56 protein-coding genes, 1 pseudogene and 1 riboswitch (2 of these 58 running past the window's edge) are annotated in these 54,993 nt (G+C 64.5%); of the genes and pseudogenes, 47 read left to right on the forward strand and 10 right to left on the reverse strand.

Annotation, left to right across the window (positions count from 1 at the left end):
• The 24 genes and pseudogenes from ACX12D_RS00220 to ACX12D_RS00335 form a co-directional block, all read left to right on the forward strand.
• A protein-coding gene (locus ACX12D_RS00220; RefSeq protein WP_459372456.1) for a two-partner secretion domain-containing protein crosses the window boundary here: on the forward strand, positions 1–3,764 show its 3' portion. The gene continues 4,231 nt to the left of window position 1, outside the view; 3,764 of the gene's 7,995 nt are visible here — the last part of the coding sequence; its start codon lies off the left edge, out of view; the stop codon is at positions 3,762–3,764.
• On the forward strand, positions 3,764–4,543 hold the full coding sequence (locus ACX12D_RS00225) for a hypothetical protein (protein WP_459372457.1): 780 nt from the start codon (positions 3,764–3,766) through the stop codon (positions 4,541–4,543). Before ACX12D_RS00220 ends, ACX12D_RS00225 begins: the two co-directional genes overlap by 1 nt.
• A 15-nt stretch (positions 4,544–4,558) precedes the next feature.
• Positions 4,559–4,900, forward strand: coding sequence for a hypothetical protein (locus ACX12D_RS00230; RefSeq protein ID WP_459372458.1), 342 nt, complete (start codon positions 4,559–4,561; stop codon positions 4,898–4,900).
• Positions 4,901–4,909: 9 nt separating this feature from the next.
• Positions 4,910–5,203, forward strand: coding sequence for a hypothetical protein (locus ACX12D_RS00235; protein ID WP_459372459.1), 294 nt, complete (start codon positions 4,910–4,912; stop codon positions 5,201–5,203).
• Positions 5,204–5,264: 61 nt separating this feature from the next.
• Positions 5,265–5,675, forward strand: coding sequence for a hypothetical protein (locus ACX12D_RS00240; protein ID WP_459372460.1), 411 nt, complete (start codon positions 5,265–5,267; stop codon positions 5,673–5,675).
• The gene (locus tag ACX12D_RS00245) at positions 5,672–6,130 is read left to right on the forward strand and encodes a DUF2846 domain-containing protein (protein WP_459372461.1); all 459 of its coding nucleotides are present in this window, start codon (positions 5,672–5,674) and stop codon (positions 6,128–6,130) included. Before ACX12D_RS00240 ends, ACX12D_RS00245 begins: the two co-directional genes overlap by 4 nt.
• 192 nt (positions 6,131–6,322) lie before the next feature.
• The gene (locus tag ACX12D_RS00250; protein WP_459372462.1) at positions 6,323–6,589 is read left to right on the forward strand and encodes a hypothetical protein; all 267 of its coding nucleotides are present in this window, start codon (positions 6,323–6,325) and stop codon (positions 6,587–6,589) included.
• A 152-nt stretch (positions 6,590–6,741) separates the two neighbouring features.
• Entirely contained in the window at positions 6,742–7,191 is a 450-nt protein-coding gene (locus ACX12D_RS00255; RefSeq protein WP_459372463.1) for a hypothetical protein, read from the forward strand.
• A 124-nt stretch (positions 7,192–7,315) separates the two neighbouring features.
• On the forward strand, positions 7,316–7,606 hold the full coding sequence (locus tag ACX12D_RS00260; RefSeq protein WP_459372464.1) for a barstar family protein: 291 nt from the start codon (positions 7,316–7,318) through the stop codon (positions 7,604–7,606).
• A gap of 39 nt (positions 7,607–7,645) precedes the next feature.
• Positions 7,646–7,876 (forward strand): annotated as a pseudogene (locus tag ACX12D_RS00265) (DUF2846 domain-containing protein); the annotation flags it as partial.
• 78 nt (positions 7,877–7,954) lie between these two features.
• A complete protein-coding gene (locus ACX12D_RS00270; RefSeq protein WP_459372465.1) occupies positions 7,955–8,341 on the forward strand; it encodes a barstar family protein in 387 nt (128 codons plus the stop codon).
• Between the two features lie 368 nt (positions 8,342–8,709).
• On the forward strand, positions 8,710–9,030 hold the full coding sequence (locus tag ACX12D_RS00275) for a hypothetical protein (protein WP_459372466.1): 321 nt from the start codon (positions 8,710–8,712) through the stop codon (positions 9,028–9,030).
• A 1,097-nt stretch (positions 9,031–10,127) separates the two neighbouring features.
• Complete coding sequence (locus ACX12D_RS00280; protein ID WP_150985396.1) at positions 10,128–11,303, forward strand: branched-chain amino acid ABC transporter substrate-binding protein; 1,176 nt, start codon at positions 10,128–10,130, stop codon at positions 11,301–11,303.
• 137 nt (positions 11,304–11,440) lie between these two features.
• The gene (locus ACX12D_RS00285; protein ID WP_441639211.1) at positions 11,441–12,370 is read left to right on the forward strand and encodes a branched-chain amino acid ABC transporter permease; all 930 of its coding nucleotides are present in this window, start codon (positions 11,441–11,443) and stop codon (positions 12,368–12,370) included.
• Between the two features lie 76 nt (positions 12,371–12,446).
• On the forward strand, positions 12,447–13,577 hold the full coding sequence (locus ACX12D_RS00290; RefSeq protein WP_459374071.1) for a branched-chain amino acid ABC transporter permease: 1,131 nt from the start codon (positions 12,447–12,449) through the stop codon (positions 13,575–13,577).
• Positions 13,574–14,359: an ABC transporter ATP-binding protein gene (locus tag ACX12D_RS00295; RefSeq protein WP_416050112.1), complete on the forward strand. Its 786-nt coding sequence runs from the start codon at positions 13,574–13,576 to the stop codon at positions 14,357–14,359. The genes ACX12D_RS00290 and ACX12D_RS00295 overlap by 4 nt, the downstream gene beginning before the upstream one ends.
• On the forward strand, positions 14,356–15,081 hold the full coding sequence (locus tag ACX12D_RS00300) for an ABC transporter ATP-binding protein (RefSeq protein ID WP_441639207.1): 726 nt from the start codon (positions 14,356–14,358) through the stop codon (positions 15,079–15,081). Before ACX12D_RS00295 ends, ACX12D_RS00300 begins: the two co-directional genes overlap by 4 nt.
• Positions 15,082–15,093: 12 nt before the next feature.
• A complete protein-coding gene (locus ACX12D_RS00305) occupies positions 15,094–16,383 on the forward strand; it encodes an amidase (RefSeq protein ID WP_459372468.1) in 1,290 nt (429 codons plus the stop codon).
• 40 nt (positions 16,384–16,423) lie between these two features.
• Positions 16,424–17,716, forward strand: coding sequence for a M20 family metallo-hydrolase (locus tag ACX12D_RS00310; RefSeq protein WP_459372469.1), 1,293 nt, complete (start codon positions 16,424–16,426; stop codon positions 17,714–17,716).
• Between the two features lie 86 nt (positions 17,717–17,802).
• Positions 17,803–18,387: a helix-turn-helix domain-containing protein gene (locus tag ACX12D_RS00315; RefSeq protein ID WP_441639263.1), complete on the forward strand. Its 585-nt coding sequence runs from the start codon at positions 17,803–17,805 to the stop codon at positions 18,385–18,387.
• A 111-nt stretch (positions 18,388–18,498) separates the two neighbouring features.
• Positions 18,499–18,765 carry a type II toxin-antitoxin system ParD family antitoxin gene (locus ACX12D_RS00320; RefSeq protein ID WP_459372470.1) on the forward strand — a complete coding sequence of 89 codons (267 nt, stop codon included), beginning with the start codon at positions 18,499–18,501 and terminating at the stop codon, positions 18,763–18,765.
• A complete protein-coding gene (locus ACX12D_RS00325; RefSeq protein ID WP_459372471.1) occupies positions 18,765–19,067 on the forward strand; it encodes a type II toxin-antitoxin system RelE/ParE family toxin in 303 nt (100 codons plus the stop codon). The genes ACX12D_RS00320 and ACX12D_RS00325 overlap by 1 nt, the downstream gene beginning before the upstream one ends.
• Positions 19,068–19,129: 62 nt before the next feature.
• A riboswitch (SAM-I-IV-variant riboswitch) is annotated at positions 19,130–19,235 on the forward strand.
• A 28-nt stretch (positions 19,236–19,263) separates the two neighbouring features.
• On the forward strand, positions 19,264–20,388 hold the full coding sequence (locus tag ACX12D_RS00330; protein ID WP_459372472.1) for an ADP-ribosylglycohydrolase family protein: 1,125 nt from the start codon (positions 19,264–19,266) through the stop codon (positions 20,386–20,388).
• Positions 20,389–20,509: 121 nt separating this feature from the next.
• Positions 20,510–21,781, forward strand: a complete 1,272-nt coding sequence (locus ACX12D_RS00335; protein WP_459372473.1) for a DUF445 domain-containing protein — start codon at positions 20,510–20,512, stop codon at positions 21,779–21,781.
• Between the two features lie 31 nt (positions 21,782–21,812).
• Here the strand turns inward: ACX12D_RS00335 and ACX12D_RS00340 are convergent, their stop codons facing one another.
• Positions 21,813–23,108 (reverse strand): Zn-dependent hydrolase, encoded by a 1,296-nt coding sequence (locus ACX12D_RS00340; protein WP_459372474.1) that lies wholly within the window; start codon positions 23,106–23,108, stop codon positions 21,813–21,815.
• Positions 23,109–23,558: 450 nt separating this feature from the next.
• Here ACX12D_RS00340 and ACX12D_RS00345 point away from each other — a divergent pair, with 450 nt between their 5' ends.
• The gene (locus ACX12D_RS00345) at positions 23,559–23,894 is read left to right on the forward strand and encodes a nucleotide pyrophosphohydrolase (RefSeq protein ID WP_459372475.1); all 336 of its coding nucleotides are present in this window, start codon (positions 23,559–23,561) and stop codon (positions 23,892–23,894) included.
• Positions 23,895–23,934: 40 nt separating this feature from the next.
• Here ACX12D_RS00345 and ACX12D_RS00350 read toward each other — a convergent pair whose 3' ends face one another.
• Positions 23,935–24,429 carry a hypothetical protein gene (locus tag ACX12D_RS00350; protein ID WP_459372476.1) on the reverse strand — a complete coding sequence of 165 codons (495 nt, stop codon included), beginning with the start codon at positions 24,427–24,429 and terminating at the stop codon, positions 23,935–23,937.
• 262 nt (positions 24,430–24,691) lie between these two features.
• Between ACX12D_RS00350 and ACX12D_RS00355 the strand changes: the two genes are divergently transcribed.
• The gene (locus ACX12D_RS00355) at positions 24,692–26,185 is read left to right on the forward strand and encodes a M81 family metallopeptidase (protein WP_459372477.1); all 1,494 of its coding nucleotides are present in this window, start codon (positions 24,692–24,694) and stop codon (positions 26,183–26,185) included.
• A gap of 5 nt (positions 26,186–26,190) precedes the next feature.
• On the opposite strand, the gene ACX12D_RS00360 is transcribed toward ACX12D_RS00355, so the two are convergent.
• Positions 26,191–27,222: a GntR family transcriptional regulator gene (locus ACX12D_RS00360; protein WP_459372478.1), complete on the reverse strand. Its 1,032-nt coding sequence runs from the start codon at positions 27,220–27,222 to the stop codon at positions 26,191–26,193.
• A 307-nt stretch (positions 27,223–27,529) separates the two neighbouring features.
• Between ACX12D_RS00360 and ACX12D_RS00365 the strand changes: the two genes are divergently transcribed.
• The 5 genes from ACX12D_RS00365 (at position 27,530) to ACX12D_RS00385 (ending at position 32,210) form a co-directional block, all read left to right on the forward strand.
• The gene (locus ACX12D_RS00365) at positions 27,530–28,213 is read left to right on the forward strand and encodes an amino acid ABC transporter permease (RefSeq protein WP_459372479.1); all 684 of its coding nucleotides are present in this window, start codon (positions 27,530–27,532) and stop codon (positions 28,211–28,213) included.
• A 66-nt stretch (positions 28,214–28,279) separates the two neighbouring features.
• Positions 28,280–28,924 (forward strand): amino acid ABC transporter permease, encoded by a 645-nt coding sequence (locus ACX12D_RS00370; protein ID WP_459372480.1) that lies wholly within the window; start codon positions 28,280–28,282, stop codon positions 28,922–28,924.
• A 94-nt stretch (positions 28,925–29,018) separates the two neighbouring features.
• Positions 29,019–29,747 (forward strand): amino acid ABC transporter ATP-binding protein, encoded by a 729-nt coding sequence (locus ACX12D_RS00375; protein ID WP_441639180.1) that lies wholly within the window; start codon positions 29,019–29,021, stop codon positions 29,745–29,747.
• Positions 29,748–29,794: 47 nt separating this feature from the next.
• Positions 29,795–30,592 carry a transporter substrate-binding domain-containing protein gene (locus ACX12D_RS00380; protein ID WP_459372481.1) on the forward strand — a complete coding sequence of 266 codons (798 nt, stop codon included), beginning with the start codon at positions 29,795–29,797 and terminating at the stop codon, positions 30,590–30,592.
• A 49-nt stretch (positions 30,593–30,641) separates the two neighbouring features.
• Positions 30,642–32,210, forward strand: a complete 1,569-nt coding sequence (locus ACX12D_RS00385) for a UxaA family hydrolase (protein ID WP_459372482.1) — start codon at positions 30,642–30,644, stop codon at positions 32,208–32,210.
• Between the two features lie 103 nt (positions 32,211–32,313).
• On the opposite strand, the gene ACX12D_RS00390 is transcribed toward ACX12D_RS00385, so the two are convergent.
• On the reverse strand, positions 32,314–33,096 hold the full coding sequence (locus ACX12D_RS00390; protein WP_459372483.1) for a GntR family transcriptional regulator: 783 nt from the start codon (positions 33,094–33,096) through the stop codon (positions 32,314–32,316).
• A gap of 114 nt (positions 33,097–33,210) precedes the next feature.
• Between ACX12D_RS00390 and ACX12D_RS00395 the strand changes: the two genes are divergently transcribed.
• From ACX12D_RS00395 to ACX12D_RS00415, 5 genes are all read left to right on the forward strand, one after another.
• A complete protein-coding gene (locus tag ACX12D_RS00395) occupies positions 33,211–33,993 on the forward strand; it encodes an SDR family oxidoreductase (protein WP_459372484.1) in 783 nt (260 codons plus the stop codon).
• A 37-nt stretch (positions 33,994–34,030) separates the two neighbouring features.
• Positions 34,031–34,963 carry a beta-keto acid cleavage family enzyme gene (locus ACX12D_RS00400; RefSeq protein ID WP_459372485.1) on the forward strand — a complete coding sequence of 311 codons (933 nt, stop codon included), beginning with the start codon at positions 34,031–34,033 and terminating at the stop codon, positions 34,961–34,963.
• A 101-nt stretch (positions 34,964–35,064) separates the two neighbouring features.
• Positions 35,065–36,384 (forward strand): MFS transporter, encoded by a 1,320-nt coding sequence (locus ACX12D_RS00405; protein ID WP_459372486.1) that lies wholly within the window; start codon positions 35,065–35,067, stop codon positions 36,382–36,384.
• 251 nt (positions 36,385–36,635) lie between these two features.
• A complete protein-coding gene (locus tag ACX12D_RS00410) occupies positions 36,636–38,003 on the forward strand; it encodes an MFS transporter (RefSeq protein WP_459372487.1) in 1,368 nt (455 codons plus the stop codon).
• Positions 38,004–38,040: 37 nt separating this feature from the next.
• Complete coding sequence (locus tag ACX12D_RS00415; RefSeq protein WP_459372488.1) at positions 38,041–38,916, forward strand: alpha/beta hydrolase; 876 nt, start codon at positions 38,041–38,043, stop codon at positions 38,914–38,916.
• A 90-nt stretch (positions 38,917–39,006) separates the two neighbouring features.
• Here ACX12D_RS00415 and ACX12D_RS00420 read toward each other — a convergent pair whose 3' ends face one another.
• Positions 39,007–39,558 carry a glutathione peroxidase gene (locus ACX12D_RS00420; protein ID WP_441639162.1) on the reverse strand — a complete coding sequence of 184 codons (552 nt, stop codon included), beginning with the start codon at positions 39,556–39,558 and terminating at the stop codon, positions 39,007–39,009.
• Positions 39,559–39,825: 267 nt separating this feature from the next.
• Here ACX12D_RS00420 and ACX12D_RS00425 point away from each other — a divergent pair, with 267 nt between their 5' ends.
• The 5 genes from ACX12D_RS00425 to ACX12D_RS00445 all read left to right on the forward strand — a co-directional run bounded on the left by ACX12D_RS00425 (position 39,826) and on the right by ACX12D_RS00445 (position 44,624).
• Positions 39,826–40,095 carry a MoaD/ThiS family protein gene (locus ACX12D_RS00425; protein ID WP_459372489.1) on the forward strand — a complete coding sequence of 90 codons (270 nt, stop codon included), beginning with the start codon at positions 39,826–39,828 and terminating at the stop codon, positions 40,093–40,095.
• 43 nt (positions 40,096–40,138) lie between these two features.
• Positions 40,139–41,296 carry a WD40/YVTN/BNR-like repeat-containing protein gene (locus ACX12D_RS00430; protein WP_459372490.1) on the forward strand — a complete coding sequence of 386 codons (1,158 nt, stop codon included), beginning with the start codon at positions 40,139–40,141 and terminating at the stop codon, positions 41,294–41,296.
• A gap of 52 nt (positions 41,297–41,348) precedes the next feature.
• Complete coding sequence (locus ACX12D_RS00435; RefSeq protein ID WP_459372491.1) at positions 41,349–42,230, forward strand: DUF72 domain-containing protein; 882 nt, start codon at positions 41,349–41,351, stop codon at positions 42,228–42,230.
• 59 nt (positions 42,231–42,289) lie between these two features.
• Positions 42,290–43,711, forward strand: a complete 1,422-nt coding sequence (gene dbpA, locus ACX12D_RS00440) for an ATP-dependent RNA helicase DbpA (protein WP_459372492.1) — start codon at positions 42,290–42,292, stop codon at positions 43,709–43,711.
• A 64-nt stretch (positions 43,712–43,775) separates the two neighbouring features.
• The gene (locus ACX12D_RS00445) at positions 43,776–44,624 is read left to right on the forward strand and encodes a PA4780 family RIO1-like protein kinase (RefSeq protein ID WP_174425685.1); all 849 of its coding nucleotides are present in this window, start codon (positions 43,776–43,778) and stop codon (positions 44,622–44,624) included.
• 32 nt (positions 44,625–44,656) lie between these two features.
• Here the strand turns inward: ACX12D_RS00445 and ACX12D_RS00450 are convergent, their stop codons facing one another.
• Together ACX12D_RS00450 and ACX12D_RS00455 are read right to left on the reverse strand one after the other, a co-directional pair.
• Positions 44,657–45,223 carry an acyloxyacyl hydrolase gene (locus ACX12D_RS00450; protein WP_459372493.1) on the reverse strand — a complete coding sequence of 189 codons (567 nt, stop codon included), beginning with the start codon at positions 45,221–45,223 and terminating at the stop codon, positions 44,657–44,659.
• Positions 45,224–45,396: 173 nt separating this feature from the next.
• Positions 45,397–46,560, reverse strand: a complete 1,164-nt coding sequence (locus tag ACX12D_RS00455) for a DUF2855 family protein (protein ID WP_459372494.1) — start codon at positions 46,558–46,560, stop codon at positions 45,397–45,399.
• Between the two features lie 50 nt (positions 46,561–46,610).
• Between ACX12D_RS00455 and ACX12D_RS00460 the strand changes: the two genes are divergently transcribed.
• Positions 46,611–47,330 (forward strand): TetR/AcrR family transcriptional regulator, encoded by a 720-nt coding sequence (locus ACX12D_RS00460; RefSeq protein WP_459372495.1) that lies wholly within the window; start codon positions 46,611–46,613, stop codon positions 47,328–47,330.
• On the opposite strand, the gene ACX12D_RS00465 is transcribed toward ACX12D_RS00460, so the two are convergent.
• Positions 47,305–47,952, reverse strand: a complete 648-nt coding sequence (locus ACX12D_RS00465; RefSeq protein WP_459372496.1) for a CDGSH iron-sulfur domain-containing protein — start codon at positions 47,950–47,952, stop codon at positions 47,305–47,307. The genes ACX12D_RS00460 and ACX12D_RS00465 overlap by 26 nt on opposite strands.
• Before the next feature lie 256 nt (positions 47,953–48,208).
• On the opposite strand from ACX12D_RS00465, the gene ACX12D_RS00470 reads away from it, so the two are divergent.
• The 3 genes from ACX12D_RS00470 (at position 48,209) to ACX12D_RS00480 (ending at position 51,500) form a co-directional block, all read left to right on the forward strand.
• Entirely contained in the window at positions 48,209–48,658 is a 450-nt protein-coding gene (locus ACX12D_RS00470; protein WP_459372497.1) for a CBS domain-containing protein, read from the forward strand.
• Positions 48,659–49,296: 638 nt separating this feature from the next.
• Positions 49,297–50,787 (forward strand): MDR family MFS transporter, encoded by a 1,491-nt coding sequence (locus tag ACX12D_RS00475; RefSeq protein WP_459372498.1) that lies wholly within the window; start codon positions 49,297–49,299, stop codon positions 50,785–50,787.
• Between the two features lie 74 nt (positions 50,788–50,861).
• Positions 50,862–51,500, forward strand: coding sequence for a glutathione peroxidase (locus ACX12D_RS00480; protein WP_459372499.1), 639 nt, complete (start codon positions 50,862–50,864; stop codon positions 51,498–51,500).
• Between the two features lie 9 nt (positions 51,501–51,509).
• On the opposite strand, the gene ACX12D_RS00485 is transcribed toward ACX12D_RS00480, so the two are convergent.
• A complete protein-coding gene (locus tag ACX12D_RS00485) occupies positions 51,510–52,784 on the reverse strand; it encodes an MFS transporter (protein WP_459372500.1) in 1,275 nt (424 codons plus the stop codon).
• A 207-nt stretch (positions 52,785–52,991) separates the two neighbouring features.
• Here ACX12D_RS00485 and ACX12D_RS00490 point away from each other — a divergent pair, with 207 nt between their 5' ends.
• On the forward strand, positions 52,992–53,945 hold the full coding sequence (locus ACX12D_RS00490; RefSeq protein ID WP_459372501.1) for a LysR family transcriptional regulator: 954 nt from the start codon (positions 52,992–52,994) through the stop codon (positions 53,943–53,945).
• A gap of 62 nt (positions 53,946–54,007) precedes the next feature.
• The gene (locus ACX12D_RS00495; protein ID WP_441639136.1) at positions 54,008–54,799 is read left to right on the forward strand and encodes an oxygen-binding di-iron domain-containing protein; all 792 of its coding nucleotides are present in this window, start codon (positions 54,008–54,010) and stop codon (positions 54,797–54,799) included.
• A gap of 34 nt (positions 54,800–54,833) precedes the next feature.
• On the opposite strand, the gene gstA is transcribed toward ACX12D_RS00495, so the two are convergent.
• On the reverse strand, positions 54,834–54,993 hold the 3' end of the coding sequence (gstA, locus tag ACX12D_RS00500; protein ID WP_459372502.1) for a glutathione transferase GstA. Its footprint extends 467 nt past the window's final position; the window shows 160 of its 627 coding nt (coding positions 468–627); its start codon lies off the right edge, out of view; it ends in the stop codon at positions 54,834–54,836.

Here is a 54,993-nt window from a genome sequence, read left to right on the forward strand (position 1 = left end):
CGGGCGACAGCAATCCCCGCGTGGATTCCCTTGCCTGGCAGCAGACGCCCAGCACGGTGGCCGCTGGCCAGACGCTCACGATCAGCGCGGCCAACATCCAGAACCTGAACGCAACGCTGGCCGCGCAGGGCGATGTGAGCCTGAACGCCTCCAGCAGCGTGACCAACCGGTCCGGTGCCATTCAGTCGCTGACGGGCGATGTCTCGATTACCGCGCCGACGCTGGTCAACACCACCATGGATACAGCGCGGCTGCACAAGAGCTACGGCGGCCAGAACCCGCCTTACGCGGGCGGCTGCAATCCCGGTGGCACCTATGGCAACAGCCAGTGCGCGGCGGATGAGGACGCCGCCGCCGGCCCAGCCGGCGTCATCTCCGCGGCGCGCGACGTCCAGCTCTCCGGCACGAACCTGACCAACAAGGGCGCGCTCATCACCGGCGGGCGCAACGTGACGGTCGGCATGGCCGGCAGCATCGACAACAACAGCATCCCGCTCAACGCCGATTGGGTGGGGCGCTGGCAGGAAGACCGCAGCGGCGGCGACCACTGGCACGACACCGGCGGGCGCGCCACGCTCGGCAGCCTGGAGTCCGGTATCCAGGCCAGCAACGCGCTGTCGGTGACGGCCGGCGGCCAGGTGCTCAACACCGGCAACCTGATGGGCAGCAAGGTCGACGTCACCGGCGCCGCCCTGGTGAACGGCTACACCAGCCCGAACCAGCCGACCCCGCCTTCGACGGGCGCGCAGCAGGTCATCTCGCTGGGGCCGGTGGTGGCGCCAGCCGGCGCGGTACCGGCCGCCACGCCGGTGAACAACCCGACCACCCCCTGGCAGTTCAACCCGGTCATCGTGGCCACACCGGCGGCGCCCACCACCGGCAGCAGCCAGACCATCGACTGGCACTTCAACGCCAACCTCGGCGGCAATCCGGTCACCGCGCCCAACGGCACCACAGACCGCGCCCAATACCTGAACAACAGCCCGGCCACCGCCGTGCTGGCCGGCGTCACGCCCGACAGCCTGCTCGCGCAGCTGCCCGCCGAACTGCGCCCGGGCAAGGTCAGCTTCTACTACGACCCCTACACCGAAGGACAAAGGCTCCAGCAAGCCGCGCTGCAACAGACAGGCCAAGCCAGCTTCATCAACGGCCTGGCCTGGGACAGCCAGAACCAGCTCTCGGTCACCGACCAGGAAAAGCTGAGCCTCTACAAGAACGCGGCGGACTACGCCAAAGCGCACAACATCGCGCTGGGCACGGCGCTGACGCAGACGCAGGTCAACGAGCTCGACAAGCCCCTGCTCTGGTACGTGCAGCAAGCCGTTCCCGACCCGAGCTGCAACACCGTAGCCAGCACGGCGTGCCCCACGGTGAACGCGCTCGTGCCGCAGGTCTACCTGCCCGAGGGCTACGCACAGGCGCTCACCAAGCCGACCGGCGGCACCATCGCCGGCGACAACGTGAGCCTGGACATCGCCGGCCAACTGCGCAACAGCGGCGCCATCACGGCGGCCGACACGCTCAACGTGAAGGCCGGCAGCATCGACGCAGGCCCCAACGTGGTGGACATCGGCACCTCGGCCTATAAGGCCCAGGGCGGCTGGAACGTGATCACCGGCACCGTGGTGCAGCCCGGCGGGTTCATGAGCGCAATGCGCATGAACATCGAGGCCGACAGCATCCACGCGGTCAACAATGCATTCCTGATCCGCAACGCCGACGGCACGGTCGACGAGGCCGCAACCGTGGCGCTGGTGAATCAGCTGAAGGCCAACCTGGGGTTGAACTACACCGAAGGCACGGTCGCTGACGATATTCATACGCAGTTTATTAAGGAGAAGAAGGGCGGGTTCGGCCCCATCGGCATGGTGGTGGCGATGGTCGCGGCGGTAGCGATTTCTATCGTGACAGCGGGGGCCGGGGCGGCCTTGATGGGCATGGCGCTGGCTGAAATGACTGCGATGCAGGCGATGATGGCCGTAGCCATTGACGGCCTGATTGCCGGCACGCTGTCGAGTATGGCGAGCCAGTTGATTACCACAGGCTCGCTGAACATGGGTGCGGCGCTCAAGGCCGGCGTTGTCTCGGGGGTGACAGCAGGCCTCACGCAGGGCGCGCTGGGTGGATTGGAGCTGGGTGATGTGGGCATCAAGAGTATTGGCGAGAACCTTGCCAAGGGCACCTGGGATGCTGTTCAGTCCAACCTCGGCGGCTACGTCACTGCGAGCGTGGTGCGCTCTGCCATTAGCGCCGGGGTCAATACCGTGGCCTACGGCGGCAGCTTTGGCCAGGCCTTTGCGAACGGGCTGGTGCGGGATGCGGCGGCGGTTGGGGCCAATGCTATTGGCGTGAGGCTGCCGGGCATCGGCGCGGTCGGCGCGGATACCGGCACGATCCTGGCTAACGCGGCTGGTCACGCGCTCCTTGGGTGTGCTGCGGCTAGCCTGAGTGGGGGCGATTGCGCGGGCGGTGCGGTTGGCGGGGCGGCGAGCGCTTTGGCCGCTCCACTGATCCGGGATGCTATCTACGGTGGCAGCCAGACGGCGGTTGAAAACGCAGACGGTAGCCGCACTACGCAGTACAACGACACCGCATCCAACGCAGCTATTACGGCGCTTGCCACGCTCGTTGGCGGCGCGGCGGGCGCATTGCTCGGCACGAATGTGACGTCCGCCGCAAGCGCCGCGCAGAACGAAGTCGCCAACAACGCACTATCGGCGAAGACGATCTCGGAAAAGAGCGCCAGGCTGGCCGGTTGTAGCGGTAACGCAATGTGCGAAAGCACCGTCACCGCCGAGTTCCGTCTGAAGAGCAACGCTCAAACTGCGGATTTTGTTCAAAAGGTGAGCGATCCGAACCAGCGGACGCTTCTAGGGCTGAATCTGCAGAGTCAAAGAGCCGATGTCCAAGCTTTGCTGACCAACCCGGACTGCCAGGCTGTTTGCAGGGACAGTGCGCAAGCCAGTCTCGTTGAGTATGACCGTCAGATTGCGATGGTCAACGGCTCGACGATTCGGGATCTGAATCGTGCGCTGCTTGGCACAGCCGTGGATGCAGGCTTGGCTGTAGCGTCCGGCATCGGGCTGCTAACACGTGTTCTACGGGGTAGCGCCGCTGCAGCCGATGTCGTGACCTCAACAGCCACCGGCGATGCCGGGAGTATCGGCCTTCCGAAGGGCTATATAGCTAACGCAGATGGCACGTTCACCGGACCAGGGGGCGGCTCGCTCTCGGTTGCTGGAACTGCTGCCGACGGCGTGACCCCCGTCTTTCAGCGACCAAGTGGTCAATATTTCACGCTGGATAGTTCGGGAAGCCAGGTGCCGGTTTTGCGTACAGACGCAAGCAATGGTGTGTCCTGGGCAAATTCCGCTGGTGGTAGTTCGCAAATCGGGCAAAATTGGGTCAATGGGCGTTCTTTCCAGAATGCTTTGAATCAGGCAACCGGGCTGCCGGAAAACACTACGCCAATCAAGGTTACGCTGCCGGGCGGCGCGCAAGTGACGACCATTCCAGACAACCTCGGTCGACCCGTTGGGATTGTGGAGGCTAAGAATGTCGTGAAGTTGTCGATGGACGATCAACTTCGAGCGCAGATCCAGTACTCTGCGCAAACGGGAATTCCTTATACTTTGGTTGTGAGTCCTAGCAATCAGGTTATAACGACACAGGTATGGGATGCAATAAAGGCAGTGGGCGGCAGTGTGTACAAATTTAACCCAGTAACGCAAGCATTGACCCCCGTTCTAATAAGGCCATACTGATGAGTAAGCCAAAAGTACGAATTTCAATAACAACCAATATTGATACGACGGAGTGGGGATTTGGAAGGAGAGTAATTGAGGCATTCTGCAATACAGATTCAAGATTGACGCCAGAGTATTTTGATAACAATGAAGCAATCACGAAGCCATTCAAAGGAGTGGCGGATTGCGAGGAGTTATGGGCTCCAGAGGTCGTTATTGATGCGGGCGTAAACGGTCGAATTATTACAAAATGGAACTCCATGTGGAGGCGAGGCAAGACGGTAAAGTGTAGGGCGGATATGCATCATACCTTGCTGAATCAGCGTGGTCAGCTTCGACCAGGTTGGTTCACGTTCGATGCTGCTGCAGACACAAAGGTCGACTGGCTGGGGCTATTTCGTCAACTGTGTGAATTGGCAGAGCCAAAATTTGCCGTTATGCATTTATTCACGGATATTGAGGTTAGGCGTGGCGCATTTGGCGTGGGAGATGACGCCCGCATTGCACAGGATGATTTTGTCGCTGGTGCGCCTGCCGTCGCATTGGAGCAACGGGGTATTCCAAATCTCGCCTGGGCTACTTTCTTTGGCAAAGAGTATGCCGCAGAGGTCGATGCAAAAAAAATGCGAGATTATGACTTCATAATCGATGAGATCGACCAAGGCTCCCTCTTGATATTGACGCCAAGACTGTTTGATGTGGCGGATAATTTTCTTCTATTTTCAACCCGGCGCGTGGAAGCCAAAGAACTGTTCAGGCCGGGAATGTTTCGCATCACCAATGAACCCCCGTTTTAGAGCGTCGCCGATTGGGTGGGACGCTGGCAGGAAGACCGCAGCGGCGGCGACCGCTGGCACGACACCGGCGGGCGCACCATGCTCGGCAGCCTGGAATCCGGTATCAAGGCAAGCAACGCGCTGTCGGTGATTCGGGTGTTGCCGTATCCGCCGGACTCGAGATTCGAATCGGAGGAGGCGCGGGTCCAGCACAATGTGCGTGGTGTGCAACTCTGGAAACAACTCCAGCAGGAGCTTGGGGCTGGTACATCTGTTGATGTTTATTCCACAAAACTAATAAGGCGGGCACATGGGAAGGAGAGGGACAAAACGGAGCTGTTCAATTCTTTGCTCAAAGATTTTTGGCATGCTTTTTGAGAGAAATTGATGCATCACATCCTGGCAACCTTCGTGATCTCGGCGGATGTGGAAAGGCCAAAGACGGCGGGCGTGCGCAACGGATACGCTCCGCATCACAAGTTCGCGGCCGTTGACTACCTGGCAAGTGGAATACATTCCTATGAGGACAACGATTTCCACTTTCCGGGCGAAGAACTCAAGGCAAGAATCAGCTTTGCAAGCTGGCAGTTCTTCTCAGACAAAATAAAAGTCGGAGACGAATTCGAGGTTCGCGAGAATGCCAGATTGATCGGCCATGGAAGAGTGGGCGAGATACTTTAGAGTGCGCAGCTTTCCGAATCGAGGCTTGGCTTTCAGAAACTAAATCCAAACATACGCTTTTATGAACACCCTAGCTCTGATGCGTTTGCGCCTGCTCTGGGCGCTATTTGCCTGCGGCGTCGCCCTTTCCGGTTGCGCCCCGATGATCGCAACGACACCATCTTCCGTCGAACTTGCACAGGATGGGGCCACGGCGCGATCCATCACGATCCAGGCACCAGCAGTGATCCAACTCGATACGGGGTACTCGCGAACATTGGCCGCCAAATCCGTATGGAAGCCGGTGGGACGCGTGCCGCAAGGGGTCGTCTACCGGCCGGTCGGAACGATCTTCACAATCGAGGGCCGTCAGGTCCACGAAGCCTACCTTGTCCTCAAAGACAAAAAGCTGGTGGGCTTCTATTTGCCGGGGGAACAGAACTATTCCCCGCTTTCAACCGCAGTACCTCTGACCTTTGGAGAGACCGAATGAAACGAGTTGTACGTATGGTAATGGGTGGGATGGCAATGTCGCTGCTGATGGCGGGTTGCGCATCGGGTGTGAAGCATTCCGATATGGCGGCCTCCATCCCGACGATCAAGCCGGGTGAGGGGCGCATTTACTTCTTGCGCTCGGCCTCCATATTCGGCGCCGCGATTCAACCGGACCTTCGCCTCAACGGCCAGGTTGTGGGGGAATCCAAGCCCGGCGGCTTCTTCTTCGTGGACCGGCCCGCTGGCAAATATGTGGCTTCGGCCGCGACGGAAACGGAGAAGACGCTCAGTTTCGCCCTGGACGGTGGGGAAACGAAGTACGTGCGCAGTTCGCCGTCGGTGGGCCTGATGGTTGGCCGCGTGGTGCTGGAGCTGGAAACGCCTGACAAGGCCAAGGAGGAGCTGTCGTCCTTGAGCTATACCGGGGACGTGGTGAAGGCGTCGGCCAAGTGAGTAAGCGGGCCAGACTGAGTGGCGTCACGCCGTCGCGACTCGGGTAGCTAAGACGGGTGCCCGGCAGCTATTCCCTGGCCTTCAACCGGAGCGGTGCGTCGCGTCATTTGCACACGTGTAACGCGGGTCATTTAGCGCCATCTGGAAAGCGAGCGCATCGGCATGCCGGCCGCGACAGATCAGGATACCAACATGCCGGTGCTCGAGCGCTACGTGAGCGCGGGACAGCCGCTCTCGCTAATGTCTGCGGCCACGCTTGATGGCAGTCTTGTGTGTCGCGCGGCGGCAGTGATGACACCCGAAGCAGGGCGCGATTACGAGCTCGTCGTGCTGCTGCAAGGGACGTCGATCGGCGGCGATGGACGATGCGGACTGCTCGCGTATGAGCGCCAGCCTGGCGCTGGCCAGGATAAACGCGTGCCGTTCATGCTGCGGCCCCGGTCGGTGGCCAAGCGCTAACTTCGCGAAATGGGCAACATTGATATGAGTGAAAGCCAACCTCCATGCCAGGAATGATGAGAACCTTGATTTTGAGCGCTTGTGCACTCGTCCTGACCGCGTGCGTAACGAGATATCCGGAGCCCACGTCGGGCGACCGTGCCAGGATACGGATGGTGAAGACAGGCCCGTCGGCAAGCACAAGCTTCCACACCTTTTCCAACATGCCGGCGGGAGACTGCATCAAGCAGGGCGTGGAGCTTGGCGAACAGCGTATCGCTCTGTTTGACAACCCATTGGTTCACTACAACGCTAGTCTTGGGATTCCCGGCAATGACGCCCAGGCTAGCAAGCGTTTCTCGGAAGCCTACATTCATGCTGGCAAGCCTTTCCTGCTCGATACATTTGTCATAGGTGCCAATGTTCAAAATTCATATCAATGTCGTGTCGCCGCATTGTGGAGCCCGGAGTCAGGGGCAGACTATGAGGCGGTGCTTCACTGGACGGGCAGCGCATGCCAATTGACCGTTTCCAAGGTAGAGGCAGGCGGGCCTGATGGCATTGCTCTTAAGCGTCCGGTAGACGCCAGGTTTCTGAAGACTTGTGAAGCCCCGGGCAAGTGAACACCACGACGTGACGAGACGGGCAATCCTGTGTGTGTGAAAGGGAGCGATTCTCGCTGGATTTAGGGCCGCACGGCTCGGCGTGGAGGCTCCGTGGCGGCGGGGGATGGCTGTAGGGTGCGCAATGAATATTCAAATAAATGGCGAGGTGGTGAGAAGCGAGGTGGACTTTCATCGAGAGCTAGCTTCCATCCTTGGTGTTGAGGCATCTTACGGCTTCAATACGGACGCGTTATGGGACCTGCTTAGTTCAGGTGTGGGGAGACCCATTTTTTTAAGATGGGTGAATGCAGGTGTATCAAAAAAATTCATGGGTAAATCGTATTTTGATATTATCAAAATACTGGAGAGGGTGAAAATCCAGGATGAGGGATTCGGTTGGGTTGAAAAATTTACTTATAAGATCGATTTTTAGGTAAAAAAACACTGGCCATCTCAATTTTGTTAAATGTAATTCCTGCGCTCGGCCACGATGTTCGGTGCCGCGATCCAACCGGACCTTCGCCTCAACGGCCAGGTTGTGGGGGAATCCAAGCCAGGCGGCTTCTTCTTTGTGGACCGGCCTGCTGGCAAATATGTGGCCTCGGCGGCGACGGAAACAGAGAAGACGCTCAGCTTCGCCCTGGACGGTGGGGAAACGAAGTACGTGCGCAGCTCGCCGTCAGTGGGCCTGATGGTTGGCCGTCGTGACTGGGCAAAATGGTGAGGTGTATTACACGCCCGACCACTACAAAACGTTCATTCCCGTGAAAAGGTAAATGCGATGGAAATCGGCTATCCATTTCGTTACGAGGCGCAACCGGACGGCTACCGCCGGAAGGACGCATTTGTTGCCGTGCTTCCCTCGGCCATCGGAACGAATAGCGCCTTACTTGATGCGCTCGCGTCCTTGCTCGAATTTCCGGCCTATTTTGGCTTTAACTGGAATGCGTTGTTTGACTGCCTTCGCGACTTCAGTTGGATGAATGAACACGACATCGTGTTAGTTCACCTTGAGCTACCGATGTTGCCGCAGTCAGAGTTGAAGATCTACTTACGTTTGTTGCGCGACTCGGTTCAGGATTGGGGTCCCGAGGAAGTTCATCGCTTCGATGTCGTATTTGCCGAGTCGGCCAAGGAGACTGTCGAACGCTTGCTGCGAGAGGGATAGTTGGCCACCGCGTTAGAGTGGCAATGTTGTTGCCACAGTACCTCTCAGCCTTGGTTCATAACGGCTGAGCGCCATCCGGGAATCCTCGACTCCCAGATGGCGGAGAGTCGCTTGGGATAAGCGCAGCCAGCCAAGTCGTGCGGTCGTATCCGCCGGACTCGAGATTCGAATCGGAGGAGGCGCGGGTCCAGCACAATGTGCATGGTGTGCAACTCTGGAAACAACTCCAGAAGGAGCTTGGGGCAGGTACATCTGTTCAGTTTATTCCTCAAAGCTAATAAGGCGGACACATGGGGAAGGAGAAGACAGAAATGGAATTGTTCAATTCCTTGCTCAAAGATGTTGAGCATGACTTTTGAGAGAAATTGATGCATCACATCCTGGCAACCTTCGTGATCTCGGAGGATGTGGAAAGACCAAAGACGGCGGGCGTGCGCGACGGGTACGCTCCGCATCACAAGTTCGCGGCCGTTGACTACCTGGCAAGTGGAATACATTCCTATGAGAACAACGATTTCCACTTTCCGGGCGAAAAGCTCAAGGCGCAAATCAGCTTTGCAAGCTGGCAGTTTTTCTCAGGAAAAATAAAAGCCGGAGATGAGTTCGAAGTTCGCGAGAATACCAGATTGATCGGCCATGGAAGAGTGGACGAGATACTTTGGAATGCCAAGATTCTCGAGTCTAGGTAAAGGAAGTTAATTTTTAGTTGAGGAAAAGTTGGCGTACTAAAAGGGTGCTTAAAATGAGGAGCAAGGGGACTGTTTTCCTCTTTCTTCGTCTATACGTCATATCACGATATGGATGGCGCAAGGTTTTTCGCTTGGTGTACGACACGCCTTAGCGCGATAAAAGTACTTTAATCGAATGGGTGAGTCTGTTGGGCAGTCAGTTAGGATAAAGTTGGAAAATGGAAAATCAAAGTACGGAGCCCGTGAAAATTGTACTCACGGAGTTACTGGAAATTTATAGGCGGGAGGGTGGGTTGGTGTTCTTGCCTGGGATCTCTGCGGTAATCGAGGCCATCTCAGAGTGTCGCGATATGGATGATCCACGGTTCCGTGAAGCTGCTTCAATATATAGGGTCCTGGCGGGTTCAAAATCCGGGTTCTCTGATTTTATATAGAAAAAGAAACTGCAGAGGAAAGAGTAATTGGGAATATTCGGCTTGACTATGTCAGGCAGGAGCTATGGAGGATTTTTGGCTGAGTTGATGACGACGATCCTGGCCATCTCCGCGTGTCCATAGCCAACCCCGGCACCGATGTATGAGAAATTGCACTATCTGGCAAGGACCTGCACACCGGGTTTTGCAGGGATCTCAGCTCTGCAGATTTGCCGATTACCGTTGGCACGGATCTCCCCACGCAGTTGCTTACGCTGCGCCCGGGTGCGTCCATCGCAGCGCGCCTCGTGCTCGATGCGGCCTGCATGCCTGCAGATTTCGTCGCACTGATTGGTGCGCCGATTGGTCTACTTGTGGCGCGCCGTGATGCAACGGCCGGCTCTGCCGCCGCTCCGCGCGGCACCGACACCCCTGCGTTCCCCAACTTTCCATACTTCTGGTGCGGCAGCGCACCAGAACCGTGCCGGGCGCACGTAACTGCCGCCTGCCACGGGCGTCTTCGGCCGCCATTGCGGCGTTTTCCATCCCTGGACACCCCCAAAGTCACTGGCACGGTTGTTGCGACGCAGAATTCAAGTAACTTGAATTTAGAGAAAGTCGCATGTAGTTTTGCTCGAGTGACTTGAATACCAACCGTTTGTCCACGTGTCGAAGGGGATGAGAGTGCGCAAGAAGAACACCGTAGTTGCCGCTGCCTTGTTGCTGGCCTCGGCCGGGTTGGCCGGGATGTCCGCGCCGGCTGCCGCCAAGGATGTCGTCAAGATTGCCTTCGTGGGCCCGCTGACTGGCGGCGTGTCGTCCATCGGCCTGGGTGGGCGCAACTCCGCCGACCTGGCGGTTCGCTTGCGCAATGCTGACCCGAAGTCGAAGTACACCTATGAGCTGGTCACGCAGGACGATGAGTGCCGCCCCAACGTGGGCGTGCAGGTGGCGACCAAGATTGCTGCCGACAAGAGCATCGTGGCGGGGGTGACGCATTTCTGCTCGGCCGTGGCGATGGGTACGGTTGGCGTGTACAACCGCTTTGGCATGCCGGCCGTGGTGTGGGGCGCCGTGTTGCCGGATGTCACTTACGGCAATAACTTCAAGGAGATCCATCGCGTCAACGGCACGATGATCAACCAGAGCGAGGTTGCGGCGAAGTTCATGACGGGCCTGGGCTACAAGAAGTGGGCGATCATCCATGACACCACGGATTACGGCAAAGGCCATAACAAGTACTTCAGCGAGTTCCTGAAAAAGGATGGTGGCACGGTGCTGGGTACGTTCGGCGTGACGGCCGACCAGCAGGATTTCACGACGGAGCTGACCAAGATCCGCGAGCTGAAGCCGGACGTTGTCTACTTTGGCGGCCTCACGCCGCTGGGCGTGCGTATCCGCACGCAGATGGAGAAGCTGGGCATCAAGGCGCAGTTCGAGGGGACGTCGGGCATCAAGTCCGATGCGTATATCCAGGGTACGGGCAAGGAGCAGGCCGAGGGCTCGCTGGCCTTTATCGAGGGCGCGCCGTGGGAGAAGCTGCCCGGCGGCTTGTTCTTCGCGGGCAAGTATTCGCAGCAGAAGTACAGCGATCCGCCTGAGGCGTATGGCCCGTTTGCGTTTGCCGCGGCCAACCTGATCATGGATGCGGTGGAGAAGGTGGGGCCGGATCGCAAGAAGGTGCGCGACACGCTCAATGCGACCAAGGATGCCGACACCATCATCGGCAAGGTGACGTTCGATGACCATCGCCAGAACATCGTGCCGCTGGTGACCAAGTATGTGGTCGAGGATGGCAAGTGGGTGATCTGGGAGGACAGCACCTACGGCAAGGGCAAGAAGAAGCTTGCCGGCTTGTAAATCACCGAAGCGTTAAACCAGGAAAACACGATCCCACGATCCGGCGATTCCACGGGCCCGCGACCGCAAGGCGCGGCGGCCTGTGGACGAGTGCGCGTGGCGTCTGGCTTCTTGTCTGGATGGGGGAGGGGTACTCGATGAGTGTGATTGGCCAATACGTCTTCAACGGCTTGATGCTCGGCATGATCTATGCCATGGTCGCCGTGGGATTTACGCTGTTTTTCGGCGTGCTGGATGTGATCAAGTTCTCGCACGGCGATACGCTGATGGTCGGCGCGTTTGCTGGCCTGGCGGCGTCCACCGGTGTGCTGATGCTCGACATCCAGTCGCCCTGGATCCGCTTGCTGGCGGTGGTGCTGTGCGCGATCTGCGTGACCGGCCTGCTGGGCGCGGCGATTGCCAAATTCCTGATCCTGCCGCTGCGCAAGGCGGCACCGCTCAATACACTGCTGGCCACGCTGATGCTGGGCACGGTGATGCGCGAATCCGTGCGGCTGTTCTATCCCGACGGCGCCAACCCGAAGCCGTTCCCGGCGCTGCTGCCGACGGCTTCCATCGAGCTGGGCAGCTTGTCGCTGCGTGCCGATAACCTGATCCTGCTGGCTACCGGCATCGCCATCATCGTCGGCGTGCATCTGCTGATCACGCGTACCCGTTTCGGCATGGCGATCCGCGCGGTGGCGCAGGATGGCGAAACGGCGCGGCTGATGGGCATCAACTTCGAGGCGGTGGTGCTGCTGACGTTCGCGCTGGGCTCGGGCATGGCCGCGCTGGCGGGCGTGATGAACGGGCTGTACTACAACGAGATCAACTTCAATGTGGGGCTGCTGCTTGGCGTGATCGGCTTTGCCGCGGCCATTCTCGGCGGGCTGGGGAATATCTACGGCGCCATCCTTGGCGGCTTCCTGTTTGCCGCGCTGCAGGTGCTTGGCAGCGCCACATTGCCTGCGCTGATTCCGGATATCCCGAGCGCGTACAAGGACGTTTTCGCGTTCGCCGTTGTCATCGTGCTGATGGCCTGGAAGCCGACCGGCCTGATCGCAGAAAAATCCAGTGAGCGGGTCTGACACCATGAACATCACGAATACCCCGAATACCCCGAATACCTCGAAGAGTCACACATCAGCCAGGCGTCATCCCGCCGTGGTGCTGGCGCTGGCCGGCATCGCGCTGACCGTCTACATGTGGTTGTTCCTGCATGCGGAGTCGCAGCTCAGCGTGGCCATCTTGCTGGCCGTTGCCATCGCGACGGTCATTGCCGGCCGGAAGCTGGGCGCCAACCGCGCGCTCGAGGAGGCCGGCGCCAGCCGTCCTGGCCTGGCCCGCTTGTGGGCGGTGGGTGGCACGCTGGCGCTGATCGCCGCGTTCTACGATGCGCACTTCGCGCTGTTGATGATCTGCTCCGTGCTGCTGTACACCACGGCCTGCCTCGGCCTGACGCTGCAGTTTGGCTTCTCTGGCGTGGCCAACTTCGCGGGCGCGGCGTTCTTTGGCATTGGCAGCTATGCCACCGCCGTGATGGCCATGCACACCGGCATTCCGCACTTGCTGATCATCGTCATCTCGGGCGTGATCGCGGCGCTGGTCGGCTCGATGCTGATCACGCCGGTGTTGCGCACGCGGGGGCACTATGCAGCCTTGGTGACCATCGCCTTCGGCATCCTGTTCAAGACCTTCATCGAGGTCAACGATGTGCTGGGCGGGCCGCAGGGCCTGCAGGTGCCGGGCATGACCATCTTTGGTTACGCGCTGAACGACGGCTTTACGGTGGCGGGTGTCGACGTGTCGTTCTACGTCAGCTATGCCTTGATCAGCCTCGGCATCTGTGCCGGTGTCTTTGCGACAGTGAAGGCGCTGGAGCGCTCGTGGGTGGGATTGAGCATGGACGTGGTGCGCACGGACGAGACGGCCGCCGCCACCTTCGGCTTGCATATCGCGCGCTGGAAGGTCGTGGCCTTCATGCTGGGCAATTTCTTCGCGGGCATCGCGGGCAGCATGTACGGGATGATCACCGGCTTCGTGGCGCCGAACAACTTTACGTTCTCGGATTCGCTGCTGATGCTGTCGATCGTGATCCTGGGCGGGCTGGGCAATGCGGTCGGCCTGATTCCGGCGGCCATCATCGTGCTGGTGTTGCCGGAGAAGCTGCAGTTCATCCAGGAATACCGCTTTCTCTTCTACGCGGCGCTGGTGATCGCCATCCTGCTGTTCCGCCCCGACGGGCTGCTGCCGCGCAAGACGCGCTTGTTCTTTGGCCGGGAGACTTCGCGATGAGTGACAAGACCATGATCGAAGTCAAGGGCCTGACCATGCGGTTCGGCGGCCTGACCGCGCTGGACAGCCTGGACATGACAATCCGCGAGGGCGAGATCCTCGGGCTGCTGGGCCCTAACGGATCCGGCAAGACGACTTTCTTCAATGTGCTGACCGGCCTGTACAAGGCGAGCAGCGGCACCATCACCTACAACGGCGAGAACGTCATCGGCAAGACGCCGCAGGATATCTACCGCAGCGGTGTGGCGCGGACCTTCCAGCGCTCGCGCTTGTCGTTGCCGCTCACGGTATTCGACAACATCGTCATCGGCGACTACCAGCACATGCAGCACGGGCTGGTGTTCAACCTGTTCCGGCGCAAGGCGTTCCGCGCGGAGTACGACGCCTATGTGGAGAAGGTGAAGGGGCTGCTGAACATCTTCAGCCCGCCCTTGGTGGCACGGTTGTTCGAGCCCGTGGAGACCTTCACCATGATCGACCGCCGCCGCATCGAGGTGTGCCGCGCGCTGATGAGCCAGCCGCGCCTACTGTTGCTCGATGAGCCTTCCGCCGGCATGACGCATGACGAAACGCATGCGCTGATGAGCGACATCCTGGATGTGCGCGGCAAGCTGCCGAACTTGTCGGTGGTGCTGATCGAGCATGAGATGAACGTGATCGAGCGCATTACCGACCGCTGCGTGGTGCTGAACTACGGCAAAAAGATCGCCGAGGGCACCTACACGGAAATCACCGCCGACGCCAATGTGCAGACCGCCTACCTTGGAGAGGAAGCCGCATGAGCACGCTCAATTCCCCCGGCACGCTCAGCGTGAAAGGGCTCACCACCGGGTATGACAAGGTCAATGTGCTGCATGACGTTTCCATCGACGTAGCCCCCGGCAAGATCACCTGCATCCTGGGCGCCAATGGCGCGGGCAAGAGCACGCTGATTCGCGCCATCCTCGGCCTCACGCCGCCGCGCCAGGGCCAGGTCTTGTGGGATGGCAAGGACCTGGCTGGCGAGAAGACGCACAACATCATCGCTACCGGCATCGCTTGCATCCCGGAGGGGCGCAAGATTTTTCCGCGCATGACGGTGGCGGAGAACCTGGCGCTGGGTGCATATCTGGAGGCGGATGCGGCGCGGGTGCGCGATCGCCTGGCCAAGGTCTACGATATCTTTCCGCGCCTGAAGGAGCGGGCTACGCAGCTGGCGGGGACGATGTCGGGTGGTGAGCAGGCGATGGTATCGATCGGCCGGGGCTTGATGGCGGAGCCGAAGCTGCTGGTGATCGATGAGCCGTCGCTTGGGCTGTCGCCGCTGTATGTGAAAGAGAACTTCAAGGTCATCAAGCAGATCAACGCACTGGGCATCACTGTGCTGCTGGTCGAGCAGAATGCGCGGCAGACGCTGGCCATTTCGCATTATGGCTACGTGCTGTCGCAAGGGCGCGTGGTGGCCCAGGGCACGGCCGAAGCGCTGGCCAGCAACGACGAAGTGCGCTCGGCGTACTTCGGCTGACGGAGAACAGGCATGCACGATTTCCTGGCACTGCCGGCGCGCGAGCTGGCGGCACGCATGGCGCGGCGCGAACTCAGCGTGCAGGCTTTGGTCCGCGCGTACATCGAGCGCATCGATGCTGCCGAGGCCGGCATTCTGGCCTGGCAGCATTTCGATGGGGCGCAGGCATTGCAGCAGGCGCGGTTGCTGGATGCGGGGCCTGCCTTGGGCGCGTTGCACGGCTTGCCCATCGGCGTGAAGGACCTGATGGACACCGCCGACATGCCCACCACCTATGGCTCGCCGATCTACGCCGGGCATCGGCCCGTCATGGATGCCGCCTGTGTGGCAATGGCGCGTGCCGCGGGTGCGGTGGTCATGGGCAAGACCGTGACCACCGAGTTCGCCACTTTCCAGCCGGGTCCCACGCGCAACCCGCGTGCCCCCGCCGATGCGCCGCGCACGCCGGGTGGCTCGTCCAGCGGATCGGCGGCGGCGGTGGCTGCCGGCATGGTGCCGATCGCCTTCGGCACACAGACTGCCGGCTCCATCATCCGTCCTGCTGCCTATTGCGGTGTGGTCGGCTACAAGCCGACCTATGGCACGCTGCCGTCGGCCGGCATCAAGTCGCTCGCGCCCAGCCTGGATACCGTGGGCGTGCTGGCGCGCTGCGTCGACGATGCTGCCTTTTTCATCGGCGTGATGGCGCGCCTCCCGCTCACGCCGCCGCAGACCGGGCAGGCGACGGCGTTGCGCGTTGGCATTTGCCGCACGCCGCATTGGGCGCACGCGGATGATGACAGCCGGCGTGCGCTGGACTCGGCTGCGCGCTGGCTTGAGGGCCATGGCGCCGTGTTGAGCGACCTGATGCTGCCCGCGGAATTCGACGACCTGACGCAGGCCCAGATCGACATCATGGCGTACGAAGCCGCAGCCGCTTTCGCGCCGGAAATGCGCGCGCGGCCCGATGGTCTCAGCAGCGGCTTTGCCGCGTTGCTGGCGGCGGGCCGTGGCATCGATGGCAGCCGCTTCTTTGCCGCGCAGGCGCTCGCCAGTTCCGCACGCAGGGCCTTCGAGCAGAGGTTCGAGTTCGTCGACGTCGTCCTCGCGCCGAGCGCGCCGGGCGAGGCCCCGGCCGGCCTGGGCGCGACGGGCGATCCCATGTTCAATCGCATGTGGACCCTGCTTGGCAATCCCTGCGTCCATGTGCCTACCGGCACGGGTGCGCACGGCATGCCGGTGGGCGTGACGCTGATTGGCCCGCAGCGGGGCGATGCGCGCGTGCTTGCGGCCGCGCAGGCGCTTGAGCGCTGCGTGGCTTGAAGCGCGGTGATATGACCGATCCGAATCCGAGGAGAATCCATTGACTCAACAAGATCCGCTGGCGCAGCACGCGGCAGAACAGGCGCAGGACCATGTCAATAGCGGCCGCTTGCAGGCGGCCATTGCCGCGCTGGCCGCTTTCGGCGGTCGGGACGATGGCGGCGTCTCCCGTGAAACGCTGACCGATATCGACCTTGCCGCGCGGCGCTACCTGATCGAGCAGGCGCGCGCGCTGGGTTGCGAGGTGAGCACGGACGATTGCGCCAACCTGTTTTTCCGCCGTGCTGGCAAGGCGGACCTTCCGCCCGTGCTGACCGGCAGCCATGCCGACACGCAGCCGGTCGGGGGCAAGCTGGATGGCGCCTACGGCGTGCTGGCCGGGCTCGAAGTCATCGCGGCCCTCAATGACGCCGGCATCGAGACGCTGCGCCCGATCGAAGTGGTGACCTGGACCAACGAGGAAGGCAGCCGCTTCGGGCCCGGGGCCATGGGGTCGAGCGCGTTTGTGGACCCGGCTTGCCTGCCCGCGTATCGCGCGTCGGTGGACGGCGCCAACATCCGCTTCGGCGATGCGCTGGACGCCGCGCTTGCCGCCACGGACGACGTGCCGCGCCGCCCGATGCAGCGGCCGATGTCGGCCTGCGTGGAGTTGCACATCGAGCAGGGCCCGGTGCTGGAGCGCGCGGCCGTGCCGCTGGGCGTGGTCACCGGCATCCAGAGCGTGCGGTGGTACCGCGTGGCATGCACCGGCGTGATGGCGCATGCGGGCACCACGCCCATGGACGAGCGCAGCGATGCCATGGCTACCGCCGTTGGCATCGCTCACCAGTTGTATGCCTACGCCGCTGCCGAGGCCGCCAGCCAGTTGCGGCTGACGCTGGGCCGCTGGCAGGTTGGCCCCAACTCCGTCAACACGATTCCGGGCAAGGTAGAATTCACGATCGATGTGCGCTGCGTGGACGAGGCCGTGCTGGCCCGTTTCGAGGCAACGCTGGATGCCGTGATTGAGCGGGCCCGGCCGCGCCAGGGCGGGATCACGTACCAATGCTTTTTCCGGCGCCCGCCAACGCACTTTCCCGCTGCCATGCTGAACCTGATCGAGCGGGCCTGTGCGCGGGCCAGCGAGCAGGCATCGCAGGGCAAGCCGCTGCACCTCACGTCCGGCGCGTTCCACGATGCCATGTACCTGGCGGAGCATTGCCCCACGGCCATGATTTTTGTGCCCAGCAAAGATGGGATCAGCCATAACGCAGCAGAGGAAACAGCGCCGCACGAGCTATTCCTTGGGGCGCAGGCGCTGGCCTATACCGTGGCCGCGCTGGCGAACCAGTAACCTGGGTGCAGCCTGGGTTCTTCATCTTCAACTTGTCTTGCACGGAACGTGAATTGAAAGCCAAAAGCGCCCTGGCGGTTGACCAGATCGACTCAAAAGATCAAAGCGACCCGAACGACAAGAAGACGCCTGCCTCCAGCCTGGGCGTGCGGTTGCGCCATGCGCGCCTCGTGTCCGGCTACACGCTGCTGCAGCTGGCGCAAAAGGCTGGCTGTTCGGAAAGCCTGATCTCCAAGCTGGAGCGCGGCCTGGCCTCCCCGTCGTTCGCCATGCTGCACCGGCTCGCGGTTGCGCTCGACACCAATATCGCCGCGCTGACGAGCGAGGACAACCCCAGCGAAAGCCCCATCAAGCGCCAGGGCGAGCGCCCGGTCATCAAGGCCGGCGGCATCGCGCTGGAGCGCATTGTGCTGGCCAAGCGTGGTGGTTTGCTGCAGGCCAATATCCACATCGTGTCACCGGGCGAAGCCAGCGATGGGCAGATCGAGCATGTCGGCGAGGAAGTCGGCTATGTGCTTGAAGGCACGCTTGAGCTGACGCTGGGCGATATGAGCTACACAGTTGGCGTGGGCGATGCGTTCACGTTCCCGAGCAGCGTGCCGCACGGTTACCGTAACGCCGGCACCGGCGTGGCGCGGGTTTTGTGGGTCAACTCACCGGCGACCTTCTGATCGCCTGCTCGCAGGTAACTCAAAAGCACATCTATCAAGCTGGCGAACGCACATTGACGATTCCGGTTCGGTCTGATGTAATAACTGTTGTTAACAGTTAGGAGTGCCAAAATGCCAACCAGCGTTGCCCTTGGCAGTCACTTCGAGACCTTCATTCGTGAACAGGTGCAAAGCGGACGCTTCAACAATCTCAGCGAGGTTGTGCGCGCTGGTCTGCGATTGCTTGAGCAGCAGGAGCAGCGCAACCAGTTGGAACTGGAAGCGCTGCGTGCTGAGATCGCAGCGGGCATATCGAGCGGCGAGCCTAAGCCTGCTGAAGACGTCTTTGCCAGGCTCGAGACCAAGTATCGGTCCGCTGATAAAAACAAGTATCGCTGATGCGGCTCACGATCACGCCGCTTGCCGAATTGGACCTGGAAGCCATAGCAGACTACATCGCAGCGGACAACCTCGAGCGTGCGCTGACCTTCATTGTGGAACTGCGCGAGCAATGCCGGCGGATCGCGGGGAATGCTCAGGGATATCGCCGCCGAACCGAGCTGGGTAGTGACATCCGCTCTTGCGCCTATGGCAACTACGTGATTTTCTTCTCGGCTAGCCATGACGAAGTGACGGTTATTCGTGTCCTTCACGGTGCCCGCGATATGCCCACACTCTTTGGTTCCGGCGATGCCGTGTAGTTTCCGCCGGCTGAACCTGCTTCCCCCACCCTTGACACCCTCCAACCCCGCATGTTCCAATCCGCCCACATTCTGATTTGGGTCGACGCCCAAGCCAACCTGCCTTCCCGGGCAAGGTGGATCGCGAAAGCGGATGTGGCTCCTTGAGGAGCAACCAAACGGGCCATGCGTCGACCCTCCTTGCACGGAGGGTTTTTTGTTTTCTGCTTCGGTCATTGATCGCGAGATCGCACGCAGCCGCTTCCAGGGCTGCCTGCTGGGCGGCGCCGTTGGCGACGCACTGGGCGCTCCCGTGGAGTTCCTGTCGCTCGCGGAGATCCGCGAGCGCTTTGGAAAAGACGGCATCACCGGCTACGCCCCGGCCTACGGGGGCGTCGGCACCATCACCGATGACACGCAGATGACGTTGTTCACGGCGGAGGGCTTGCTGCGGGCGTGGGTGGGCGAGGCCAGCGGGGGCATCCGCAGTGTGCCTGGCGCGGCCTCGCGCGCTTATCTGCGCTGGTTGCTGACGCAGGGGATCCAGCCGGCGTTTCATCGCGATGTGCTGTCGGACAAGCCGGGATGGCTTTACCAGCAGGCGGCACTGCACAGCCGGCGCGCGCCGGGAAACACCTGTTTGTCGGCGCTGGAGGCCATGCTCAAGCTGGGAGAACCCGCGCGCAACGACAGCAAGGGCTGCGGGGGCGTGATGCGCGTGGCGCCGGCTGGCCTGTTTGTGTGGCGGCGCGCCGGGCAGCGATCGCCTCAGGACGCCTTTGCCCTGGGTACGGAGCTGGCCGCGCTGACCCATGGACATCCAAGCGGGTCGCTGACGGGCGGCGTGCTGGCGGTGTTGATCCGCGAGCTGGCCGACGGTGCTGCGCTGCCTGATGCTTTGTCGAGCGCCAAAGCGTGCCTGTCCACGCAGCCGGATCACGAGCAGACGCTGCTGGCCATCCTGCATGCGCAGGCGCTGGCCGACTCTGGCGTGGCCTCGGATGACGCCATCGCGCGCCTGGGCGAGGGCTGGGTGGCGGAGGAGGCGTTGGCGATCTCCATATACTGCGCGCTGGTCGCGCGTGATTTCCGTCACGGCGTTGTGCTGGCGGTGAATCATGATGGCGACTCGGATTCAACCGGCGCCATCACGGGAAACCTGCTGGGCACGTTGCTTGGCGTGGAGGCCATTGCGCCGGAGTGGCTGGCGCCTTTGGAGCTGCGCGAAGTGATCACCGAGCTGGCTGACGACCTGAGCGTGTTCCCCGAGTGGGACTTGGGCATCGACCCGGCAGACGATGCGCTGGTTCAGCGCATCTGGACGAAGTATCCCGGGCTTTGAGTCCTGTGCGCTACGGCAGCACCGTTTGAAAGCCGATAGCCGGACCGGACATCGTCTTGTCCGGAATGCGATTTATGATGGCGATCCCATCTCCAAGCCCAGCAGCAGGGCCCGGTATCCCATGCATCAGGAAGAAGAACTCAGGGTCGCAAAGCGCAAGGCATTGGCCTTGCTGCTGTTCGCGTTTGCCGTTTTCGTCACCACCGTCCTCCTGCCGCGCGCGCCCTTGACGGATGGCGTGCGGGCGGCGGCGGAGGCGGCGCTGGTTGGCGGCCTGGCGGACTGGTTCGCCGTGGCGGCGCTGTTCCGGCGGATTCCGTTGCCGGGCTTTGCGCGCCACACCAACATCATCATCCGCAAGCGGGACGATATCGCGGACGGCCTGGCGGTGTTCGTGAAGGAGAAGTTCCTGGACGTGCCGTCCGTGGTTGCGCTGATCGAGCGGCACAATCCGGCGCTGGTGGTCACCCGCTGGCTGGAGTCGCCCGCCAACGCGCGGCAGATCGGCGATATGGTGGTGAAGTTCGCGAGCGGCATGCTGGATGTGATGGATGAGCGCAATATCCAGTCGCTGCTGAAGCGGGCGGTGGATACGATGATCGACAAGGTCGATCTGTCGGAGTCCGCGGCGACGATCCTCGACAGCCTGACCAGGAACGATCGGCACCAGGCGCTGCTCGATGAGACGATCGCGCAGTTGATCGCCTTGCTGAACGAGCCGCCCGCCCGCGCTTTTATCTCGGAGCGGATCGTGGAATGGCTGAAAAGCGATCACCCCAGGAAGGAGCGGCTGCTTCCCACCGAGTGGATCGGGAGCAATGGCGCTGACATGATTTCCGCGGCGCTGAGCCGCGTGCTGACCCAGATCGAGGGCGACGCCAATCACGAGCTGCGCAAGCGCTTCGATGCGGCCGTGCAGCGTCTGATTCAACGGCTGAAGCACGATGCCACGTTCCACGCCAAGGCCGAGGCGCTGAAGGCGCACCTGAAGCAGGATGGGGCGCTGAACGCCTATGTTGGCGGGCTTTGGGCCGAGTGGCGCGATGGGTTCAAGCGCGACCTGGCGCGCGAGGATTCCGCCACGCACCGCAAGGTGGCGGCGGCGGGCCAGTGGATCGGCGCGGAGCTGGCGCGCAACGCGTCGCTGCGCGCATCGCTCAACGATCACCTGCGCGATGCGGCGCGCAACATGGCGCCGGACTTTGCGGAATTCATCACGCGGCATATCAGCAACACCATCCGCAGCTGGGATGCGCGCGACATGTCCCGGCAGATCGAGCTGAACGTGGGCAAGGACCTGCAGTACATCCGCATGAACGGCACGGTGGTCGGCGGGCTGATCGGCGCGGCGCTGTACCTGATCGCGCAACTGCCGGCGTGGCTCGCCCGCTAGGCGTTCGTTTTGCTTTGCCTTGCCTTGCCGGTCAAGGCCGGTTGGCTAGCCGGAGCACCACTTGCAGCAGGATCTGCGCGCCATTGACCAGGTCGTCCGGCTCGGTGTACTCGCGCACGTCGTGGCTCAGGCCCTTGACGCTGGGCACGAAGATCATGCCGGTCGGGCACAGGTGCGCCAGCATTTGCGCGTCGTGCCCGGCGCCGCTGGGCATGCGCATATGGCTGAGGCCCAGCGAGGCGGTCTCTTGCTCGATCAGGTCGATGACCATGGGGTGGAACGCCACCGGCTCCAGGTGCGCCAGCATGCGGTAGCTCAGGCTGAGGATCTCTGCCTGGCAGGTCTGTTCGGCAAAGGCCAGCACCTCGGCTTCGGCCTGGGCGAGCAGTTGGTCATCGGTGTTGCGCAGGTCGACGGTGAAGGTGGCGCGCTCGGGGATGACGTTGATCATGTTGGGCTCGAAGCGCATGGCGCCCACCGTGCCGAGCTGGCTGTCGCCGTAGCGCAGCGCCAGGTCGTGCACGAAATTGGCGATGCGCATGGCGGCGTAGCCGGCGTCGTGCCGCAGGTCCATGGGCGTGGTGCCGGCGCTGTTGGACATGCCGTCGATCCTGAACTCCGTCCAGGAGATGCCTTGGATGCTCTCCACCACGCCGATGCGCAGGTCGCGCAGATCCAGCGCCGGGCCCTGCTCGATGTGCAGCTCGACAAAGCTGTCCACGCGCGGCGCGCCCACCGGGGCTTGCCCGCTGTAGCCGATGCGCTGGAGTTCGGCGCCGACGGTGGTGCCGTCGATGCTGGTGGCCGCCAGCGCGTCTGCCAGGGGCAGGCCGCCTGCGTAGACCAGCGAGCCCATCATGTCGGGCTGGAAGCGCACGCCGGTGGCATTGGTAAAGAAGGCAACGGCAATCGGGCGGCGCGTGCGCAGGCCGGCATCGCGCAGCGTGGCGATCACTTCCAGGCCGGCCAGCACGCCATAGCTGCCATCGTAGCGGCCGCCGGTGCGCACGGTGTCGATATGCGAGCCGATCATCACGGGGGGCAGGTCCTCGGTGCCGGCGTAGCTGGCCACGCCGTTGCCGATGGCGTCGATCGTCACCACCATGCCAAGCGCCTGCATGCGCGCAACCGTCCAGTCCCGGCCGAGCTCGTCGGCGTTGGTCAGCGCCAGGCGACGCACGCCGCCGCCTTCAATGGCGCCAAGCCGCGCCAGATCGTCCAGGCTTTGCAGCAGGCGCTCCGGGTGGATGCGCGGCGTGCGTGGGGTGTGCTTTGCTTCTGTTACCTGTGCTGCCTGTGCTGCCTGCTGTGGGTGTTGCGCGGTCATGCGTGTTTCTGGGTCCAATCGGAATGCGTGGAATGCGTGGAATGCGTCCACTATGAAACGATGGTCTGGCGTTTCGGTGCACATGAGGTGCCCATGAAACGCATGTTTCTCTGCTCGTTGTGCGTCGCGAGCCGCTTGCATTCGTGGTTCAATAGGCGCGGTGCTTATTTTTTGGGTTCCTCAGACATTCGTGTGGGTACTACACGCGGGTGCAAGTGGCGGTAAGCGGAACGCTGGTTTGCTCCCCTCTCCCATGAAATGGGAGAGGGGCCGGGGGAGAGGGCGGGCGCTCGCTCAACGTGATGCGCCTCGCTCTTGCGCAGGCCCGCCCTCTCCCCCAACCCCTCTCCCGCCATGCGGGAGAGGGGAGCCACGGCAGCGCTGGATTTATCCCAGCGATAAATCGACCCACACGAAAGTCGGATGAACCATTTTTTGCAGTGAACCATCATGACCCTGATTGACATCAAGACGCTCCAGGAGGCGGCCGCCGCATTTGGCGAGGCCCGCGGCTGGGGCAAATATCACAGCCCCAAGAACCTGGCCATGGCGCTGAGCGTGGAAGTGGCCGAGCTGGTCGAGATCTTCCAGTGGAAGACGGAGGAGGAGGCGCGCGGCATCATGTCCACGGACGAGCGCGCGCACGTGGAGCAGGAGCTGGCGGACATCACGATCTACCTGGCGCAGTTGCTGACCGCGCTCGATGTTGACCTGAACGCGGCGGTGAAGGCCAAGATGGAGATGAATGCGGTCAAGTATCCGGCCAAGACGGGCGGCGCGGATTGAAGTAAGGGGCGCCGGGCCAGCGGCGCCACCTGCGAGGCCTTCAGCGCGCCGGCGCGCCCTTCTGCCCGCCAAGCCGCGGATTGGGATATTCGCAGCCCAGCTCGACCCGGCCCTTGTACTCGCGGGCCACGATCCACGCGCCGCGCGCGCTCTCGCGGGCCAGGCCCCGGCCGGCCACGCCGCGCAGGCCGAGCTGGCTGGCCACGGCGTTGACGTCGGTGGCGCTGGTGATGCCATAGGCCGTGTAGTTGCCGAGCTGGTAGTCGCCGAAGCGCACGTCCGTGGTGGGCAAGCCGGCAATGCTGACGGGCTTGGGGGTGCGATACACGGCGGAGGCGAAGCCGCTCAGTTCGTCGTTCTTGCTCCACCCGGGCAGCCCGCCGTCTTCCAGGGCGTCGACATAGGCGGCCACGCCGCTGGCTTCGCCCTTGCAGTCGAGCAGGGCGGCTAGCGGCGGCAGGTTGGCCGCGTGGGAGATGGCGGGGCCGCCGATGGCCAGCAGGATAGCGCCCAGGCGCAGCAGTTGCTTCTTCATTGTTATTGTTCCGAGGTTGAGATTGGAGCGATATTGTCCGTCATGGCGGCATCATCGTGTCCAGCACGGCCGCACGCCGCGCGATGGAATTCCGGTGCCCCTCTTTCTCACCGTTCCATCCCGGGCCACATGCCGGTAGACTTTGGCCGTTGCATCGGGGCCATGCCAGTCATATTGTCGCCGATGCCGCATCGCTGGTCCCCATCCCCCCGTTCCGGCCGGACATTTCCGGCCGCTTCCATGCTGGAGCCCCCGCACCGCCATGAAGATCCTGATCGCACGACTGAACCACGAAACCAATACCTTCTCGCCGGTGGCGACGCCGCTGTCGTCCTTTCATCCGCACTACGGAGAGGACGCGTATCGGGCAAGCAAGGGCACGCGCACGGCCATCGGTGCCTTTATTGACGTGGCCGAGGCGGCCGGCGCGGAACTGGTGGTGCCGGTCACGGCCAGCGCCAACCCGAGCGGGCGCGTTGCGGCCGATGCGTATGTGGCCTTGTGCGATGCCATCGTGAAGGCGGCGCCCGAGTGCGATGCCGTGATGCTCGACCTGCACGGCGCCATGGTCGCGCAGAACAGCGATGACGGCGAGGGTGAGTTGCTGGCGCGCCTGCGCGAAGTGCTGCCGCACGCGCCGATTGCCGTGGCGCTGGACCTGCACGGCAACGTGACGCAGGCCATGATCGATCACGCGGACATCGCGGTCAGCTTCAAGACCTATCCGCACGTGGACATGTACGAGACCGGCGAGCACGCCGGCCGCCTGCTGATGCGCATGCTCCAGCAAAAGGCGCGGCCCGCACTGGCCTGGCGGCGCCTGCCGATGGTCACGCACACACTGCGCAGCAATACCGGCGAAGGCGCGATGCAGCGCGCGGTGGCGGCGGCCAGGCAGGCGGAGGCCGACGGCATGCTGGCAGTGTCGGTGCTGGCCGGCTTCGGGCTGGCGGATATTGCGGCGCCTTGCCTGAGCGTGCTGGTCGTGGCCGACGGTGGCCAGGCAGTGGCGCAGGCGGCGGCCGACAAGCTTGCCGCGCAGATCTGGGCGGAGCGCGCCGGCTTTGTCTACGAGAGCGAGCCGCTGGCTGAATCGATTGCGCGCGCCGCGCAGCTAGCCGCGCAGGGCGGCAAGGGGCCGGTGCTGTTGCTGGATCACGGCGACAACTGCATGTCGGGCGGCACCTGCGACGATATGGAAGTCCTGCGCGAGGCCTTGCGGCAAGGCTTGTCCGGCATTGCCGTTGGGCCGGTGTGCGACCCGCAGGCCGTAGCGGCGATGATCGCGGCCGGCGAGGATGCCAGCGTGACGTTGCCGGTGGGCAACAAGGTGCCGCTGACCCAGCTTGGCATCTACCCGACGCCGCTGACCCTGACGGGCCGGGTGGCCGCCATCAGCAATGGCGAATACGTGATCAGTGGCCCGACCTACACCGGCGGGCGCATCCGCATGGGCCGCACCGTGCTGCTCGATATCGGCGCGGCGCAGGTGGTGGTGACCGAGACCCCGCAGGAGCACTGGGACCTGGGCATCTTTACCCATATCGGCGTGGATCCCCTGGCGCAGCGTTTCCTGTTGCTGAAGTCGCGCATGTACTGCCGGCCGGTGTTCGTGCCGATAGCAAAGGCGGTGGTGGAGTGTGATGGCGGCGGCGTGACGAGTTCTCGCTATGCGCAGTTCCCGTTCGAGCGTCTGACGCGGCCGGTGTATCCGCTGGAAGCGGACGTGACCCTGGGCGGTCAGCTAGCGGCCTGACCCGCTCACGCGATATACGAAACCTCGGGCAGCGCGAACGTTTCGCGCACCAGTTCCGCGCGCCGCGTCACTTTCTCGCAGGATAGCTCGAGGTGGTCGCGCAGCAGGTCGGCGGCCTTGCGCGGCGCGCCATCGGCGGCGGCCTGCAGCACGGCGATGTGCTCGGACATGAACGGGTCCGCTTCGGGCATCGGCGTGGAGACGCCCAGCACGTGCTTGCTCAGCGTGAGGATGCAGCGCGTGCGCTGCAGGCTGCTGAGCAATTCCTTGTTGGGGCACTGCGAGAGCAGCTGCACGTGCAGGTCGTGCTCCAGGTTGTCCATGGCGGTGCGGCTGACCTTGGGGTAGACGCGCTGCACCTTGTGCAGGTCGCCGATCATCCGCTCGATCTCGGCCCGGTCGGCGTGGCCGATGGCGGCGCGCAGCGCGGCGGGTTCCACCAATGAGCGCAGTTCGTAGAGATCATGGATGCGCTTGGCGTCCAGCGGCGTGATGACCCAGCGCAGGCGCTCGTCCTTCTCCAGGATGCCCAGGCTTTCCAGGCGCAGCAATACGTCGCGCACCACGGTCCGGCCCACGTTGAAGTGGCGGGCCAGTTCGATTTCGTTGACGCGATAGCGGCCGAACACCGACAGGTGCACCAGGTCGCGCTCCACTTCGTCGTAGATCACTTCCCAGCCCAGCGTCTTGCGTGCGACATCCGGCTCGCGGTCCACGCCCAGCATGGCGGGGTCCAGCGGGATGCGCCGGGGCGCGGTGCCCGCGGGCCCGGCCACGAAGCCGCGGCCTTCGAAGCGGCTGACCACGCCATCGGCTTCCAGCTCGCGCAGGGCCTGGCGCACCGGCGAGCGGGTGGAGCGCAGGATCTCGGCCACATGGCCTTCCAGCAATACCGTGCCCTGCTCCAGCGAGCCTTCCACGATGGCCTTGCGCAGCAGCTCGACGATGACGGCGTAGATCGGCGCGTGCCGTTGCGCTTCATCGGCTTCCTGCATGAGTGCGAAGGGGGCGGTGCGCTTGTCTTGTCGCGCGGCCATCGATGGACTCGGCACGTTGTCTCCGGATCGGTTGGCGGGTTTGGGTGGTGTTGGGTATGTCGTCAGGTACTTCGTCGGGTGCGTCGCTCGTGGTGTCGGCATGGTGCCAGGTATCGGGCGGCGCATGAACGCACGAACGCATGAGCATATGATACACGGGTATTTTCATATATTGACGTTTGCCGGCAATAGTCATATATTTCGGTCCATGCCGGCGCAAGGCCGCATCGAGACGAGAACAAAACACCGAGACAGGGTGGCGGCCAAGCCGGCGCTGCCCACAAAAGAGCGATAGGGCGCATCCCCGATGGATTACCAGTTCGATTTCAGCTTCCTGTCCGCCAACTGGCGCGAACTGCTCGACGGGGCATGGCTGACCCTGCGCATGTCTGTTGCGACCATCGTGCTTGGCTTTGTGCTGGGAACGGCGCTGGCGGTGGCGCGCACGCAAGGCCCGGCCTGGGCGCGCCGCTGCGTCACGGGCTATGTGGATGTGATTCGCAACACGCCGCTGGTGATCCAGGCGTTCTGGCTGTTCTTCGGGCTGGCGGCGGTGCATGTGCGCGTGCCGGCGATGGCGGCGGCGGTGCTGGCGCTGGTGGTCAACGTATCGGCCTACACCACGGAGATCGTGCGCGCGGGCATCGAGTCGGTGCCGCGCGGCCAGCTGGAGGCCGCATCGTGCCTGGGGCTGTCGCGCTGGCAGGGGCTGCGCCTGGTGGTGCTGCCGCAGGCGGTGGAGCGCATGTACCCGGCGCTGATCAGCCAGTTCGTGCTGATGATGCTGGCCACCTCCATCATGTCGCAGATCTCGGCGGAAGAACTTACTGCGGTGGGCTACCGCATCCAGTCGGAGACGTTCCGCGGCTTTGAGATCTACATCGTCATTGCCGTGGTGTACCTGGTGCTGTCGTGGCTGTTGCGGTTGTCGATGGCGGGCGTGGGTGCGATCGCTTTCACGCGCCGCCGGCGCCTGAAGACGGCGCTCTGATTCCGCACGCTTCCTCATTCCCCTTCTTCTACTTTCCTACTTCCTTTCGACGCGGAGCCAAGCATCATGTCCAGCCTTTCCCTGGATCAAGTCTTGTTTATCCTGCGCGGCGCCGGCTGGACGCTGTTGCTGTCAGCCATGGGCTTTGTCGGCGGCGCGCTGGTGGGCCTGCCGCTGGCACTGGCACGCAGCCGCGGCGGCCGCGTGCTGCGCATGGCTACCGGCGCCTTCGTGCAGCTGGTGCAGGGCGTGCCGCTGCCGGTGATCATGTTCGTGGTGTATTTCGGCATCAGCGTGGGTGGCTTCGACCTGCCCGCGCTGGTGGCCGCCGGCATCGCCATGACGGCGTATTCCAGCGCCTACCTGGCCGAGATCTGGAAGGGCTGCATCCAGGCCGTGCCGCGCACGCAGTGGGAGGCGGCCGAGTGCCTGGCGCTCACGCCGCTGCAGCGCGTGGTGCACGTGATCCTGCCGCAGGCTGCGCGCATCGCGGTGGCGCCCACGGTGAGCTTCCTGGTGCAGATCGTGAAGAATTCCTCGTACGCGGTGGTGATCGGCTTCTTCGACCTGACCTATTCGGCGCGGGTGGTGAACAACTCCACCTTTGAGCCCTTCGTGGTGTTTTCCATCGCGGCGGTGCTTTATTTCGCGATCTGCTATCCGCTGTCGACGCTGTCGTACAAGCTGGAGCGCCGCTTCAAGCGGGTTTGATACGAGGCTGAATACGGGGCTGAATGCGGGGCTGAACGTGGCTGCGGGAGCGGACCCGAATCAGCGGGAAACACAAGACATCATGGAGACAAGCATGGAAGACATCGTCCGCTTCGACAAGGTGAGCAAATCCTTCGGGCAGGTGGAGATCCTCAAAGGCGTGAGTTTCTCGGTGCGCGCCGGCGAGGTGGTGGCGCTGATCGGCCGCAGCGGCTCGGGCAAGAGCACGGCCCTGCGCTGCATCAACGGCCTGGAGCGCGTGAACGGCGGCGCATTGCACGTGTGCGGCCGTGCCATGCACGAAGACAACGTGCCGCTGGGCGAGCTGCGCAAGGAAGTGGGCATCGTGTTCCAGAGCTACAACCTGTTCCCGCACCTCACCGTGGAAGAAAACGTCATGCTGGCGCCGCGCAAGGTCAAGGGCGTTGGCAAGAAGGAGGCGCGCGAGCTGGCCATGCACGTGCTCAAGCAGGTTGGCATGGAGGAGCGCGCCGGCTACTACCCGGAGCAATTGTCCGGCGGCCAGCAGCAGCGCGTGGCGATTGCGCGCTCGCTGGCGATGCAGCCGCGCCTGATGCTGTTCGATGAAGTCACCTCGGCGCTGGATCCCGAGCTGACCGGCGAGGTGCTCAAGGTGATCGAGCGGCTGGCCGAAGACGGCATGACCATGGTGTTGGTCACGCACGAGATGGCGTTCGCGCGCTCGGTGGCGGACCAGATCATGTTCATGCACCAGGGCATCGTCTGGGAAGGCGGCAGCGGCAAGCTGCTGGATGAACCTTCGACGCCGGAGCTCAAGCAGTTCGTCGGCAACGGCCTTTGATTTCCCGCTGGCCGGCACGACTCAACCTACACACACGGAGACACCCCATGCACTTCAACCGCCGCCTGCTCGGCTCGCTCGCCGCCCTGTTGCTCGTTGGCGCATCCGCCAGCGCCTGGTCCGACACGCTCGACACCATCAAGCAACGCAAGAAGATCCTGGTCGCCGTGGATATCGGCGCGCCGCCCTACGGCATGCTCGACAGCCAGGCAAAGCAAAGCGGCTCCGATGTGGAGACCGCCCGCCTGCTGGCCAAGGACCTCGGCGTGGAACTGGAGATCGTGCCGGTGACCGGGCCCAATCGCGTGCCCTTCCTGCTGACCAGGAAAGCGGACGTGGTGCTGGCCTCGTTCTCGGTCACCGACGAGCGCAAGAAGGTGATCGATTTTTCCGATCCCTATGGCGTGATCCCGGTGGTGGTGGGCGGGCCCGCAAAGTCCAGCCTCAAGAGCTTTGCCGATTTGTCCGGCAAAACCATCGCCGTCACGCGCGGCACCACCAGCGACCAGGAACTGAGCCGCGGCGCCAAGGAAGTGCCGGGCGTGAATATCGTGCGCTACGAGGACGACGCCACGACCAACACCGCCGTCTCCACCGGCCAGCAGGACTATCTCGCCGCCGCCATCAGCGTGATTCCCGCGGTGAAGAAGAGCAATCCCACGCGCGACCTGGAAACCAAGTTCGTGATGAAGGCCTATCCCTATGCGATCGGCCTGCGCAAGGGCGACACCGCGCTGAAGGCGTGGCTCGACAACTGGGTCAAGGCCAACCTGAAGAACGGCAAGATCAACAGCATCTACAAGCAGTACTTCGGCATCGCGCTGCCGGACGAAATGATCAAGTAAAGCCCGCACGAATCGGCAGGGCGACCATTAAATCGCGAGAAACCACCCCATGAGCACAGAGAGCATTGCCGCCGCCCCCGCGCAGCTTCCCCGCACGCCGCGCACCATCCGGCTGCATCCCGATGACGACGTGGTCATCGCCCGCGACCAGATGGTGGCCGGCACGCCGGTCGCCGACGAAGGCGTGACCGTGATCGGCCTGGTCCCGCCCGGCCACAAGATCGCCACCCGTGCGATCGCCAGCGGCGAAGCGGTGCGGCGCTACGGCCAGATCATCGGCTTTGCCAGCCAGGACATCCGCGCCGGCCAGCACGTGCATACGCACAACCTGGCCATGGGCGATTTCACGCGGGACTATGCGTTCAGCGCGGAGGCCCGCGTGGTGCAACCGGTGGCGCAGCCGGCCACGTTCGATGGCATCAAACGCGCCGACGGCGGCGTGGCCACGCGCAACTACATCGGCATCCTGACCTCGGTGAACTGCTCGGCCACGGTGGCGCGCGCCATCGCGGATTATTTTCGCCGGGACATCCATCCGGAGGCGCTGGCCGCCTATCCCAATGTGGATGGCGTGGTGGCGCTCACGCACGGCGTGGGCTGCGCGGTCGATCCGCAGGGCGAGGGGCTGGCGGTGCTGCAGCGCACGCTGGGCGGCTATGCTTGCCATCCCAACTTTGCCAGCGTGCTGGTGATCGGCCTGGGCTGCGAGACCAACCAGATCTCCGCGCTGCTGGCGACACAGGGGCTCACGCACAGCGACCGGCTGCAGACCTTCACCATCCAGGACACCGGCGGCACCACCAAGACCATTGCCCACGGCATCGAGCTGATCAAGGCGATGCTGCCGAAGGCCAACGCGGTGGAGCGCCAGCCGGTGCAGGCGCACCATCTTGTGGTGGGCCTGCAATGCGGTGGCTCGGATGGCTACTCGGGCATTTCGGCCAACCCGGTACTGGGCGCGGCGGTGGATTTGCTGGTGCGCAATGGCGGCACCGCGATCCTCTCCGAGACGCCGGAGATCTACGGCGCCGAGCACTTGCTGACGCGCCGCGCGCAAACGCCGGAGATCGGTCAGAAGCTGGTGGCGCGCATCCGCTGGTGGGAGGCCTATTGCGAGCGCCACGGCGCCAGCATGGACAACAACCCCTCCGCCGGCAACAAGGCGGGCGGCCTGACCACGGTGCTGGAAAAATCGCTGGGCGGCATCGCCAAGGGCGGCTCCACCAATCTCGCCGAAGTGTACGAGTACGCGCAGCCGGTGCGCGTGCGCGGCCTGGTCTTCATGGATACGCCGGGCTACGACCCGATCTCCGCCACCGGCCAGGTGGCGGGCGGCGCCAACCTGATCTGCTTCACCACCGGGCGCGGCTCGGCCTACGGCTGCGCGCCCTCGCCCTCGGTCAAGCTCGCGACCAACACGGCGCTATGGCAGCGCCAGTCGGACGACATGGACCTGAACTGCGGCACGGTACTGGACGGCAGCGCCACCATCGCCGAACTGGGCGCGGCGTTGTTCCAGCTGATGCTGGACACGGCCTCCGGCAAACGCTCGCGCAGTGAGCTCCATGGCTACGGGCAGAATGAGTTCGTGCCCTGGCAACTGGGGGCGATTACCTGAACGTGGATGGTTGCCCGGGCGTGCCCCGGGCAACGGCCGGTGCGCCGTGCGATCCCGATTGCCGGCTTGGCGGACCGGCTCGGTCGCCATGTTCCTGGCCTGCTCAGGCCGTTCTACGCCCGCCGCTTGCGGGCGCGCGCCGCGCGGTCTTCGAGGCCGGCTTGCCCGCGTCGGGCACCGGCTCATCAAACGCATCGGCCGCCAGCAGCACGCCCGCTGAGACGATGTACTCCGCCGCGCTTTCGATATCTCCCTGCAGCGCGGCCCGTGCCGCAACGCCATCCCTGCGCTTGAGCGCCGCAACCAGCCGCGCGTGGTGATTCACCGCTACCTGCTCGCCCACGCGGCGGGAACCGGAGCGCAGATCGTGATTCAGGATCGGGCCAATACGCAGCCACAGCGCTTCAATCATCTGCAGCAGGATCGGCATGCCGGCGCCCTTGTAGACGGCGAAATGCAGTTCCTTGTTGACCGCGATCAGCTTTGAGCTGTCCGGCCTGGACCGGGCCATCTCTTCCGCGAAGCGGTCATGGAGGGCCGTGACCTGCGCGATCGCGGCGTCGCTCAGGTGCTCGGCCGCCTGCTCTGTCGCCAGTCCTTCCAGATTGACCCGGATACTTGTGATCTCCCGGAACTGGCTCACGCTCATGATCGGCACGCGCAACGCGCGGTTAGGCGTCAGTTCCAGTGCCTGCTCCGCCACCAGGCGATGCACCGCTTCGCGCACCGGCATCACGCTCACGCCCAGCGCAGCGGCAGTGCTGCGCAGCGAGATTTGTTCTCCGGGCATCATGTGGCCGCTGATCAACAATTCTCGCAATTGCGCGTAGACGTCTCCGCTCAACGTCTGGCGCTTCAAAGGGGTCACAAGTTCGGGTAGGGACATGCGGAAATCATAGCACTTCATCGCACATAGGGTATTCCCGATTTGAGATCTGTGATCACAGATATAACATGGCGGCCATGGAGGTACACCGCCTCTTGCATGGAGCTGACGAATATGTGGAATGACAACTCTCTCGCGGGCAAGCGAGTCCTGGTGACCGCTGGCGCCGACGGCATCGGGCTGGAAATCACGCGAGCCTTTGCGCAGGCGGGTGCCAGCGTGCTCGTTTGCGATGTCCAGGGCGCCAGCCTGGAGCGCCTCGCGGCCGCGCTGCCGACGGTGCATGGATGCCGGGCTGATGTGTCGAGCGAGGTCGACGTGGCCGCCATGTTCGAGACCGTCGATCGCACGCTCGGCGGCCTCGACATCCTCGTGAACAATGCCGGCGTGGCGGGCCCCACCGGTGGCGTCGAGACCCTGACCCTGGCCGATTGGGAGCGCACGCTCGCGGTCAATCTCACCGGGCAGTTCCTGTGCACGCGCCTGGCCGTGCCACGCCTGCGCCGGGGAAAGAGCCCCGCCATCGTCAACCTGTCATCGGCTGCCGGCCACCTCGGCATGCCCGGGCGTTCGGTCTACTCGGCGTCCAAATGGGCGGTCATCGGATTCACCAAATCGCTGGCACTGGAACTCGGTGCCGACGGCATCCGCGTGAATGCCATCCTGCCCGGCGCGGTCGATGGCCCGCGCATCCGCGCGGTCATCGCGGCAAAAGCCGAGGCGCTGGGCAAGCCCCTGGAAGACGTCACGCGTGCCTACACGTCGCAAGCCGCGCTCGGGCGCATGGTGCAAGCGCGCGACATCGCCAACATGGTGCTGTTCGCGTCCAGCGACCTGGCCGCCAACGTCACCGGCCAGGAGCTGGCGGTCGATGGCCTGACGCAAGCGCTGAGCTGACCTTACCTCCCCCAACCGATTTCACACGGAGCCCGCCATGGCAGCCCGATCCAAAGCCATCATCACCTGCGCCCCCACCGGCGCGATCCACACCCCCAGCATGTCGCCGTACCTGCCGGTGACCGCCGACGAGATCGCCACCGCCGCCATCGATGCGGCCAAGGCCGGTGCGGCCATCCTGCACCTGCACGCGCGTGACCCGAAGGACGGCCGGCCGTCGCAGGACCCGGCGTTGTTCCGGCCGTTCCTGTCGAAGATCAAGGCGGCCACGAATGCCGTGATCAACATCACCACCGGCGGCAGTCCCCACATGACCGTGGAGGAGCGCATGCTCCCCGCCACGACGTTCAAGCCGGAACTGGCCTCGCTGAACATGGGCTCGATGAACTTTGGCCTGTTCCCGATGCTGGATCGTTTCAAGGAGTTCGCGCACGAGTGGGAGCGCGAGCATCTGGAGAACAGCCGCAACCTGATCTTCAAGAATACCTTCAGCGATATCGAGAACATCCTGAAGATCGGCAACGCCAATGGCACGCGCTTCGAGTTCGAGTGCTACGACATCAGCCACCTGAACAACCTGAAGCATTTCCTGGACCGCGGCCTGGTCAAGGCGCCGGTGTTCGTGCAGTCGGTCTTCGGCATCCTGGGCGGCATCGGTGGCGATCCGGAGGACCTGATGCATATGCATCGAACCGCGAACCGGCTGTTCGGCGGCCAGTACCGCTGGTCGATCCTCGGCGCCGGCCGCAACCAGATCCCGCTGGCCACCATCGGTGCGGCGATGGGCGCCAACGTGCGCGTCGGCCTGGAGGATTCGCTGTGGATCGGCCCAGGCCGGCTGGCGGCATCGAGCGCCGAGCAAGTGCTGCGTATCCGCAGCGTGCTTGAGGCGTTGAACATCGATGTCGCGACACCCGACGAGGCTCGCGAGATCCTCGGTCTGAAGGGCGCGGCGAACGTGGCCTTTTAAAGCCCGCGCCGCGAGCGCTGGCACGCAAGACAACATGCGGACGCCGGAGGCCTTGATGCCTCCGGAACATAGACAGATACCGCCGACAGGAGATCCGGGCCATGTCCACCACTTATGTGCAAACCGCACGAGAAGCGCCGCTTGCCGATCAGCGCTCCTTGAACGCGCTGTTGTTCAGGAAGCTGATGCCGCTCTTGGTGATGGCCTACGTGATCAGCTTTCTCGATCGCACCAATATCGCGCTGGCAAAGAGCCATATCGCGGTCGACCTGGGCATCTCCGCGGCGGCCTATGGGCTGGGCGCGGGCCTGTTCTTTCTCAGCTACGCGCTGCTCGAGGTCCCCAGCAACCTGATCATGCACAAGGTGGGGGCGCGCTTCTGGATCACGCGCATCATGATCACCTGGGGCTTGTTGTCCGCGGGTATGGCCTTTGTCAGCGGCGAGACCTCGTTCTATGTCATGCGCCTGTTGCTGGGCGCGGCGGAAGCTGGACTGTTCCCCGGTGTGATGCTTTACCTGACCTACTGGTTCGGCCGCAAGGAGCGGGCGCGCGCGACGGGATACTTCCTGCTGGGCGTGTGTATTGCCAACATCCTTAGCGGGCCGCTCGGCGGCGCGCTGCTGCAAATGGACGGCGTGCTGGGATGGCGAGGCTGGCAATGGATGTTCGTGCTGGAGGGCCTGCCGGCGGTGGCGTTTGCCTTCGTCGTGTGGAAGAAGTTGCCGGACGGCCCCGGGAGCGCGGCCTGGCTGTCCCCCGAGGAAGCCCGCGAGGTTGAACGCCGCCTTGCGGCGGAGCAAGCCGAGGAGGCATCCGCCGGGCATGTCGGGCATTCGTTCCGGGGCTGCCTTGCCGATCGCCAGATCTGGCTCGCGATCTTCGTGTACTTCTGTCACCAGATCAGCATCTACACTGTGATTTTCTTCCTGCCGGGCATCATCGGCACCTATGGCAAGCTGTCGCCGCTGCAAATCGGCCTGCTCAACTCCCTGCCATGGATCGCGGCGGCCATCGGCGCCGCGGCGCTCCCGCGCTTCGCCAGCAACCCGCAGCGTTGCCGCCGCATGCTGATTGCGGGGCTTGCCGTGATGTCGGCCGGCCTGCTGCTCGCGGCCTATGCCGGCCCGGTGGTCGCCATGGTGGGCTTCAGCCTGACGGCATCGATGTTCTTCGTGGTCCAGTCGGTCATTTTCCTTTTTCCGTCGTCGCGTCTTGCTGGCGTGGCGCTGGCGGGCGGGCTGGCACTGGTCAACACCTGCGGGCTGGTTGGTGGATTTATCGGCCCGTCGGTCATGGGCGTGATTGAGCAGACCACCGGCAGTACGAAGAATGGCCTGCTGATCATTGCGGGGATGCTGGTCCTGGCCGCGCTTGCAAGTACTCGGCTGCGCCAAGGGCAGGAAGGGAAATCCGCCTGACCGGTGGCAAGCGATGCTGCCACGGGCCATGCCTCGGCGCCGCCCCGCTATAACCTTCCCGCATATCCGCCACCCGATTTTTCATTATTCCGGCATGTCTCGCCTCCCTACACTGGTCTCCAGCAAACACTGACCTGGCACCCCGCCGGCGTCCAGAGATAAAACAGGAGACGGCGCTAGCCGGCAGGTGCATTCGTGCGACGCAATCGTATGGATACGCCGCGCCGGCCCCGCCGCGAGGAGCGCATGCCATGTCCGATACATCCGCGCTGGATGTCGAACGCTATATCGACGAAGCCGGTTTTACCCCGTTCCACTGGTTGCTGCTATTGCTGTGCTTCCTGGTGATTCTTCTCGATGGCTACGACATGGCGGCGATTGCTTATGTGGCGCCGTCTCTGCTCGAAGAATGGGGGCTGCAAAAGGCGCAGCTCGGGCCGGCCATGAGCGCGGCGCTATTCGGGCTGGCTTTCGGCGCGTTGTTGGCGGGACCGCTTGCCGACCGGATCGGGCGCAAGCCGGCGGTGGTGGTGTCGGTGCTGTTTTTCGGCGCGGGCAGCCTGGCGACGGCGTGGGCGTTTTCCATTGGCTCGCTGACGGCGCTGCGATTCGCCACCGGGCTGGGCCTGGGCGCGGCGATGTCGAACGCGATTACCTTGCTCGCGGAATATTGTCCCAGCCACCGCCGCACCATGGCGGTGAGCGCGATGCTGTGCGGCTTTCCGCTCGGCGCCGGGGCGGGCGGGTTTTGCGCGGGCTACCTGATTCCCGAGTTCGGCTGGCGCTCGGTGTTGCTGGCGGGTGGCGTGGCGCCGCTGTTGCTGTGCGTGCTGCTGGCGTGGCTGATGCCGGAATCGGTGCGCTACATGGTGCTCAAGGGGCACGCCAGCGAGCGCGTGCGCGCGGTGCTGGCGCGCATCCGGCGCGAGCCGCTGGCGCACGTGCAGCGTTTTGTGATTGGCGAGCAGGCCGCTGGCGGGCGCTCGGCCGTGATGGCGATTGTCACCCGCCCTTACCGGCTTGGCACGCTGCTGTTGTGGTTCTGCTGCTTCATGAGCATGCTGGTGTTCTACATGATCGTGAACTGGATGCCCTTGCTGCTGAAGGAGGCGGGCTTGCCGGTGCGGCAGTTCGCGCAGATCAGCGCGCTGTTTCCGCTTGGCGGCGGCGTGGGCTCCATCCTGATCGGCTGGCTGATGGACCGGCGCGAACCCAACAAGGTGCTGGCATTGGTCTACCTCGCCGCCGGCCTGTTGGCGTATTGCGTGAGCCATGCGGTGGGCAATGTCGGGCAGACGGTGCTGCTGGGCAGCCTGGTGTTCATGATGGGCTTTATGTCGGGCGGTGGGCAGTCGGCGTTGTCTTCGCTGGCGGCGGGCTTCTATCCCACGCATTGCCGCGCGACCGGCGTTGGCGGCATGCTCGGCATCGGCCGCTTCGGGGCGATTTCCGGCGTGCTGGCGGGAGCGGAGTTGCTGCGCCAGCAGTGGAACGGGGCCAGCATCTTCAGCGTGTTGCTGGTGCCGGCATGGCTGGTGTGCGCGGCCTTGCTGCTCAAGTACTACAGCAGCGTGAAGCGCAGGCCGGATGAGGGCCTGCTGACGGCGCAGGCGCGTTGAGCCCGGTTGCCGGCGTGAAACGATGGGGCGGGAGGTGATGGTGTCGGATTTTGATCTCTGGTTCGATGACTTGCAGACCCGCAACCGTCTCTACAACGCGCGCGCGTCGGTGGCGGATTTCGATGCCTGCATGCGCGAATACGCGGCGCTGTCCGCGCAGGCCAAGGCGCGCTGCCCAGGCGTGCTGGATGTGACGTATGGCGCGGGCGAGGACGACCGGCTGGATATCTTTCCCGCGTCGCGCGCCACGGCGGCGGCTCCTGCGCCGGCGCTGATCTATATTCACGGCGGCTACTGGCGCTCGCAGCGAAAGGAAGATGCGGCATGCATGGCCGCCAGCTTCACGGGTGCCGGCGTGGCGGTAGTGGTGCTGGAGTACACGTTGCTGCCGGCGGTGACGCTGTTCGACGTGGTGCGCCAGGTGCGGGGCGCCGTCGCCTGGCTCCATCGCCATGCGGCCGACTACGGCATCGACGCGCGCCGCCTGCATGTGTGCGGGAGTTCGGCCGGCGCGCACCTGGCCGCGATGCTGCTGGCGGACGGCTGGCAGCAAGCGTTGGCGTTGCCGCGCGACGTCATCAAGGGCATGGTGGGGCTGAGCGGTCTCTACGATATCCGGCCCTTGTGCGCAACGGATGTGAACGACTGGCTGCGGCTGGACGAGAAGCAGGCTGCCGCGCTGAGCCCTGCCTTGCTGCTGCCGCAAACTGGCCCGCAACTGCTACTAGCGGTTGGCGAACTGGAAACACGGGCCTTCGTCCACCAGACGTTGCACTTCCACGCCGCGTGCGCGGCGCGCGGGCTGCCCGTCCGCCTGGTGCCGGCGCCGGGCTTGAACCATTTCAATATCGTCAATGAACTGGGCCGCGCGGACAGCCTGCTCTTTCGGGAGACGCTGGCGCTGATATCTTGAGGGTGGCTGCAGGCGCAGCCACCCAAAAAAGAAGCGGGCGGTCCTGAACATCAGGATCGCCCGCTTGTTGTCATGCCAAAACCTGGCCGATCAGCGGCCCTTGCCCAGCGCCGCATCGATCGCTTCAAGCAGGCGCGGATCGTTCGCGGCGACGTCCGGCGCGAAGCGCGCTACTACCTTGCCTTCCCGGTCGACCAGGAATTTCTCGAAGTTCCACAGCACATCGGTGGTGTTCTCCGGGTTCACGCCGTAGCCCTTCAGGCGTTCACGGAAGGGGCCGTCGCCGATGGCGGCTGGCTGGGCCTGCGTCAATGCCGCGTACAGCGGATGCTGGTCCGGCCCTAGCACCGAGACCTTCGAGAACATCGGGAAGTGCACGTCGTAGGTCAGCTTGCAGAATTCCTGGATCTGCGCCTCGTCGCCCGGCTCCTGGCCTTTGAAGTTGTTGGCCGGGAATCCCAGTACCTCCAGGCCCTCGGCGTGCTTGGCCTGGTATAGCGCTTCGAGCCCTTCGTACTGGGGCGTCAGGCCGCACTTCGATGCCACGTTCACAACCAGCAGCACGCGAGCGCGAAAATCCGCGAGCCGGCTGTCGGTGCCGTCGATGCGTTTCAGGGGAATGTCGTACAAGGTGCTTGCCATCTCTCGTCCTTTCGTGAGCGCTACGGATTCCATGGAGCCGACAGTATGCAGGGCCTGGATGATTCTTGCCCGTGGGCATCCCAATTTCCCGGACATGCTGCATTGCAGCGTGAGAGCACCACGGCCGCACCACCGCGGCACCATCGCGGTGGTACGGCCCTTATCGTCGCCACCGAGCGCAACCGCACACCCATTTCCCCGCGGTATTTCCTAAACTGCAAGACACCCGCAATCACGGCCAGCCGTCCCCGCGCTGGCCCTTCCGCCATGCCGCGCCTTGTCTTTGCCTCCGCGATCCAACGCCATATCCCGAGCCCGGAGCGGGAAGTGCCCGCGGCTACCGTCTGCGCCGCGCTGGAGATTGCGTTTCGGGAGCAGCCGGAGCTGCGCGGTTATATCCTGGATGATCAGGGCCAGTTGCGCCGGCACCTGGCGGTGTTTGTGGATGGCTCGGCCATTCGCGACCGCCGGCGCATGAGCGATCGCGTGGGCGCCAGCAGCCAGATCTATGTAGTGCAGGCGCTGTCAGGCGGTTGACGGCTTGCCGCTGAAGGCTCGGCGCCCAAGCGTGGAGGTCAGCATGAACGATCAACTTCTCATTGGCACGCGCAAAGGCTTGTTGATGTTGCGGCGCGACAGCAGCGCGCTCGCCTGGCTGCAGGAGTCGGTGCATTTCCTGGGTGAGCCCGTGAGCATGGTGCTGGCCGATCCGCGTGACGGTACCTTGTATGCGGCACTTAACCTTGGGCATTTTGGCGTCAAGCTGTGGCGGCGCAGGGCGCGCGGCGCAGAGTGGGAGCCTTGCGCGGTGCCGGTTTATCCGCCCCAGCCAGAGCCGGATCCGCCCGGGGAAGCGGCCGTGCCGGGCGTACCCATCCCTGCGCAAACCGGCGACTCCGCGGTTGCCGCGCCACCGGTGCCGTGGTCCTTGCAGCAGATCTGGTCGATGGAAACCGGTGGGGCCGACGAGCCCGGCGTGCTGTGGGCCGGCACCTTGCCGGGTGGCTTGTTCCGCTCGGGCGACGGCGGCGCAAGCTGGGCGCTGAACCGGCCGCTGTGGGACCGCCCCGAGCGCAGCGAGTGGTTTGGCGGCGGCTACGATGTGCCGGGCATCCACTCCATCTGCGTGGATCCGCACGATAGCCGCCACGTCACCGTGGCCGTGTCGTGCGGCGGTGTGTGGCAGACGCGGGACGGTGGCAGGAACTGGGCCTGCACGGCGAGCGGCATGGTGGCCGACTACATGCCACCGGAGCGGCGCGAGGATGGCAATATCCAGGATCCGCACAGGCTGGCGCAATGTGCCGGCCATCCGCATGCGATGTGGGTGCAGCACCATGGCGGGATCTTTCGCTCCGGCGATGCGGGCATGCACTGGCAACGCTTGCACGCCAAGCCGTCGAGCTTTGGCTTTGCGGTGGCGGCGCACCCGCGCCGGCCCAATACCGCGTGGTTCGTGCCGGCAGTCAAGGATGAATGCCGCGTGCCGGTGGACGGCAAGCTGGTGGTCACCCGCACGCGTGACGGCGGGGTCAGTTTCGAGGCATTCTCCGAGGGGCTGCCCGCGGCGCCGTCGTATGACCTGATCTACCGGCACGGGCTGGCGGTGGACCGTACCGGCGAGCGGCTTGCCATGGGCTCCACCACCGGCAGCCTGTGGATATCGGAGAGCGGCGGGGAGCGCTGGAAGCTGTTCTCGGCACATCTGCCGCCGATTTACTGCGTGCGCTTTGTTTGAGTTGCCCGCGCGCGCTCAGGGCCCATCGATTCACTGGACAGGACGCGAACGCATGGCGCAAGCAAGCACCAAGAGCACAACCAAATCCCACGAAGCGCCCGTCGCCCGCGTCGCCCGCGTCGGCATTGGCGGATGGAACTTCGCCCCCTGGCGCGACAACTTCTATCCCGCCGGGCTGACGCAGAGCCGGGAGCTGGAATACGCCAGCCGCCAGCTCACCGCCATCGAGATCAACAGCACTTACCACGGCACCCAGAAGCGCACCTCGTTTGCCAAATGGCGCGACGAGACGCCGGATGGCTTTCTGTTCTCCGTCAAGGCGTCGCGTTTTGCCACCAACCGCCGCGTGCTGGCGGAATCCGGCGAGTCCATCGCGCGCTTTCTCGACAGCGGCATCGCCGAGCTGGGCGACAAGCTCGGCCCCATCGTCTGGCAGTTCGCGCCCACCAAGCAGTTCGACCCGGAAGATTTCGAGGCCTTCCTGGCGCTGCTGCCGGCATCGGTCGAAGGCCGCAAGCTGCGTCATGTGCTCGACGTCAGGCACGAGAGCTTCATGACGCCGGACTATCTCAAGCTCGCGCGCAAGTACAAGGCAGCCACCGTGTTCACGGACTCGGACAAGTTTCCGTCCTTCGCCGATCTCACCGCGGATTTTGTCTATGCGCGGCTGATGCGCAGCACACCGACGCTGAAGAGTGGCTACGCGCCCAAGGCGTTGGATGCGTGGGGCGAGCGCGTGCAGGCCTGGGCGGCGGGCGGGAGGCCGGAGGATCTGCCGCAAGTGGATGCCAGTGCACCTGCAAAGCGCAAGCGCGAAGTCTTCGTGTTCTTTATCAGCGGCGCCAAGGAGCGCGCGCCGGCGGCGGCGCAGGCGCTGCTGGCGCGGCTGGGATGGCAGGCGCCGCCCTGGGAAGCCGGCGCCAAGGGTAAATAGACGCCGGGAGACGGCAAATTGACGACAGAAGCGCGGCAGCCAGCCCGGTATAATCCGGCATGACCTCAAGCCCTACCCAATCCGCAGCGCCCGCCGCTGCCGGCGCCTCTTTCTCCAAACTGCCCCTTTCGCCCGCCACGCTGGCGACGCTGGAGCAGCTCGGCTACCAGACCATGACCCCGATCCAGGCGGCCAGCCTGCCGATCGCGCTGGCCGGCCAGGACCTGATCGCGCAGGCCAAGACCGGCAGCGGCAAGACCGCCGCCTTCGCGCTGGCGCTGCTGAACCGGCTCGATGCGCGCCGCTTCGACGTGCAGGCGCTGGTGCTGTGCCCCACGCGTGAACTGGCCGACCAGGTCACGCAGGAAATCCGCCGCCTGGCGCGCGCGGAAGAAAACATCAAGATCCTGACGCTGTGCGGCGGCTCGCCGATGCGTCCTCAGGCCGACAGCCTGGCGCATGGCGCACATATCGCCGTGGGCACGCCCGGCCGCATCATGGATCACCTGGAGCGCGGCACGCTGAACCTGGACGCGCTCAACACGCTGGTGCTGGACGAAGCCGACCGCATGCTCGACATGGGCTTCTTCGACGACATCGCCTATGTGGCGAGCCACTGCCCCAAGGAGCGCCAGACGCTGCTGTTCTCGGCCACCTATCCCGAAGGCATCGCCAAGCTCAGCCAGCAGTTCCTGCGCAAGCCGCGCGAGGTCAAGCTGGAAGAGCAGCACGACGACAGCAAGATCCGCCAGCGCTTCTACGAGGTGGCCGACAGCGACCGCCTGAACGCCGTGGGCCTGCTGCTCAACCATTTCCGCCCGGTCAGCACGCTGGCCTTCTGCAACACCAAGGCCCGCTGCCGCGACCTGGTCGACCTGCTGCGCGCGCAAGGCTTCGAAGCCCTGGCGCTGCACGGCGAGCTGGACCAGCGCGAGCGCGACCAGGTGCTGGTGCAGTTCGCCAACCGCAGCTGCTCGGTGCTGGTAGCCACCGACGTGGCCGCGCGCGGGCTGGACATCGCCCAGCTCGAAGCGGTGATCAACGTCGACGTCACGCCCGACCCCGAGGTCTACGTCCACCGCATCGGCCGCACCGGCCGCGCGGACCAGGATGGCTGGGCGCTTAGCCTGGCGAGCATGAACGAGATGGGCCGCGTGGGCAATATCGAGCAGGCCATGGGCGCCGAGATGGAATGGCAGCCCCTGTCCGAGCTGGCTCCCGCCAGCAACGAGCGCTTGCTGCCCCCCATGGTCACGCTGCAGATCCTTGGCGGGCGCAAGGAGAAGATGCGCCCCGGCGACATCCTCGGCGCGCTCACCGGCGACGCCGGCTACACCAAGCACCAGATCGGCAAGATCAACGTGATGGACATGTCCACCTACGTGGCGGTCGAGCGTTCGATCGGGCGCGAGGCGATGCGCAAGCTGAATGACGGCACGGTGAAGGGCAAGCGCGTGAAAGTGCGCATGCTGACGGAATAACGGTGGCCGCGACGCTGCTGTCCCCGCGCATGGCGCGCTCGCCCTGCCCGCTTGGTGCTTCCCGATGAAAACGCCGAAGCGGCTGCAGCCGCTGGTCGAAGACGGCCTGGTCGATGAAGTGTTGCGCCAGCTGATGAGCGGCAAGGAAGCCACCGTCTATGTCGTGCGCAGCGGCGGCGAGATCCGTTGCGCCAAGGTCTACAAGGATGCCGCGCAGCGCAGCTTCCGCCAGGCCTCGACCTACCAGGAAGGGCGCAAGGTCAAGAACAGCCGGCAGGCGCGCGCCATGGAAAAAGGCACGCGCTACGGGCGCAAGGTAGCGGAAGAAGCCTGGCACAACGCGGAGGTGGATGCGCTGTACCGGCTTGCCGCCGCCGGCGTGCGCGTGCCCACGCCCCATCTGTGCTTCGAGGGCGTGCTGCTGATGGAGCTGGTGGTGGATGCCGAGGGCAATGCCGCGCCGCGCCTGAACGACGTGGCGCTGAGCCCGGAACAGGCGGTGGCATTCCACGACGCGCTGATCGAGCAGGTGATCTTGATGCTGTGCGCTGGCGTGGTGCACGGCGACCTCTCCGAGTTCAACATCCTGGTGGACGCCGACGGCCCGGTCATCATCGACCTGCCGCAGGCGGTGGATGCCGCCGGCAACAGCGAAGCCAGCGCCATGCTGGAGCGCGATGTGGATAACCTGGCGTTTTACTTTGGCCAGTTTGCGCCGGCGCTTAACGGCACGCAGTACGGCAAGGAAATCTGGGCGCTCTACCAGGCCGGCCTGCTGCATCCCGGCGTGAAACTGACCGGCCAGGTTGCCGTGGACGACACCCCGGTGGACGTGGAAGCCGTGCTGGCGGAAGTGGAAGACGTGATCCTGGAGGAAGAGGCGCGCCAGCGCTACCTGCAAAGCGCGGAGTAGGGCGGCAGCGCGGCAGCGCGGCCACGCCGCGCTCAGAACTGCGCCGAGTACTGTACGAGCAGGAAGTTGATGCCGGGGTTGGGCCGCTTGAGCCTGCCGTTGGAGTAGTGCTGCAGGCGCAGCGCGATTTCGGAGTGCACGGCATCGTCAAAGTGGTAGCCGATGGCGATGCGGTCGCCGAACTGGAACGCCGTGGAAAACACGGTCGTATCCGAAATGCGGGTGCGCGAGAGCAGGTGGGCGCCGATGGCGAGATCCGCGAAGGCTGACGCGGGGCCCGCACCCTGCAAGCGAAAGACGGGCGTCAGGCCAATGTCGCCCATTGTGCCGCCGCTGCCGCCATGCGGATCCCAGGCACCTGCGGAAATCTCCAGCCCCAGGCGCAGCCTGGCCGATCGCGTGGCGGAGGCCCACAGGTCCTGCCGCAGGTCCCAGCGCAGCTCGAAGCGGCCAAGGTTGGCTTCGGGCGCGATGCCAAGCGAGACGCCGACGCGAACGGGCTCGAACCAGCCTGCGTCGGCGATGGGCGGCGGGTTCGCCTGGGCGTAGGTACAGGCGCCGTGCAGTGCGAGGACAACGGCAAACGAAGAGACGCGCATCGAGGGGTCCTCGCAACGGACTGCAGGGCTCTCGTCCAACGCGTGGCTGCCCGGCTCTTCATTTGATCATACACATTGGCAGCCAGGCTCGCCGGGCTTTCGTCTGCGAGGAATCCGGCGTGGGCACTCGCGTGCAAGCCCGTGCGCGCACTGGCAAGACAGGCGCGCGGCGCTCAACCGAGCCGCACCACGTACCCCGCCTTCGGCTCGCTCCCGCCTGCCACCAGGCTCGCGATTCTCTCCTGCGCGGCACCGAAGCCCTGTGCTTCGATCAGCGTCAGCCAGCCGTTCGCCGGCTCTTTCACGTAATCGATAAACGCGCGCTGCGCTGCGTTAAAGCGCCGGTTCACGCCTTCGGGCCCCCAGTCGGCGTTGCGCTTGCGAATCTGCACCGGCGCGAAATAGAACTCGGGCTTGGGCCCGGGCAGGCCGGTATCGCGCAAAAAGCCCGTGTTCTGCGCCGAGCCGGCAAAGCAGTCGTACACCAGCGCGCCGCCAAAGTGATGGTGCACGCGTGCGCGCAGCGCTTCGTCGCCGGAGAAGTCCACATAGAGCGTGGGCGCGTCGGTGGCGAGTGTTTCCAGCCCGTCGTAGCTGACCACCTCCGCATAGCAGCCAAGGCCTTCGACAAAGGCGCGGTTGCGCTGCGCGGTGATGGCGGCCAGCGAGATGCCGGGGATGTCGCGCAGGCAGAAGGCGGTGCCATAAGCGGTTTTGCTGGAGGCGCTGGACACCACCAGCCGCGTGGCGCCGAAGAAGCGGTTGTCCTCGAGGAAGTCGGCCAGCATGAACGACGTGATGAATAGCGGCCGGTACAGGATCTGGTAGTTTTCCAGCTCGGGCGCATAGGCGGCGTCATGGGTCACACGGGTGTACTGGTTGTACGCGGAGGTCAGGGTCCGGCGGTGCTCGACGGCATCGTAGAAGCCGCGCTCGGTCACGCGTTCAGGCTGCATGCGGATATGGCTGGCGATGGGGAAGTAGCCGTAGAAGCGCTCGCCCGCCGCCACCCCGGGCACCTTGGAGTCCACCACATCGGCAAAGCCCCACACCGGCATATGGCCCCATTCTTGTTGCCCGGTGGGAAAGAACTGCCAGTAATGCATGGCGTCGCCGAAGGCGGCGTAGGTGATGTTGTTGGTGGTGAGCGCGAAGCGGTCGATCTTCAGCAGGACTTCGCCGGGGGCGGCGTCGGCGCGCTCCTGGCGCGCTTCCAGCCGGCTTTCATTTAGGGCATGCTTGCGTGTCAGCAGGCGGGTGACCGTGAGCGATTGTTCGGCGCTGTCGTTGCGGCTGCCGTGGTTGTTGCCGGGGTTGCCGTGCTTCGTCTGATCCATCGTCTGTCCCATCTGCTGTCCCACTCTTACTGTCGAGGTCGATGCCACCAATGTATCGCCGCAAGCCGGCCGCCGGGTTCGGAAACGCGGGTGCCGCGGCCGAGCCGGCGCAAGCGCTGGCCAGGCCGCTGAAACGCCCGTCGCAGCAGCGCGCGCGCTTTACCGTGGACGCCATTTACGAGGCGTTTGTTCGGATATGGCGCTCGCGTGGCTGGGACGGCGTGACCACGCGCGCCGTGGCGCTGGAGGCCGGATGCTCCGTAGGCACGCTGTACGAATACTTCCCCAACAAGGAGGCGCTGCTCTCCGGCTATGTGCGGCACACCATCGAGCTGCTGCTGGCGCGCATCGAGGCCGAAGTGGCGGCCGCACCCGGGCTGGACTGGCGCACGCGCGTCCAGCGCCTGGCACGCCTGACCTGCGGCGCCGACGATGCCTCGCTAGAGGGCTTCGAACACGAGATGCTCATGCTGGAAGCGCGCATCGCCGAGACCAAGCATCACCGCCGTGTGTTCGATGAGTTGTACGCAGCCTGGCAGCGCGCGCTGGCGGCATGCCCGGATTTGCCGGCCGCGCCAGATGCGGCCACGGTGCGAAGCCTGCTGGAGGCGCTCTGGGGCGCGCGCCGCTATCGCCTGCTGCTGCGGGCTGCCGAGTCCTCGCGGGCGGCATGGGTGGCGCAGATGGAGCGGCTTTGCCTGCTGGCGCTGGGGGCCGCGCCGTTGTCGTCGGATCCTACGGATTCTATGGATCCTGCGGATCGCTCCTGAACCCCACCTTCTTGTGCGTGCCGTCGCAGAACGGCTTGTTGCCCGACTGGCCGCAGCGGCAGAACCAGGCCTCGGTCATGCGGGTGATGGTTCTGCCGGTGCCGCTGATCACCTCAAGATTGCCTTTGACGCGCAGCGGTCCGTTGGGGATGGGATGGATATCGAGGGGCCCGTCGCGCTGCGCCAGCGGCTCCGATGCCACGGTGGCGGCCTCGCCGGTGGCGACGAAACCCGTGCTGGCGTGGCTGCCGTCGCACAGGGGCTTGTTGCGCGAAGCGCCGCAGCGGCACAGCGTCAGGCGAAAGCCGGCGGGCTGGCCATCGATGGTGATGGCGGCGCGTAGCGCCAGCGGGCCGTTCTCAAGCACGCGCACCACATTGACCAGGGGCGCCGCCTCGCCGGGGGAGCCGTCTACGTTCTGGTAGCTGATGGCGCCCGACGGGCAGTTGTGCGCAATCTCCGCGATTTCTTCGGCGCTGGCGTTGTCCGGGTGGATCCACTCGCCCTGTATGCCGGGCACGAACACGTCCGGGCGGTCCAGCACGCAGTGGCGCGAATGGATGCAGCGGCTGTCGTCGAAGAGCACGATGACGCGCTTGCCGGCAACGGACTCGGTGGCCATGGCTGGCCCTCCTGCGCATTGCGCGCCAGGTGGCGCGCTCCCTTTCCTTTATAGCGCTTGCCGGCGGGTTTGCGCAGTGCTTTTCAGCGGCTTGGTTTTTTTGCAAAGATTCGTGTGCGTCACCCTGTAAGGCGTGCGCGCGTGGTGCTAATCTGAAGGCGATAGGCAGCGGCACGGTGCGCAGGTGCCCTGCCAGGCGCTCCCGCCTTTGCGCGGGTCGTGTTGCAATCCGTTGGGATCGAACAAGGAGTGGGTGATGAAAACTGCACGACAGGTTCTTGAGTCCAAACCGACTCAGGCTATCTACAGCATTCCCCCTGGCGCCACGGTTTATGCTGCGCTGCAACTGATGGCGGAAAAAGGCATTGGCGCGTTATTGGTGATCGACCGCGGCGATATCGTTGGTATCTTGAGCGAGCGGGATTATGCGCGGAAGGTGATCCTGATGCAGCGCACTTCCCGGGAGACCTTTGTTCGCGACATCATGACGTCGGCGGTGATTTATGTGCGCGGGGATCAGAGTACCGATGAGTGCATGGCGTTGATGACGCAGCATCGGTTGAGGCACTTGCCGGTGATGGACGGCGATGCCTTGGTGGGGATGTTGTCGATCGGGGACCTGGTCAAGGATATTATTTCCGAGCAGAAATTTATCATCGATCAACTGGAGCACTACATCAGCGGGACGCCCCATCCCAAGCTCTGATCTCGTTGCCCGGGGATTCCGCTGGTTAGCTTAAGGTCGATTAAGGTCGCAAGCTTTAAGTCAAAGTCAGTTTCACGACCTCTGCGGGGCGCCGGCCTGCTTTCTTGTCTTGCCAAAAAGGCAGGGCAAGGACGGCGCCCCATACGGCCCTGGCCCCTCTTCACGGCTCGCTTCGCTGCCGTCGTTGCTGGCGGCAAAAAAACCACAAGATTTCCGTATTTTTGCTTCGTGCCGGCTTGCTGGCAGATAGCCGCTCGTACTGAGCAGAAGTACGCACGTTCCGGGAAAAGGCACGTCTGCGCCGCATCGGAAACCAACTTAGTGCCGCACTCCATATTTGGTATCCGCATATAATTATGCATTCACTGAATTAGGCCTTCCCGGGCCGTGCAGGCGGCATCTGCCAGCTCGTGGCAGTTCTCGATTCGCGCAGCGCTGGGTACGCGTCCAATCGGTTGATTTCAATTTTGTGGCCATGTTCCCCGATGTAGGCTGACAAACGAGGTGGTTTGTTGGTGGTTGGGCGCAACGTTGGTTGCTCATGACTACGCGCCCTGCTGCCCCCGATGTCTTCCTCCGCTCCTGCTTCATCTGCTTCGTCCGCTGTTGCTACCCCTGCCCTGAGCCACCAGGCCATCATGCGAGTGATCGGCGGGATCATCCTTTGCATCTTGCTGGCCGCGCTGGACCAGACCGTGGTGATTCCTGCGGTGCCGGCGATTGCCAATGACCTGAACGGGTTTGGCCATTTGTCTTGGATCGTGACGGCCTACCTGATCACTTCCACCGTTTCCACGCCCTTGTACGGCAAGTTGTCGGATACCTATGGCCGGCGCCGGCTGCTGATGCTGGCGATCGCGCTGTTCATCCTGGCCTCGGTGGCGTGCGCGATGGCGGCTACGCTGGAGCAGCTGATCCTGTTCCGGGCGCTGCAAGGCATTGGCGGTGGCGGCTTGATGTCGCTGGCGCAGGCGGCGATTGCGGATGTGGTGGCGCCGCGCCAGCGTGGGCGTTACCAGGGTTACCTGGCGACCGTGTGGGCGGTGGCTTCCATTGCCGGCCCGCTGGTGGGGGGCTGGACTTCAGATCATCTGTCGTGGCGCTGGCTGTTCTGGATCAATGTGCCGCTGGGGCTGCTGGCCATGTTCATGTGCTATCGGGGCTTGAGCCAGTTGCAGGTGCGTGGCGGCTCGGCGCGGGTGGACTGGGGCGGCGCGCTGCTGCTGACGGTGTCCATCGTGGCCTTCCTGCTGGCGATGAGCTGGGGGGGCGATGTCTATGACTGGATCTCGCCGGAAATCGCTGGCCTGGCGCTGCTGACCTTGGTGGCGGTGGCCGCGCTGGTCTGGCAGGAGCGCCGCGCGGGCGACCCGATGCTGCCGCCGAGGCTGTTTTGCAACCGCGCCTATGTGCTGGGCGTGGCGGCATCCGCGATGGCCGCGCTGAATATCTTCTTGTGCATCTTCGCGCTGCCGCTGCATTTCCAGCTGGTGCGCGGCGCCGATGCGTCGGAGTCCGGCTTGCTGGTGGTGCCGTTCCTGCTCTCCACGGTGGCGGGCAATTTCATCGTGGCCGGGCTGGCGCCGCGCCTGGGGCGGATGCGCGGCATCCTGACCGGCGGCTTCATTGCCGCGGCGCTGGGCTTGCTGGCGCTCGTGGTGGTTTCGCCGTCCACGCCGCTGGCGCTGGTGCTGCTGGCCATGATGGTGGCCGGCGTGGGGCTGGGCATGACCATGGTCGGCACCTTGATGACGGTGCAAAACGTGCTGGAGCGCCGCGATACCGGCGCCGGCACCGGCGCGCTGCTGGTGCTGCGCTCGCTTGGCAGCGCCTTTGGCGGTGCGCTGGCCGGCACCTTGCTGACGCTCGAATTCCGCCATGCCCTGCACGCTTCCGGCGTGACGCAGGCGCTGGACCTGGGCGCGCTGCGCCACGGCAGCGAGGCGCTGGCCCATCTCTCTCCCGCGGTGCGGGACGTGCTGACAGGCGGCGTGGAGTCGGGCTTCCGGCTGATTTTTGCCGTGGGCACCGTGGCCGCGCTGCTGGCGCTGGTGATCGTGCGCCGCATGCCGGACGTGGAGTTGCGCAGCAGCGTGACCGAGCACGCGGCCACGCTGGCCATGGAGTAGGCGGGGGAGGCTTGCGCATCCATTTCACGCCCAACGGCGTAAACTACGGACAGACCATCTCCGGAGTTTCCTACATGCGCAGCCTTTCCGAACAGCGCTCACGCGCCCTGCAACGCATCGCCTTGTCCGGCGCGTTGGTCCTGGCCGCTGCCGCCGCTGTTGTCGCCGCGCCGCGTCTTGCGCAAGCCGCCGATACCCCGGCAGCCACCGCCGCCAAGCCGGCCGGCGCCTGCCCGGCCTCGCTCAACTTCAAGTTCCCCCGCCTGCAGGACGAAGCGCCGCAAAACCTCTGCCAGTACGCCGGCAAGGTCGTAGTGGTGGTCAATACCGCCAGCTATTGCGGCTTTACCCCGCAATACGAAGGGCTGGAGGCGCTGTACGCCAAGTACCGCGAACGGGGGCTGGTGGTGCTGGGCTTCCCGTCGAACGACTTTTCGCAAGAGCCGGGGTCTTCCAAGGAGATCGCCGACTTTTGCTACAACACCTATGGCGTGAAATTCCCGATGCTGGGCAAGTCGCACGTGCGCGGCAGCGATGCCAATCCCATGTACGCGCTGCTGGCCAAGCAGTCCGGCACCACGCCCAAGTGGAATTTCTACAAGTACGTGATCGACCGCAACGGCCAGGTGGTGGGCAGCTATAACAGCATGACCAAGCCCGACGACAAGCAGTTCGTGAGCAAGATCGAGCAACTGCTGGACGGCGCGCGCTAAGTCACCAAGCTATTCAGCCGCCATTGGCACAGCACGGCTTCGCAGCATGAAGCCGTGCGCTACCAGGTTGAGCGCGGCAAAGCCGATCCCGGCCAGGCACACCCCCTGCCAGCCGCCAACTGCCCAGGCGGCGCCGCCTGCCAGTGCGCCCGTCGCGCCACCCAGGAAGAAGATCCCCACGAACAAGCCGTTGAGGCGACCGCGCGCGGCCGCGTCCAGCAGGTTGATCTCGCGCCGGCCAAAGGTCTGGTCGGCGGTGACGCCGGCGTCCAGCACCATGGCCGCCATGACCAGCAGGCCAATTGCCAGCGTCCGGTGCGCCTCGGGCGCGAAGCCGAACCAGTCACCGGCGGCGGCGCCCGCCAGCAGCAACGACGCCAGCACGCAGAGCTGCGACACCACGGTGCCGGCCCTGCCATGCCCTAGATCGCCGAGACGCCCGGCCACCGGCGCCGCCACCGCGCCTGCCGCGCCGGCCAGCGCGAACAGCGCCACGCCGTGGCTGCCCAGCGCAAACGGTGGCTGCGCCAGCCGCAAGCCCACCGCGGTCCAGAACGCGCTGAAGGCCGCCATCGACAGCGCCGCGGTCAAGGCGTGCCGGCGCAGCACCGGCTGGCTGCGCAGCAGCTGCCACATCGAGGCGATCAGGCTGGCATAGCGATGGCCGCTGGCCGGCCTGCGGCTTGGCAGCCAGCGCAGCAACACGGCTGCCAGCAAAGCGTCCAGCCCCGCCAGCACGGCGTAGCAGGCGCGCCATCCGCCCGAGCCGGCCAGCAGGCTGGCCAGCGGGCGCGACAGCAAGATGCCCAGCATCAGCCCGCTCATCACATTGCCCACCGCGCGCCCGCGCCGCGCTTGCGGTGCCATCAGCGCGGCCAGCGGCACCAGCATCTGGATGGCGCAGGAGCCCACGCCGGCGGCAAATACCGCCAGGAAGAACACCGCGCCCGACCACGCCATCGCCGCCAGCGCGAGCATGGCCACGCACATCAGCAGCGTGCCGGCCACCAGCCGGCGGTTCTCCAGCAGGTCGGCCAGCGGCACCAGCAACAGCAAGCCCGTGGCATAGCCAAGCTGCGGCAGCATCGCCACCAGCCCGCGCCAGGCGGGCGGCAGGCCAAGCGCGGCGCTGATGGGGCCGGTCAGGGGCTGGGCGGCGAACAGGTTGATCACCATCACGCCGACAGCGGCGGCGAAGAACAGCGTCAGCGTACCGGTCAGCTCGGGCACGCCGGGCGCGAGGCCCGGCGGCGCTGTGTTCAAGGTGGAAGCTGGGCAAGACATGTGGGCTCCTGTGGCGCCGGCCGGCAAGGTTGAGTCGCCAATGCTAGGATCGCGCTGCCTATGCGGCAATTGAAAGATTGGGATAATCTTTATGCGAGTTTGTTTGCATTGCCCACTGCCGCCCGCCCAGCCGGCCTGATAAAGAACCCAAGCACCCAAGCACCCAAGCACCCAAGCACCCAAGCACCCAGCACCAAAGAACCCGCCATGAATACCCGCGACATCGAAGCCTTTATCGCCGTAGTGGAAGCTGGCTCCATGGTGCGCGCCGCCACCCGCCTGCACTTGACCCAGCCCGGCCTGACCCGCCGCGTGCAGAGCCTGGAAGCGCTGATCGGCTTGGCCTTGCTGGATCGCCAGGCCAAGCCGCTGCGGCCAACGGCCGCCGGGCAGGAAGTCTACGCGCTGGGCAAGCGCGTGCTGCACGCCACCGACGACCTGATGTCGCGCGCGGCGCGTGGCGCGCAGGTGGTGGGGGAGTTGCGGCTCGGCGTGCCGCCGTTCCTGTCCGAGATGGCGCTGGACCGTCCTATCGACCGGCTGCGCGAGCAGTTCCCCAAGCTGACTGTGCGCGTGACCGCAGGCTGGTCGCCGGGCCTGCTGGAGCAGGTGGAAAGCGGCAAGGTCGATGTGGCTGCCGTGCTGCTGCCCGATGGCGTGGCGCCGCCGGCCGCCCTTACCGCGCGCGAACTGGGCCGCTACACCACATTGGTGGTGGCCGCGCGCGGGCTGGCGCTCCCGCCCGAGGGCGTGAGCCTGCGGGACCTGGCGGCGCACCCTTGGGTGCTCAACCAGGATGGCTGCGGCATGCGCTCGGCGCTGCGCCACGCGCTGGACGCCGCGCGCCTGCCCTTCAACGTGGCCGTGGAAGCGTTCGGGGCCGAGTTGCAGCTGTCGCTGGTGGCGCGCGGCATCGGCATCGGCGTGGTCACGCCCGAGGTGCTGGCGGGCAGCGCGCACCGTGATGCGGTGCAGGTCGTGCCGGTGCGGGATTTTCGCGCCGGGCTCACCGCGTGGCTGCTGCACGCGCCGCTGCCGCGCAGGCTGGGCGCGCCGCTGGAACTGTTGTTCAACGCGCTGCGCGAAGGCATTGCCGCAAGGGCGGTCGCGTCCGGCGTGGCCGCGCCCATGGCATCGGCGCACGATTCGATCCCTTCTTGACCGGCGTCAAGCCGCCGGGGCGCCGCCATCGCTACTTTCGCCGCTTTGGGGAGAGACAGACGATGGCCATCACGCTATACGATGCCGGCGGGCACACCTGCCTGCTGTTTTCGGACCTGGTCGAGGAGGAGCACGGCGAGGTGGTGCAGACCAACCAGTTCCTGATCGTCGACGCCGGCCACGGCGCGCTGATCGATCCTGGCGGGCACATGACCTACGGCGAGCTGTACCTGGCCATCAGCCGCTACTTTCCGCCCAAGCAGCTCGACTACGTGCTGGCGTCGCACGCTGATCCGGACATCGTGGCCTCGGTCGGGCGCTGGCTGACCGCCTCCGATAGCCGCATCCTGATCTCGCGCGTCTGGGCGCGGTTTTTGCCGCATTTCTGCCAGGCGGGCAAGACGGAAGGGCGCATCGTCACCATCCCCGACGCCGGCATGCCAATCGCGCTGGGCAATTGCACGTTGCTGGCGGTGCCGGCGCATTTCCTGCACTCGGAGGGCAACTTCCAGTTCTACGATCCCATCAGCAAGATCCTGTTCTCCGGCGACCTGGGCGCGGCCATGACCAGCGCGCGGGAAGCCGGCGCGGTGGTGAGCGATTTTGCCGCGCACACCCACGCCATGCTGCCCTTCCACCAGCGCTACATGAGCGGCAACCGCGCCTGCCGGCTGTGGGCCAACATGGCGCGCGGGCTGGATATCGAGTGGATCGTGCCGCAGCACGGCCCGTCGTTTCGCGGCAAGGCCATGGTGGCGCAGTTCATCGACTGGGTCTCCACGCTGGAGTGCGGGCTGGACCTGCTCAGCCAGGACGACTACAGGCTGCCGCCTTTCATCGCGGCGGCTGCCTGAGGCCCGGCACCGGTTGCACGCTCAATCTCCAAGCTCAATCGCGTGCCAGCCCTTCGGCCACCAGCGCCTCGTGCACCTTCGGCCGCGCGGCCACGCGCGACAGGTAAGCCTGCAGCGCGGGGTAAGGGTTGAGCGGCATGCTCAGGAGATTGGCCCAGTTGGCGACGGCGAAGCAGTAGGCGTCGGCCACGCTG

Source organism: Cupriavidus sp. PET2-C1 (assembly GCF_054515855.1).

Excerpts from the sequence above, each read along its gene's own strand:
- ACX12D_RS00425 (WP_459372489.1), top strand. The coding sequence starts at position 39,826 with ATGCCGCGCCTTGTCTTTGCCTCCGCGATCCAACGCCATATCCCGAGC.
- ACX12D_RS00480 (WP_459372499.1), top strand. The coding sequence starts at position 50,862 with ATGCGCAGCCTTTCCGAACAGCGCTCACGCGCCCTGCAACGCATCGCC.
- ACX12D_RS00415 (WP_459372488.1), top strand. The coding sequence starts at position 38,041 with ATGGTGTCGGATTTTGATCTCTGGTTCGATGACTTGCAGACCCGCAAC.
- ACX12D_RS00225 (WP_459372457.1), top strand. The coding sequence starts at position 3,764 with ATGAGTAAGCCAAAAGTACGAATTTCAATAACAACCAATATTGATACG.
- ACX12D_RS00375 (WP_441639180.1), top strand. The coding sequence starts at position 29,019 with ATGGAAGACATCGTCCGCTTCGACAAGGTGAGCAAATCCTTCGGGCAG.
- ACX12D_RS00490 (WP_459372501.1), top strand. The coding sequence starts at position 52,992 with ATGAATACCCGCGACATCGAAGCCTTTATCGCCGTAGTGGAAGCTGGC.
- ACX12D_RS00475 (WP_459372498.1), top strand. The coding sequence starts at position 49,297 with ATGCGAGTGATCGGCGGGATCATCCTTTGCATCTTGCTGGCCGCGCTG.
- ACX12D_RS00270 (WP_459372465.1), top strand. The coding sequence starts at position 7,955 with ATGGAAATCGGCTATCCATTTCGTTACGAGGCGCAACCGGACGGCTAC.
- ACX12D_RS00485 (WP_459372500.1), bottom strand. The coding sequence starts at position 52,784 with ATGTCTTGCCCAGCTTCCACCTTGAACACAGCGCCGCCGGGCCTCGCG.
- ACX12D_RS00275 (WP_459372466.1), top strand. The coding sequence starts at position 8,710 with ATGCATCACATCCTGGCAACCTTCGTGATCTCGGAGGATGTGGAAAGA.
- ACX12D_RS00445 (WP_174425685.1), top strand. The coding sequence starts at position 43,776 with ATGAAAACGCCGAAGCGGCTGCAGCCGCTGGTCGAAGACGGCCTGGTC.
- ACX12D_RS00460 (WP_459372495.1), top strand. The coding sequence starts at position 46,611 with ATGTATCGCCGCAAGCCGGCCGCCGGGTTCGGAAACGCGGGTGCCGCG.
- ACX12D_RS00365 (WP_459372479.1), top strand. The coding sequence starts at position 27,530 with ATGGATTACCAGTTCGATTTCAGCTTCCTGTCCGCCAACTGGCGCGAA.
- ACX12D_RS00360 (WP_459372478.1), bottom strand. The coding sequence starts at position 27,222 with ATGGCCGCGCGACAAGACAAGCGCACCGCCCCCTTCGCACTCATGCAG.
- ACX12D_RS00260 (WP_459372464.1), top strand. The coding sequence starts at position 7,316 with ATGAATATTCAAATAAATGGCGAGGTGGTGAGAAGCGAGGTGGACTTT.
- ACX12D_RS00340 (WP_459372474.1), bottom strand. The coding sequence starts at position 23,108 with ATGACCGCGCAACACCCACAGCAGGCAGCACAGGCAGCACAGGTAACA.
- ACX12D_RS00385 (WP_459372482.1), top strand. The coding sequence starts at position 30,642 with ATGAGCACAGAGAGCATTGCCGCCGCCCCCGCGCAGCTTCCCCGCACG.
- ACX12D_RS00470 (WP_459372497.1), top strand. The coding sequence starts at position 48,209 with ATGAAAACTGCACGACAGGTTCTTGAGTCCAAACCGACTCAGGCTATC.
- ACX12D_RS00465 (WP_459372496.1), bottom strand. The coding sequence starts at position 47,952 with ATGGCCACCGAGTCCGTTGCCGGCAAGCGCGTCATCGTGCTCTTCGAC.
- ACX12D_RS00455 (WP_459372494.1), bottom strand. The coding sequence starts at position 46,560 with ATGGATCAGACGAAGCACGGCAACCCCGGCAACAACCACGGCAGCCGC.
- ACX12D_RS00495 (WP_441639136.1), top strand. The coding sequence starts at position 54,008 with ATGGCCATCACGCTATACGATGCCGGCGGGCACACCTGCCTGCTGTTT.
- ACX12D_RS00345 (WP_459372475.1), top strand. The coding sequence starts at position 23,559 with ATGACCCTGATTGACATCAAGACGCTCCAGGAGGCGGCCGCCGCATTT.
- ACX12D_RS00405 (WP_459372486.1), top strand. The coding sequence starts at position 35,065 with ATGTCCACCACTTATGTGCAAACCGCACGAGAAGCGCCGCTTGCCGAT.
- ACX12D_RS00350 (WP_459372476.1), bottom strand. The coding sequence starts at position 24,429 with ATGAAGAAGCAACTGCTGCGCCTGGGCGCTATCCTGCTGGCCATCGGC.
- ACX12D_RS00245 (WP_459372461.1), top strand. The coding sequence starts at position 5,672 with ATGAAACGAGTTGTACGTATGGTAATGGGTGGGATGGCAATGTCGCTG.
- ACX12D_RS00255 (WP_459372463.1), top strand. The coding sequence starts at position 6,742 with ATGGTGAAGACAGGCCCGTCGGCAAGCACAAGCTTCCACACCTTTTCC.
- ACX12D_RS00380 (WP_459372481.1), top strand. The coding sequence starts at position 29,795 with ATGCACTTCAACCGCCGCCTGCTCGGCTCGCTCGCCGCCCTGTTGCTC.
- ACX12D_RS00420 (WP_441639162.1), bottom strand. The coding sequence starts at position 39,558 with ATGGCAAGCACCTTGTACGACATTCCCCTGAAACGCATCGACGGCACC.
- ACX12D_RS00390 (WP_459372483.1), bottom strand. The coding sequence starts at position 33,096 with ATGTCCCTACCCGAACTTGTGACCCCTTTGAAGCGCCAGACGTTGAGC.
- ACX12D_RS00435 (WP_459372491.1), top strand. The coding sequence starts at position 41,349 with ATGGCGCAAGCAAGCACCAAGAGCACAACCAAATCCCACGAAGCGCCC.
- ACX12D_RS00285 (WP_441639211.1), top strand. The coding sequence starts at position 11,441 with ATGAGTGTGATTGGCCAATACGTCTTCAACGGCTTGATGCTCGGCATG.
- ACX12D_RS00355 (WP_459372477.1), top strand. The coding sequence starts at position 24,692 with ATGAAGATCCTGATCGCACGACTGAACCACGAAACCAATACCTTCTCG.
- ACX12D_RS00305 (WP_459372468.1), top strand. The coding sequence starts at position 15,094 with ATGCACGATTTCCTGGCACTGCCGGCGCGCGAGCTGGCGGCACGCATG.
- ACX12D_RS00325 (WP_459372471.1), top strand. The coding sequence starts at position 18,765 with ATGCGGCTCACGATCACGCCGCTTGCCGAATTGGACCTGGAAGCCATA.
- ACX12D_RS00450 (WP_459372493.1), bottom strand. The coding sequence starts at position 45,223 with ATGCGCGTCTCTTCGTTTGCCGTTGTCCTCGCACTGCACGGCGCCTGT.
- ACX12D_RS00430 (WP_459372490.1), top strand. The coding sequence starts at position 40,139 with ATGAACGATCAACTTCTCATTGGCACGCGCAAAGGCTTGTTGATGTTG.
- ACX12D_RS00320 (WP_459372470.1), top strand. The coding sequence starts at position 18,499 with ATGCCAACCAGCGTTGCCCTTGGCAGTCACTTCGAGACCTTCATTCGT.
- ACX12D_RS00295 (WP_416050112.1), top strand. The coding sequence starts at position 13,574 with ATGAGTGACAAGACCATGATCGAAGTCAAGGGCCTGACCATGCGGTTC.
- ACX12D_RS00250 (WP_459372462.1), top strand. The coding sequence starts at position 6,323 with ATGCCGGTGCTCGAGCGCTACGTGAGCGCGGGACAGCCGCTCTCGCTA.
- ACX12D_RS00240 (WP_459372460.1), top strand. The coding sequence starts at position 5,265 with ATGAACACCCTAGCTCTGATGCGTTTGCGCCTGCTCTGGGCGCTATTT.
- ACX12D_RS00370 (WP_459372480.1), top strand. The coding sequence starts at position 28,280 with ATGTCCAGCCTTTCCCTGGATCAAGTCTTGTTTATCCTGCGCGGCGCC.
- ACX12D_RS00400 (WP_459372485.1), top strand. The coding sequence starts at position 34,031 with ATGGCAGCCCGATCCAAAGCCATCATCACCTGCGCCCCCACCGGCGCG.
- ACX12D_RS00410 (WP_459372487.1), top strand. The coding sequence starts at position 36,636 with ATGTCCGATACATCCGCGCTGGATGTCGAACGCTATATCGACGAAGCC.
- ACX12D_RS00335 (WP_459372473.1), top strand. The coding sequence starts at position 20,510 with ATGCATCAGGAAGAAGAACTCAGGGTCGCAAAGCGCAAGGCATTGGCC.
- ACX12D_RS00395 (WP_459372484.1), top strand. The coding sequence starts at position 33,211 with ATGTGGAATGACAACTCTCTCGCGGGCAAGCGAGTCCTGGTGACCGCT.
- ACX12D_RS00300 (WP_441639207.1), top strand. The coding sequence starts at position 14,356 with ATGAGCACGCTCAATTCCCCCGGCACGCTCAGCGTGAAAGGGCTCACC.
- ACX12D_RS00235 (WP_459372459.1), top strand. The coding sequence starts at position 4,910 with ATGCATCACATCCTGGCAACCTTCGTGATCTCGGCGGATGTGGAAAGG.
- dbpA (WP_459372492.1), top strand. The coding sequence starts at position 42,290 with ATGACCTCAAGCCCTACCCAATCCGCAGCGCCCGCCGCTGCCGGCGCC.